Origin of the sequence: Segatella copri (assembly GCF_003465495.1) — a bacterium.
Taxonomy (GTDB): domain Bacteria; phylum Bacteroidota; class Bacteroidia; order Bacteroidales; family Bacteroidaceae; genus Prevotella; species Prevotella copri_G.
This window is the reverse complement of record NZ_QSAV01000002.1, coordinates 57672-115342: the sequence shown is the minus strand read 5'-3', so window position 1 is coordinate 115342 and position 57671 is coordinate 57672. Positions and strand designations below refer to the sequence as shown.

Annotated in this window: 34 protein-coding genes (2 of these 34 cut by a window edge); 16 read left to right on the top strand and 18 right to left on the bottom strand. The window is 48.0% G+C overall.

Annotated features, from left to right (window positions below):
• Positions 1–1069 carry the 3' portion of a GDP-L-fucose synthase family protein gene (locus DWV53_RS01020; RefSeq protein ID WP_118065348.1) on the top strand. 137 nt of this gene lie to the left of the window's left edge, so the window shows 1069 of its 1206 coding nt (coding positions 138–1206); the start codon falls outside the window, past its left edge; the stop codon is at positions 1067–1069.
• A gap of 15 nt (positions 1070–1084) precedes the next feature.
• Positions 1085–2287: a uracil-xanthine permease family protein gene (locus DWV53_RS01015; RefSeq protein WP_117691623.1), complete on the top strand. Its 1203-nt coding sequence runs from the start codon at positions 1085–1087 to the stop codon at positions 2285–2287.
• Between the two features lie 440 nt (positions 2288–2727).
• Here DWV53_RS01015 and DWV53_RS01010 read toward each other — a convergent pair whose 3' ends face one another.
• The 3 genes from DWV53_RS01010 to DWV53_RS01000 all read right to left on the bottom strand — a co-directional run bounded on the left by DWV53_RS01010 (position 2728) and on the right by DWV53_RS01000 (position 8192).
• On the bottom strand, positions 2728–4122 hold the full coding sequence (locus DWV53_RS01010; protein WP_118151045.1) for a hypothetical protein: 1395 nt from the start codon (positions 4120–4122) through the stop codon (positions 2728–2730).
• Positions 4123–4182: 60 nt separating this feature from the next.
• Entirely contained in the window at positions 4183–6984 is a 2802-nt protein-coding gene (locus tag DWV53_RS01005) for a TonB-dependent receptor (RefSeq protein WP_118151043.1), read from the bottom strand.
• A gap of 134 nt (positions 6985–7118) precedes the next feature.
• Positions 7119–8192 carry a metallophosphoesterase gene (locus DWV53_RS01000; RefSeq protein ID WP_118151041.1) on the bottom strand — a complete coding sequence of 358 codons (1074 nt, stop codon included), beginning with the start codon at positions 8190–8192 and terminating at the stop codon, positions 7119–7121.
• A 360-nt stretch (positions 8193–8552) separates the two neighbouring features.
• On the opposite strand from DWV53_RS01000, the gene DWV53_RS00995 reads away from it, so the two are divergent.
• Positions 8553–9125: a hypothetical protein gene (locus tag DWV53_RS00995; RefSeq protein ID WP_147468712.1), complete on the top strand. Its 573-nt coding sequence runs from the start codon at positions 8553–8555 to the stop codon at positions 9123–9125.
• A 120-nt stretch (positions 9126–9245) separates the two neighbouring features.
• Here the strand turns inward: DWV53_RS00995 and DWV53_RS00990 are convergent, their stop codons facing one another.
• Positions 9246–11036 (bottom strand): 1-deoxy-D-xylulose-5-phosphate synthase, encoded by a 1791-nt coding sequence (locus DWV53_RS00990; RefSeq protein ID WP_118151037.1) that lies wholly within the window; start codon positions 11034–11036, stop codon positions 9246–9248.
• 142 nt (positions 11037–11178) lie between these two features.
• Entirely contained in the window at positions 11179–11547 is a 369-nt protein-coding gene (locus DWV53_RS00985) for a winged helix-turn-helix transcriptional regulator (protein ID WP_118151035.1), read from the bottom strand.
• A 319-nt stretch (positions 11548–11866) separates the two neighbouring features.
• Here DWV53_RS00985 and DWV53_RS00980 point away from each other — a divergent pair, with 319 nt between their 5' ends.
• Positions 11867–12316, top strand: coding sequence for a cupin domain-containing protein (locus DWV53_RS00980; RefSeq protein ID WP_022121689.1), 450 nt, complete (start codon positions 11867–11869; stop codon positions 12314–12316).
• A 3-nt stretch (positions 12317–12319) separates the two neighbouring features.
• Here DWV53_RS00980 and DWV53_RS00975 read toward each other — a convergent pair whose 3' ends face one another.
• Complete coding sequence (locus tag DWV53_RS00975; RefSeq protein ID WP_118151034.1) at positions 12320–12688, bottom strand: MmcQ/YjbR family DNA-binding protein; 369 nt, start codon at positions 12686–12688, stop codon at positions 12320–12322.
• A 227-nt stretch (positions 12689–12915) separates the two neighbouring features.
• Between DWV53_RS00975 and DWV53_RS00970 the strand changes: the two genes are divergently transcribed.
• The 3 genes from DWV53_RS00970 to cydB all read left to right on the top strand — a co-directional run bounded on the left by DWV53_RS00970 (position 12916) and on the right by cydB (position 15983).
• Positions 12916–13176: a DUF4492 domain-containing protein gene (locus DWV53_RS00970; RefSeq protein WP_259318881.1), complete on the top strand. Its 261-nt coding sequence runs from the start codon at positions 12916–12918 to the stop codon at positions 13174–13176.
• A gap of 81 nt (positions 13177–13257) precedes the next feature.
• The gene (locus tag DWV53_RS00965) at positions 13258–14793 is read left to right on the top strand and encodes a cytochrome ubiquinol oxidase subunit I (protein ID WP_118151082.1); all 1536 of its coding nucleotides are present in this window, start codon (positions 13258–13260) and stop codon (positions 14791–14793) included.
• 53 nt (positions 14794–14846) lie between these two features.
• Positions 14847–15983 carry a cytochrome d ubiquinol oxidase subunit II gene (gene cydB / locus DWV53_RS00960; protein WP_118151032.1) on the top strand — a complete coding sequence of 379 codons (1137 nt, stop codon included), beginning with the start codon at positions 14847–14849 and terminating at the stop codon, positions 15981–15983.
• Positions 15984–16223: 240 nt separating this feature from the next.
• Here cydB and DWV53_RS00955 read toward each other — a convergent pair whose 3' ends face one another.
• Together DWV53_RS00955 and DWV53_RS00940 are read right to left on the bottom strand one after the other, a co-directional pair.
• Positions 16224–16982, bottom strand: a complete 759-nt coding sequence (locus tag DWV53_RS00955; RefSeq protein WP_118151030.1) for an MBL fold metallo-hydrolase — start codon at positions 16980–16982, stop codon at positions 16224–16226.
• Between the two features lie 1033 nt (positions 16983–18015).
• Positions 18016–19878: an SLC13 family permease gene (locus DWV53_RS00940; protein ID WP_118151026.1), complete on the bottom strand. Its 1863-nt coding sequence runs from the start codon at positions 19876–19878 to the stop codon at positions 18016–18018.
• 128 nt (positions 19879–20006) lie between these two features.
• Between DWV53_RS00940 and DWV53_RS00935 the strand changes: the two genes are divergently transcribed.
• On the top strand, positions 20007–20495 hold the full coding sequence (locus DWV53_RS00935; RefSeq protein WP_119227629.1) for a low molecular weight protein-tyrosine-phosphatase: 489 nt from the start codon (positions 20007–20009) through the stop codon (positions 20493–20495).
• 75 nt (positions 20496–20570) lie between these two features.
• Here the strand turns inward: DWV53_RS00935 and mnmA are convergent, their stop codons facing one another.
• Positions 20571–21650, bottom strand: coding sequence for a tRNA 2-thiouridine(34) synthase MnmA (gene mnmA, locus DWV53_RS00930; protein ID WP_040552972.1), 1080 nt, complete (start codon positions 21648–21650; stop codon positions 20571–20573).
• A 275-nt stretch (positions 21651–21925) separates the two neighbouring features.
• Here mnmA and DWV53_RS00925 point away from each other — a divergent pair, with 275 nt between their 5' ends.
• The 3 genes from DWV53_RS00925 (at position 21926) to DWV53_RS00915 (ending at position 26162) form a co-directional block, all read left to right on the top strand.
• Positions 21926–23614 (top strand): putative transporter, encoded by a 1689-nt coding sequence (locus DWV53_RS00925; RefSeq protein WP_118151022.1) that lies wholly within the window; start codon positions 21926–21928, stop codon positions 23612–23614.
• Between the two features lie 6 nt (positions 23615–23620).
• Complete coding sequence (locus DWV53_RS00920) at positions 23621–25072, top strand: threonine/serine ThrE exporter family protein (protein ID WP_181992371.1); 1452 nt, start codon at positions 23621–23623, stop codon at positions 25070–25072.
• Between the two features lie 178 nt (positions 25073–25250).
• Positions 25251–26162 (top strand): LysR family transcriptional regulator, encoded by a 912-nt coding sequence (locus tag DWV53_RS00915; RefSeq protein WP_118151020.1) that lies wholly within the window; start codon positions 25251–25253, stop codon positions 26160–26162.
• A gap of 113 nt (positions 26163–26275) precedes the next feature.
• Here DWV53_RS00915 and DWV53_RS00910 read toward each other — a convergent pair whose 3' ends face one another.
• Positions 26276–27157, bottom strand: a complete 882-nt coding sequence (locus DWV53_RS00910; RefSeq protein WP_118151019.1) for a DMT family transporter — start codon at positions 27155–27157, stop codon at positions 26276–26278.
• 229 nt (positions 27158–27386) lie between these two features.
• On the opposite strand from DWV53_RS00910, the gene DWV53_RS00905 reads away from it, so the two are divergent.
• On the top strand, positions 27387–28259 hold the full coding sequence (locus tag DWV53_RS00905; protein ID WP_022121584.1) for an aldose 1-epimerase family protein: 873 nt from the start codon (positions 27387–27389) through the stop codon (positions 28257–28259).
• A complete protein-coding gene (locus DWV53_RS00900; protein WP_118151017.1) occupies positions 28259–30238 on the top strand; it encodes an OPT family oligopeptide transporter in 1980 nt (659 codons plus the stop codon). The genes DWV53_RS00905 and DWV53_RS00900 overlap by 1 nt, the downstream gene beginning before the upstream one ends.
• Positions 30239–30326: 88 nt before the next feature.
• Here DWV53_RS00900 and DWV53_RS00895 read toward each other — a convergent pair whose 3' ends face one another.
• The 8 genes from DWV53_RS00895 to DWV53_RS00860 form a co-directional block, all read right to left on the bottom strand.
• On the bottom strand, positions 30327–34415 hold the full coding sequence (locus DWV53_RS00895) for a hybrid sensor histidine kinase/response regulator transcription factor (protein ID WP_259318880.1): 4089 nt from the start codon (positions 34413–34415) through the stop codon (positions 30327–30329).
• A 206-nt stretch (positions 34416–34621) separates the two neighbouring features.
• On the bottom strand, positions 34622–36769 hold the full coding sequence (locus DWV53_RS00890) for a DPP IV N-terminal domain-containing protein (protein ID WP_118151015.1): 2148 nt from the start codon (positions 36767–36769) through the stop codon (positions 34622–34624).
• 56 nt (positions 36770–36825) lie between these two features.
• Positions 36826–38172, bottom strand: a complete 1347-nt coding sequence (locus tag DWV53_RS00885; protein ID WP_437181739.1) for a M64 family metallopeptidase — start codon at positions 38170–38172, stop codon at positions 36826–36828.
• A gap of 56 nt (positions 38173–38228) precedes the next feature.
• Entirely contained in the window at positions 38229–39581 is a 1353-nt protein-coding gene (locus DWV53_RS00880) for a DUF6055 domain-containing protein (RefSeq protein WP_118151013.1), read from the bottom strand.
• Positions 39582–40052: 471 nt separating this feature from the next.
• Positions 40053–42119 carry a DUF4859 domain-containing protein gene (locus tag DWV53_RS00875; protein ID WP_118151011.1) on the bottom strand — a complete coding sequence of 689 codons (2067 nt, stop codon included), beginning with the start codon at positions 42117–42119 and terminating at the stop codon, positions 40053–40055.
• Between the two features lie 120 nt (positions 42120–42239).
• Positions 42240–44291, bottom strand: a complete 2052-nt coding sequence (locus DWV53_RS00870) for a RagB/SusD family nutrient uptake outer membrane protein (RefSeq protein ID WP_118151009.1) — start codon at positions 44289–44291, stop codon at positions 42240–42242.
• A 13-nt stretch (positions 44292–44304) separates the two neighbouring features.
• Positions 44305–47589: a SusC/RagA family TonB-linked outer membrane protein gene (locus DWV53_RS00865; RefSeq protein WP_118151007.1), complete on the bottom strand. Its 3285-nt coding sequence runs from the start codon at positions 47587–47589 to the stop codon at positions 44305–44307.
• Positions 47590–47770: 181 nt separating this feature from the next.
• A complete protein-coding gene (locus DWV53_RS00860) occupies positions 47771–50671 on the bottom strand; it encodes a beta-L-arabinofuranosidase domain-containing protein (RefSeq protein WP_118151005.1) in 2901 nt (966 codons plus the stop codon).
• A 278-nt stretch (positions 50672–50949) separates the two neighbouring features.
• Here DWV53_RS00860 and DWV53_RS00855 point away from each other — a divergent pair, with 278 nt between their 5' ends.
• The 3 genes in view from DWV53_RS00855 to DWV53_RS00845 are tightly spaced (at most 21 nt apart) and all read left to right on the top strand, a layout consistent with a single transcriptional unit that may run on beyond the window.
• Positions 50950–52935, top strand: coding sequence for a glycoside hydrolase family 97 protein (locus tag DWV53_RS00855; RefSeq protein ID WP_118151003.1), 1986 nt, complete (start codon positions 50950–50952; stop codon positions 52933–52935).
• A 21-nt stretch (positions 52936–52956) separates the two neighbouring features.
• Positions 52957–55416 carry a family 43 glycosylhydrolase gene (locus DWV53_RS00850; RefSeq protein WP_118151001.1) on the top strand — a complete coding sequence of 820 codons (2460 nt, stop codon included), beginning with the start codon at positions 52957–52959 and terminating at the stop codon, positions 55414–55416.
• A gap of 6 nt (positions 55417–55422) precedes the next feature.
• Positions 55423–57671: the 5' portion of a glycoside hydrolase family 127 protein gene (locus DWV53_RS00845; protein ID WP_118150999.1), read on the top strand. It continues 226 nt past the right edge of the window; only the first 2249 of its 2475 coding nucleotides appear in the window; its start codon is at positions 55423–55425; its stop codon lies off the right edge, out of view.

The window sequence follows — 57671 nt, the reverse complement described above, 5'->3', positions numbered from 1 at the left end:
TGCAGTAGAGAAGTTCTTTGACGAGGAAAAGCCTGATGCAGTAGTATTGGCTGCTGCCTTCGTGGGCGGTATCATGGCGAATTCATTGTATCGTGCAGACTTCATCATGCAGAACATGAAGATGCAATGCAACGTAATCAGCAACGCTTATTCTCATGGCGTAAAGAAACTCCTCTTTCTGGGCTCTACCTGCATCTATCCTAAGAATGCACCGCAGCCTATGAGCGAAGATGTGCTCCTTACTTCTCCGCTGGAATATACCAACGAGGAATATGCCATCGCCAAGATTGCCGGACTGAAGATGTGCGAGAGCTACAACCTTCAGTATGGTACCAACTATATCGCTGTGATGCCAACCAACCTCTATGGCCCTAACGATAACTTCCATCTGGAGAACAGCCACGTAATGCCTGCGATGATGCGCAAGATTTATCTTGCCAAACTCATCCACGATGGCGACTGGCACAGCATAGAGGTGGATATGAACAAGCGCCCTATCAACCCTACTGATAAGCTCCGCGAAATCATCGGCGAGGGTAATGTAGACGGCAGCAACTCTCACGAGCGCATTCTGAAGGCGCTGGAGTTCTACGGCATCTACGACAACAAGGTGGTGCTTTGGGGAACAGGCAAACCATTGCGTGAGTTCCTCTGGAGCGAGGATATGGCAGATGCCAGCGTTCACGTGCTCCTGAATGTAGATTTCAAGGACATCATCGGTATCGAGAAGTACAGTTCTGTATTCTATGGTGCCAAGGTAGATGGTGCTGTGGATAGAAACAACTCTGAGGGCCGTGGTGGCGCTATCCCTTCTCTCGGTGAGATTCGCAACTGCCACATCAACGTGGGTACCGGCAAGGAGCTCACCATCCGTGAACTTTCTGAGCTTGTAGTAAAGGCAGTAGGTTTCGAAGGCGAGGTAGAGTTTGACGCCAGCAAGCCAGATGGAACCATGCGCAAGCTCATCTCTGTAGATAAGCTCCACAGCCTCGGCTGGACGCATAAGGTAGAGATTGAGGATGGTGTGAAGAAACTCTTCGACTGGTATCAGGAGAGTCTGAAAGACTAATAAAGAATATCGACTATGGATACAGAACAACTTTCTATGACCAAGAAAACCCTTGTGGGAGTACAGTTCCTGTTTGTGGCTTTCGGTGCAACGGTTCTGGTGCCTCTTCTGATAGGCATCGATCCGGCAACGGCTCTCTTCACCGCTGGTGTAGGAACCTTTCTTTTTCACTTCATCACCAAGGGTAAGGTGCCTATCTTCCTGGGCAGTTCCTTCGCCTTTATCGCCCCTATCATCGCTGCAACCAAGCAATGGGGACTGCCGGGAACAATCGCCGGACTAACCAGCGTTTCTCTGGTGTATTTCGTCATGAGCGCCCTAGTGAAATGGCAGGGCAAGAAACTGCTGGACAGGATTTTTCCTCCGGTAGTCATCGGTCCCGCCATCATCCTCATCGGTCTCTCCCTTTCGGGCAGCGCTGTGGATATGGCAAAGACCAACTGGATTCTCGCCTTTGCATCGCTCATCACCGCTATCCTGGTGCTTACCTTCTGCAAGGGCTTGATGAAGCTGGTTCCTATCATTTCGGGGGTTATCGTGGGCTACGTCATCGCCATCTGCATGGGCGAGGTAGATTTCTCGGGCGTGGCAGCGGCATCATGGTTCTCCTGTCCTGTATCCTTCGATACCATCACCCATTTTTCCTGGGCTCCATTCCTCTATATGTTGCCCGTGGCAATAGCTCCGGTACTGGAGCATATCGGCGATGTATATGTGGTGAGTGCCGTAGCCAAGAAGGATTTCGTGGCAGATCCGGGATTGCACCGCACGATGTTGGGCGATGGACTGGCATGTCTCTGTTCAGCCTTTCTGGGCGGACCTCCTGAGACCACTTATTCAGAGGTAACAGGTGCGATGTCTATCACCAAGGTAACGAGTCCTGCCGTGATTCGCATATCCGCAGCCACCGCCATCTGTTTCTCCATCGTGGGCAAGTTGAGTGCTTTGTTGCAGAGCATTCCTCAGGCGGTTTTAGGTGGCATCATGCTGCTGCTTTTTGGAACCATCGCAAGTGTGGGCGTTCAGAATCTGATGCAGAACAAGGTAGACATGAATGAAACCCGCAATGTTATCATCATCTCTGTGATGCTGACGATGGGCTTGGGTGGCGCCGTTCTCTCATCCGGTTCCTTCGCCATTTCCGGCATCGGTCTCTCCGCCGTCATCGGCGTAGTTCTCAACCTCGTTCTTCCTAAGACGAAGAAGAAAGAGGCATAAATAAGGAAAAAGCTTTGAAAACGAGATTGTTTTCAAAGCTTTTTTCTTTTTTATTAGAACAAGAAGAGGGGTAAAACAAGGATTTTAACCTACTAAAACTGTTCTTTCAACTAAGAAAAGAAACATTTATACTTAGATAAAATCTCCGTTCATAGACATTGAATGTCCGTTCAAAGACGTTGAATGTCCGTTCAATGTCTATGAACGGAGATTTCAATAAGGTTAAAGAACATTTTATCCTATAATCAACCAAGACTTTTCCAGAGATTAACACATTATTAATACAGGAAGAAGGAAGAAAGGAGATAAGAGAGATGAAGAAAAGACGTTGTTTCTATCTTGAACTAAACCGATTATACAAGAAAAGCGTGCAAGCTACATCTCTGTCGCCTGCACGCATCCTCTTTTTATTTAATCGCGCTATGATATATAATAGCTTTTTACAATCTCGCTCCGAATCTTGCGCTTGGCAATGGGGCGGCGAAGTAATAGTTCTGGTCGTTATTCTTATCCAGGAAATTCACCTGCTTCATACCGAAGAATGGCAGACCCTCTGGGAAGAGGCGGGCAAAATCGGTTACACCACCAGAAAGAGCAGGACTGCCTGCCTGATAATCGAAATTCCAACTCTTGTCGAATGCTAATGGAGCACCATTCTCCACTTTATCAATCTCGCAGTTGATATTCATCTTCTCGCTCTGTTTGAAGTTTTTGAAGAGTGGATTGAGCTGACCAGCCACGCTACTCTTAATGTCGGTATCAAACCAGATGCCGAGCTCTGCAGCCTTCGCCATCTGTGCTACGCCAGTCTCTGTAGATGCAAAGTAGTAGTTTGGTGTAAGACGACTGTGCTCCATATCAGCACCATCCTTCTTTGGCTGCTTCAGTCCGAAACGGGAATCGTAGATGAGGTTGTTCACGAAGACTGGCTTCGCTGCCTTCTCTACCCAGACAGAACCACCCTTCTTGTTCTTGGAACGGCGCCAGCCACAGTTGATGATGGTGTTGTTATAGGCGGTCATCTCAGAGAGAGGAATCACCTCGCTATTTCCGGCATTCGAAAGCTTGAAGGCGTTGGTGCAGGCGTTGTAGATGATGTTGTTGGCTACATCGAGCTTGCAACCCGCCTTCACGTTGATGGCCTCACCGCCATCGGCAGCATTTCCGCTATCAGCAAATATATTATTGATAATCACGCCGTTACCACCGGTAAAGTAAGTCTGATCGTTGTAGTTGTCATGGAAGAAACTGTTTGCCATCACAAACTTGCCGTTTACATTACAGAAGTGGAAGGCTGGCACGCCACCATCGATGGTGGTCTTGAAAAGCTTGTTCTGGAAAGAAGCTGAACTCTCGGTAGGAGTAGCACCGGCATAGGCCACATCCACGTGGTTGAGCACCACCTCCTCAGAATTATATCCGCAGATGATGCCGCCCCAATCGGCAGGCTTCCTGGTATCAGAAGTAAAGACTACTGGCTTCTCGGCAGTTCCCATACAATAGAGATTGCCCAATACTACGATTTCTACCGGCACCTGAACATCTGACTTGCAGGTAACGGTTACGCCCGGCTCAATGTAGAGCGATGCTCCTACTGGAATCTCTACGCTCTCGCTGAGGGTAGTATCCTTGCTCCAAACCAGAGAGCCTTTAGGATATTCTGCCACCTTCGTTGTGATGATATCCTTAGAACCCTGGTTCTCATTGCCATCACTTCCATTACCGCCATTATTCACGTAATCGTATGGATTGATATTATCGTTCTCGCAAGATGTGGAGAACATTGCAGCTGCTGCCATCAACAGCAAAGCAGCAAAAGTATTTATCTTTTTCATTTCTTCTTTTTTTACCTTTTTACTTTTTTACCTTTTTACCTTTAAAAGCCTTTTTACCTTTTAAAGTTTGTATCTTACTCCCAGAAGGAAAGTTCTGCCATACTGATAAGTTCCCACGATGGTCTTATCGCCCTTCTGGCCCTCATACTCCAGGTTGCTCTTGTTCACGGTCTTCAAGTATCTCTCACGCTTGGCATCGAGCAGATTGTTTGCCTTGAAGAAAATGGAGATGCCGTTCTTGAATTGCTTCTCGGCACTCAGGTCGAGACCGAACATCGCCTTATCCCACTGGTCGGCATCCTTGAAGGGAGAAACCAGGGCAAGCTTGGTGCCCGTGAAGGAAGAGGCCAGCTGCGCATTCCAGCCATGCTCCGTATCCTTATATAATAAGGAGATGTTGGCGGTATGAGGAGCCTGGTTAACCAGCGGACGGGTCTGGGTTACACCCGATTTATACTCGGCACTCCCCTCCTTGTACTCACGCTTTGAGGTGGTGATTTCAGAATGGGTGTAAGTATAATTCGCCTTTACTCCGAAGTGGCGGATGTACTTGATCACGTCGATTTCGAAGCCCATGTTCCTGGCATTACCCAGGTTATCCGGCATGTAGTAGGCATCGGTTCCGGCGCCAATCTTGCCATCCGATGTTACGAACACCTGCTCTATAGGGTCTTTCAGATACTTATAGAATACGCCGGCAAGAATCTGCTCGGTCTTGCTTGGGAACCACTCCCAGCGCAGGTCGATGTTGTCGATGCGGGCACGCTTCAGGTTTGGATTACCTTTTTCCTGATACTCCTCTCCCTGAATCTGATAAGGCACTATCTCGTAGAAGCCCGGACGGTTGATGGAGCGATAGTAAGAGAGACGCACGTTCATCTTCCTGGTTGGCGTCCACTTGATGGATGCCGATGGCAGATAATCCCAGTAGCTCTGCTCGCCCACCTGTCCCATGTTGCGGAAGTGCTGGAGCATGGTATAAATCTGGTTGGTGTGCTCGGCTCGGAAACCGGCATTCAGTTCGCCCACCTCGCTCTTCAGGGTTACCATGGCGTAGGCTCCACCGATGTGCTCCTTGGAATCGTAGTTGAGCTGCGAAGCCTGAGAATAAGGAGTCTTGCAAACCCAATCGATGTGAGCAAACTGGTCTATTCCGTTGCCATCCAATCGCTGCGAGATGTCGGCAGGATTGAAGATGTAAGAATAATATCTGTTGCTGCGTTCCTTTCTGCGATACTGCGCTCCCGCCTTCCAGAGTGCCTCCACAGAGTTGGCGAAACGGGTATCGTAAGAGAGGTTGATGTAACCCGCCCAGTCGGTATCCTTGTTGTGCTGGAATCGGCGTTCGGCACTTTTAGGCAGAGTCTTTGTGATGTTCTTGTCGCCTTCCCAGATGGAACCCGAAACGACATCGCCGCCATTCTCGGCTTTTCTGCTCACGGTATTCGTCAGGGTAACGTAAGTTCTATCCGGATCTTCCTCCTTAGCCTGCGAGAATACGCCCGACCAATCTATGGTAAAATCCTTGGTAAGATGATGCGTACCCTTCAGATTGGTGGCAAAGATGCTCTGGGTGGTTGAGAGAGAACGCACCTCATCATCCTGGGTGTAGCTGTCGGCTCCGATGTATTCGGTGTTGACGCTATTGTTATATCTGGTGCCTTTGGAATTAGTGCGCACATACATGTTGTACCATTCCAGCTTGTGGCCAGGCAGGGTTAAGTCGAACTTGGCGTGAGCACCCGCAGTAAGGTCGTGGATGCTATAGTAGCGATGCTGCAGATTGGAAATGTACATGGTCTGTTCGCCCGAAGCCATCTTTACGGAATTGTAGGTGCGCTCGGTGCCACGGAAAACATTCTGCACGCTTCCGGCAAGCATCACGCCCAGGCGGTCGTTCCAGAAGCGGTTGCCGATGCTCAGACCTCCTATGAAGTTAGGAGCAGGAAGAGAATGGCTCTTCAACTGAACAGGACCGTTCCTGAAATCGCTCATCTGCGCCTTGTAGTCTTTTCCGAAAGCCTCGTAAGGAGATTTCTTTGTATAATCAGAGCGGTTGCTGGTAAGATAATCTCTGCCATCCTTCCAGAAATAATCACTTGCTCCGATGGCAGCATTCGCCTGAATCTGGAAGCGGGATGGGGCATCCTTCATCACCATATCCACCACGCCGCCGGCTGCATCGCCTTCCATATCGGCAGTCAGAGACTTGGAAACCACGAGGCGGTCCATCAGATCTGAAGGGAAGATATTCAATGGGATGTAACGGTTTTTATCATCCGGACTAGGAATCTTCACGCCGTTTACCAGGGTGTAGTTGTATCGCTTGTCCATGCCTCGGAGGATGGCGTAGGAAGCCTCGCCCGATGCATCACGCTCCATGGTGACACCCGATACACGCTGCAGAACGCTCGCCACGTTGACATCAGGCGAAAGCTGGATGCTCTGCTGGCTCATCACGTTGAGCACGTTGCCGGCATTCTTCACGGTTTCTATGGCGCTGCGGTCGCTGCGGTATTCACGATGACCGGTAACCACCACTTCGCCCAACTGCTTCAAGTCTTCCTCCATCGGAATATCCACCTTGTCTTTCTTTGCCACATCTACTACCATCTCCCTGGTCTTGTACGACATGTAGGAAACGATGATGGTAAACTTGCCTTTATCAGGCAATTCATGCAGGGTGAAAGTACCATCAAGTCCGGTAGTGGTACTCACGTTGGGCAGCTCCTTTACTCGGATTACGGTTCCGATGAGGGGTTCGCCCGTTTTGTTATCCTTGACTATACCATCCAGCGTATGTGCCTGGATGGCGGTAGTCGCTGCGGCAAGAAGCGCCGCACTCAGTAAAAATCTTTTCATCTATATCGCTATTGAAATCTTCATTCGTTTCTTTTCGCAAAAAAGCTTCTTTTCCTTTAATATAAAAACTTGGAGACCAGCGATGGAATCGCTGGGAACGGGGGTGCAAAGGGGTTAAAGCTCTTTTTACCTTTTTACTTTTTTACCTTTAAAACCGTGTGGATGATTTTTCCATCCTTGTCAATCATCGACATTCTGAGCTGCTTCTTATCTGCTGTAAATACAGAGAAACCATCGGCTGGACTGCAGAACACGGTGCCATCGATAGGCTTCACAGGACGAGCCAGAGATGAAGAGGAATTGACTACGTAGTCGATGTTATCGCCCTTCTTCTGGATGTGCTGGAAGTTGTGGATGTGACCGCAGGCATAAATCGCCACATTATTATATTTATGGAAGATAGGCAGAAGGCGCTTCTGCATGTCGAGGCGCTCATTCTCCTTCTTCGTGGTGTAGGCGTAAATAGGATGATGGCCTACCACGATGACCCAGTCTTCCTTGGCATTCTTCAGGGTTTCGTCGAGCCATGAAAGCTGAGCCTCTGCATCCTGCTTGCAGGCATCAGGATAGATTTCTGAATTCTTGCGGTAAGAATCGATAAGAGGTGTGGTGTCGAGGAAGATGACACGGATGGTAGTTCCCTTGTGGTCAAACACCTTGGTATAATATTTGGCTGACATCATCCAGCGGCGGCTCACCTTACCGTATTCCATAAAAGCCTGAGTATTACCACGATACTCATGGTTTCCACAAACCGGGAACCAGTCGAGCATCAGGTCGGGATGAGAATAAACATATTCGTAATTGGTAAGCCACAGAGGGTCCTGTGTAGAAGTCACGCCATTGAAATGGTGGATGTCGCCCACGGCAAGTACGCATTCAGGATCTACTGTGCCCGCCATCTCGCCCATCAGTTCGGCGATAGGCTTCTGGTCGTAGTAGCCGTTGCGACCCATATCATTGGTCATGTAGAGGGTGATTTCGCCCTTCAGTTTCTGCCATTCGGCAGCATTCGCCTTCCAGTTTGGATTCTGCGGAATTGCGGTTGCTGCACTCTGAGAACAGGTGGTTAATGCTGCGTTTTGCGCCTGTGCAGTCAAGCCTCCACCCAACAATAAAGCCGAAGCCAAAACTACAGTTGCTACTCTACCTTTCATCATAGCAAAGCCATTCATGCTGCTATGCTTACCCGATACTTTCTTTTCCATTTTTTCTTTATCTGACTATAATACTTTTATTAAAGATTTCCCCTTTCGAGGTAATACCTGTTAAATTTCGGGTGCAAAGGTAGGGGTATTATGTGTCAATGAGGTTACAAGGATTTTAATTAGCAGATAAAAGATACTACAATCTTATTACAGGAGTTTCCCCGATGCTTTTAGGGAAAATCATACGCTGGTTTATGGTTTTCCCCTTGTTGTTTTCAGCTATTCTCTCTATCTTTGCACTACGTTAGAAGAAAGGCTGCACTCGACAATTTGAAAGCAAGCTTTCATTGTGCTCGTTTGCACTTTCTTTGCACCAGAAATAAATAAATGCAGTAATAACCCTTTAAAGAGAAGATAGTTATGAAAAGAATGATTATGACATTGGTAGCAGTATGGATGATGATTACATCTATGAATGCTCAGAGACTGACAAATATTCAGGCAGAAGCCCGTTTTATCACAGATAAGATGGTGGTGGAACTGGGATTGAGCAGCGCCCAGCGCAACAGCATCCTGAACATCAATCTCAATTATCTCAATGGCATCCGCAGCTATCGCGACATTGATGCCTACGGCTGGCATTATCGCAACAAGCAGCTCAAGCGCATGATGACCGCCAGACAATGGAAGAGATTCAAGAACTCATACTATTTCTATCGCCCTATCGGCTGGCAGAATCATGTGTATGTTCACCATATTTACACCAAGTATCCAAAGCATAACTGGGGACACGACAAGCGCCGTCCTCGCCCTGAGTGCAGCTACGGAAGACCGGGATGGCCAGGCGGAACCCATGTAACTTATGGACCTGGAAAGCCGGACAAGCATCACAAGTATCACAAGCATCACAAGCACGACAAGAAGTGGAAGCACGACAAGAAGAAGTGGAAGCACGATAGAGATTGGGATGATGATGATGACGATGATGATTGAGATAATGACTGGGATTAAGACAAACATTCGATGATAAAACAGAAGAAATCCAAGCTAGAGTTCATACTCCGGCTTGGATTTCTCGTAAAATAAAAACTAACTATGCCGACTAACTAATAATTAATCATTAATTACTAACAAAACGTCTTCCACAATCTGCTCATCGAGCAGGCGATTATCCGAAAGCAACTTCTTCACATCGTATCTGTCATAGAGTCCCTTCCTGATGCCGCCCACCATCACCTTCATTTCTGAAGTGGCATAGTAAGAGGCGATGCGCTCTCCGAATCCGCCATCCTTCGAACCATCCTCCAGGGTTACCACCAACTGATGGTTTGCCTTCAGGCTATCCAGCGTCTCGGCATCCACCTCATTCAGATAACGGGGATTGATGAGCGTAGCATCGATGCCCTTATCAGCCAACAAGCGGACTACATTCTCGCCCTTCTGATAGAACGAACCGGCGGCGATGACTGCCACCTTCTCGCCCTGGTGCATCACCTTGTACTTTGCCTCATAGCCATACTCAGCATCAACGGCTTCTGACGTATGAACCACGCCATTGCTTGGCACGCGGATGGCGATAGGTTTCTTATCCTGCAGAATGCTCCAGCGGAGCATGGCGAAATACTCCTCGCAGGTGGTTGGAGCCAGATAGATGAGCCCCGGAATGCTGCAGAGCATCGGAATATCGAAAAGGCAGATGTGGGTGATGTCGTTCATCGAGTTCACTCCGCCTCCTACCACGTTGATTACGGCTGGATTGGAATTGATGCAGAGGTCTTGCGCTATCTGGTCGTAGGTACGTTGGATGAAGGTGCTGTAAACGGTCCAGACAGGATGCAATCCACCCTTCGCCATTCCCGAAGTCATCGCTACCGCCTGCTCTTCGGCGATTCCCATATCGATGTGCTGATTGCCAGCCAGTTGGCGCTTATCGGCAGTAAAGCCACCTGCGGTAGGTGTACCGGCGGTTACGGCGATGAGGGTCTTATCCTGCTTCATCTCGCCCAGCATCCAGTCGGAGAATAATGTACCGTAATCCTCTGTTGGAGCAACCTCCGGGAGGGTTCCATCGGCATTCCTTCTTGGTCGCGAACCGTCTTCCAGATTGAAAGGCATTCCCCAATGCCAAGCCTCCTTGTTGGCTACGGCTGGTGCAAATCCATGACCTTTCTCTGTATGAATGTGAACCACGGTAGGCTTATCCGTATCCTTCACGCTCTTGAAAACCTGGATGAGTTTTTCGATGTCGTTACCCTCTTCCAGGTACTTGTATTCAAAGCCCCACGCCTTGAACCAGTTGTGCTCGCAGGTGCCGTTGCTCTGGCGCAAGGCACGCAGGTTCTTGTAGATTCCGCCATGATTTTCGGCGATAGACATTTCGTTGTCGTTCACCACGATGATAATGCCCGTGCCGAGTTCCGAAGCCTCATCCAGTCCCTCGAAAGCCTCGCCGCCAGAAAGGGAGCCGTCGCCGATAATGGCGATGATGTTCTCATCGGTTCCCTTGACGTCGCGCGCCTTCTGCAAACCGGTGGCAAGACTCACGGAAGTGGAAGTATGCCCCACCTCAAAGTTATCATACTCCGGACATTCGGCAGGAGAAGAATAGCCCGAAATGGCATTCATGTCGTCCACATCGCCGAGGAATCCCGCAGCTCGTCCGGTGAGCACCTTATGCGGATAGCATTGGTGGCTTACGTCAAACACGAGCTTATCCTTTGGCGCATCAAAAACGTAGTGAAGCGCCACGGTAGCCTCTACGAATCCCAGGTTCGGTCCCACATGACCGCCATGCTTGCTCACACGGTTCAGCACAGCCTGTCTGGTTTCATCAGCCACCACCTGCAGTTCCTTCAAATCCAGCTTCTTCAAGTCGGCTGGTGACTTTATTTTCTCAATATACATTTTCTTACAGTTTTAATTATGATTTCTGGGTGCAAAGATACGAAGATTCCCGAAAACACGCATTACCCCAACTACAGAAAAAATGAATGATTTTCCGGAAATCTCATCTTGGAATATTCTTCAGGAAATCTCATCTTGGAAATCAGCCTGCTGCCTTATCCCTATCCTTCAGAATCACAGCCATGTTATCCAGCGCCCATTCTATCAGATGATCCATAACAGGAATAAGGGTTTCAGCACGGGGTGTGAGAGAATACTCCACTCTTGGCGGCACTTCGGCATAAGCCTTGCGGGTAACGTAGCCATCAGCCTCCAACGATTTTAACGTGCTGGTAAGCATTTTCTGAGAAATATCCGGAATCAGCTTACGCAGGGCATTAAACCGGAGGGGGCCATCCTGATGATATTTCAGGGTGTAGATTACCAGTAGAGACCACTTGTCGCAAACGCGCGACAGAACGTTACGGATAGGACAGTCCTGTACTACCATTTCTTTTATCATTCTTCCCATAATCTATCTTCTTTATATTCTACAAAAATCTATAATGTTCTGCAAAACTCTACAATATTCTGCAATAGGCTACAAAAGTAACTAATATCCGAAAAGAAACCAAACATACCAAGTTAATCTAAGTTAACGCTTCATTTTTCTTACTCCCATTCCCACGCAATAGTTACCTCCCAGTAACCATCTTACCCCCAAGTGCCCTCTTGCAGGAACCGGTTTTTCGCAGTATCTTTGCAGCACAATTCAGAAATGAAAGCAGAAAACAGAAGTATTCACAAAAAGAAAAAAAAAAAAATATAAACATTTAAAAATAACAGACAAGATGAAAGAAACAAAGATTATTGCAAAGGCTGAAAACTTCACAGCCACAGATTTTGGCAAGATGAGTGAAATCAAGGATTACACCTTAGAGATGGGTCCTGAGATTAAGATTCCCGGAAAGGTATTCGGAGGTCAGAGCGTGAACGCTACTGGTGGTGAGTTCTCATTCCAAAGCTTTGCTCCTGGCACAGAGACAGGATTCCTCCACACCCACAAGAACCATGAGGAACTGTATTTCTTCCTCAGCGGCAAGGGCGAGTTCCAGGTGGATGGCAAGGTATTCCCTATTCAGGAGGGAAGCGTGGTGAGAGTAGCACCAGCCGGCAAGCGCTCTGTTCGCAACAACGGTACAGAACCACTCGTGATGCTCTGCGTGCAGTATAAGGCCGAAACCTTTACAGCCGAAGATGCAACCGACGGCGTGATTCTCAACGATAAGGTGGAGTGGTAGAAACTACTCCACCACCTCCATGATTTCAGGATGCTCAAGCTTTTCCTGTTTCTTGAGTTTCTTCACCACTTCGGAATAACTGTGGCGAATCAGGGCCTGGATGAAATCATCTTCCAGCGTGCCATAAAGGTTTACCTGATTCCAGTATTTCTTATTCCAATGCCATGCGCCTTCTATTTCGGGATGCACTTCCCGGAGTTCGAGGGCATAATCGGCATTACATTTCATCGTAACCCACTCGGGGCGCTCCAGGTCAACACAGGCAAAGATCTTGCCCAAAATGCGAAACACCAAGGTCCGCTCATCAAAAGGAAAAGCCTCAGCTACGAGGGGAAGCGAGAGGCAATACTCTCTAACAGATTCTATATTCATTATTTCTTCTGATTATTTCTGATTAAAATGTTTCTATGTTTTAGGGGACAAAGATAATGAATTCTGATGAAACGGCAAGACTTATCTCATAAAAAAAAAGAAAAACTTTAAAATAACTCCCTTATGGGATACCTAAAAATATTTTTTTGTAACTTTTTCAACAAAATATTTGGTAGTTACATAATTTTATTGTAGATTTGCAGCAGATTTTTTAAGAAGGAGTGCTTATGCAGAAGAAAAAGGATAAAAACCTGATGAAAACGGATGTAAAACCGATGAAACAAGGACTGCTGTCCCGGATTTTCCATCTCTATTACGATGGTTTCAGGACGATGACCCTGGGCAAGACGCTCTGGGCTATCATCCTCATCAAGCTTGCCATTATCTTCCTGGTGCTCAAGCTCTTTTTCTTTCCTGATTTTATCAATACGAATGCCAAGAACGGAGACAAGGCTGGCTTCGTTTCCAAGGAAATTCTGAACAGATAAGACTCAGAATCCCCGCAACCTTCACATCGAAAGAAATACAAAAACATTATATAATAACAATTCTAAAACCATTCAACTATGATGACAAATCTATTGTTAGACATTACATCAGCCACCATCGACTGGTCGAGGGCGCAATTCGCACTCACGGCCATCTACCATTGGCTGTTCGTGCCGCTCACTCTGGGACTGGCAGTAATCATGGGCATCGCCGAAACATGCTACTACCGCACCAACAAGCCGTTCTGGAAGCACGTAACCCGTTTCTGGCAAAAACTCTTTGGCGTCAACTTCGCCATGGGCGTTGCCACAGGCATCATTCTGGAGTTTGAATTCGGCACCAACTGGAGCAATTACTCCTGGTTCGTGGGTGACGTATTCGGCGCTCCCCTAGCCATCGAAGGCATCCTGGCATTCTTCATGGAGAGCACCTTCGTAGCCGTGATGTTCTTCGGCTGGGATAAGGTGAGCCGGGGCTTCCACCTTGCCTCCACCTGGCTCACGGGACTTGGCGCCACCATTTCTGCCTGGTGGATTCTCGTAGCCAACGCCTGGATGCAATATCCTGTAGGGCAGGAATTTAATCCCGACACCATGCGCTTCGAGATGACTTCGTTTATGGATGTGGCACTCTCGCCATTCGCCATCAACAAGTTCACCCATACCGTTACTTCCTCCTGGATCATCGGCGCCACCTTCGTGGTAGCCGTAAGTTGCTGGTATCTACTGAAAAAGAGAGAAACCCAGCTGGCGAAGGCGAGCATCAAGATGGGTGCCGGAGTAGGACTCATCGCCACCCTGCTGGCTGCGATGACCGGCGACAATTCCGCCTATCGGGTGGCACAGGTGCAGCCGATGAAACTGGCTGCGATGGAAGCATTATATAATGGTGGAAACGGCGAAAGCCTCACGGCGATAGCAGCCGTTCACCCCTTCCAGCAGCCCGATTACGAAAACGAACAGGAGCCAGCCATGCGCATCGCCATCCCTAACATGCTCTCGTTCTTAGCCACCCGCACAGCCGATGGCTACGTGCCAGGCGTGAATGATATTATCAAGGGTTACACTAAAGAGGATGGCACCCGAGAACCATCCGCGCAGGAAAAGATAGCCCGGGGCAAGAAGGCGATTGTTGCCCTGAAAACCTATCGCGAAACCAAGGCGCAAGACCAGCTTCCTATCTTAAAGGAGAACATGAAATACTTCGGATATGGTTACATCAAGGACGCCAAGGAACTGGTACCGAGCATCCCGATCTGCTTCTACGCCTTCCGCCTGATGGTGGGAGTAGGCTGCCTGCTCATCCTCTTCTTCGCCCTCAGCCTATTCCTGGTCTATAAGAAGGAAATCGCCCAATACCGATGGTTCCTCATTTCCGCCATCATCATGATTCCGCTGGCTTACATCGCCTCAGAATCGGGCTGGATAGTAGCAGAAATCGGTCGCCAGCCTTGGACCATCCAAGACCTGCTGCCAGTAAGTGCCGCCATCTCCGACATCGAGGCAGGCAGCGTGGCCACCACCTTCTTCATCTTCCTGGCACTCTTCACCACCATGCTTGCCGTGGAAATCAGCATCCTGGTGAAACAGATTAAGAAAGGACCGGAATATGAATAAAAACTTAAGATGATAAACTTAAGATTATGAATTAACTTTATGACATTAGCATTATGACATACGAATTTTTGCAATCATACTGGTGGTTCCTCGTATCATTATTAGGAGCCCTGCTGGTGTTTCTCATGTTTGTACAGGGAGCCAACACCTTGATTTTCTGTTTGGGAAAAACGGAAGAAGAGCGTCGTCTCATCATCAACTCTACGGGACGAAAATGGGAGTTCACCTTCACCACGCTCGTCACCTTCGGTGGAGCCTTCTTCGCCTCGTTCCCGCTGTTCTACAGCACCAGTTTCGGCGGAGCCTACTGGCTGTGGATGATTATCCTTTTCTCGTTTGTGATTCAAGCCGTGAGCTATGAATTCCAGAACAAGATAGGTAATTTTCTTGGACCGAAGACCTTTCAAATTTGCCTCATCATCAACGGCATCATGGGTCCGCTGCTTCTTGGCGGAGCCGTAGCCACCTTCTTCAACGGCAGCAATTTTCTGATAGACAAGGGCAATATTACCAACAGTCTGCAACCCGTCATCAGCCGCTGGGCAAACGCCAGTCATGGTCTCGATGCCCTGCTCGACCCATGGAACGTAGTGCTGGGACTTGCCGTACTGATGCTAGCCCGCATCCTGGGCATGCTCTACATCAAGAACAACATTGAGCACCAGCAGATTCAGGAGCGCTGTACCCGCCAGTTGCCATGGAATGCCCTGCTCTTCCTATTGTTCTTCCTGCCATTCCTCATCAGATTACTGGTAAAGGACGGATTCAGCACTTCTTCTTCCGACATTACGATAGAGAGCATGAAGTATCTTCACAATCTTCTGGAGATGCCAATCTTGCTTGTAATATTATTAATAGGTGTAGTACTCGTTCTTTTCGGCATTTTCAAGTCATCGAGGAGCGTGCTGTATAGAAAGGGAATCTGGTTTACGGGCATCGGAACCGTGCTTACCGTGTTGGTTCTGCTGCTGATAGCCGGCTGGAACAATACCGCCTACTATCCATCCAACATCGACCTTCAGAGTTCGCTCACTCTCGCCAACAGTTGCAGCAGCGAGTTCACGCTCCGCACCATGGCGATAGTTTCCCTCCTCATCCCGTTCGTGCTCGCCTACATCGTCTTTGCCTGGCGCGCCATCGATCGCAAGCGCATTACGCAGGAAGAAATAGAGCAGGGAGAAGCGTATTAAAAAGGCAGGGAGAAGCGTATAAAAAAAGACTGAAAAAGTGAGTCTCTTCAAAAGTCCCACAGATTCCACAGATTTACACAGATTCATTCTTGCCATAATCGGGAGGGAAATTCCCCAAATATCCAAACAAAAAAATCTACGAAATCTGCGTGCCTTTTTATCCAAAGACCGAACAGGTCAAGAATCTGTGTAAATCTGTGAAATCTGTGGGACAAAGAAATCTGTGGGACAAAGAAAATCCTACAGCTCTATCACCTCCAAATCATCTGGAACGAAGATTCTACCCTTGAAGTTCTCGGCAGCTTCACGGGTATAATTTTCTTTACGATTAGCAAGCGTTTTCTCCTCCGTATGATACAGGATAAGATTCTTCACGCCCAGTTCCTCCGCCAGTTTTCCGGCATCAAGCGCCGTACTGTGGCATTTCTCATAAGGCTTGAACGTATCGCGGTCGGCATAGAGGCAGAACGCCTCACACATCATCCAGTCAGCCCCTACTATGTAGCGTCGGTTCTGCTCGTTATAAGGCTCATCGCCCAGGCACGCCAAGACCAAAGGCTTACCCGATTCATCAGAAGAAGGCAACTCAGCTCGGAATCCGAACTGCTTTTCCTTAGTAGACTGAATATCAAAGCATTCCAGCTTCATATCCCCCACTTCGAAACAATCGCCATCTTCCAGCTGATGGAACACCACCCTTTCAGCCACCTTAGCCAGTTGCTTCTTGGCAAGAATCATATCGATGATGGTCTTGATAACCTTCATCACCTTATCGTTTCCATACACATGCAGCAATCCCTCATATCCCTTACATTGTGCCACCATTCGGATTACCCAGATCACACCCAACACATGGTCGGTATACGCATGGGTAACGAAGAGGTGATGAATATCAGAAATCTGAACATTCACCTTCTTCAGCTGCGCCAGTATTCCGTTTCCTCCGCCCGCATCCACCAGCATCAGAGTGCTGGAAGTCTGGAGCACAAAACTACTCATTTTTTGATAAACCACCAAGAAAAAGCCCCAAAATCTTTGCTCATTCCAAATAATAATCTTAACTTTGCGGCATAAAAGGTAGGTCCATGCTTGCCGGGTACTCTGCAAAGGCATAAGAAAAGGTTATTTTTCAAACACGCAGCAAAGATAGGAAATCATTCAGCGGCAGGGGTAAAAACTGATAAAACGGAGTCGAGGCTTTCTAGAGAAAATGGGGACTTCGGGGAGGCTGGTAACAGGATCAAAACAGAAATGATTTTCGGGCAAGCGTTCCAGTTGTTCCAGTTGTTCCAATTGTTCCAAATAGGTTTCCATAGGACAATATCCCTTTATAGAGACTCTATAACTACTTAATATATAGATAGTTATATATATAAAAAGGTGGAATGGAACGCTCAAAAAAATAATTGGAACAACTGGAACTGGAACGCTCCGCCCAACCCCACTTCTCTCTATAAGGCTCATAATCAATAAATTATGTAGAAATAGAGACTAAGAATTTGAAGTACAATATCCCCATTTCAACCGCTCCGACGATGAAAAAGCCGGGAAAAGGCATCGAATAGGTGCAACTTTTGCTCTCTCAGGCATCAAAAGACATGCAGGAACCCTTATTTGCGATGCTCTTCCCGATACTCGAAGTGGAGATAAATGGGGCTATTTTTCAGTATTCCGCCCTCAATTAGGGGAAATCATACCGTATGAAGACCTATCTTGTTGCCGATTCGGGCTATTATAAGGAACAACTGTCCAACATCGCTGAAACTATCTGTCCCAACTTCCGTGAACACGAAGAAAAGAGATTGGAGAAAAATGTTCCGCTATCGCACGGCATCGCACGCTATCGCACAACTGACAAAACGGGATTTCGTATCTTTGCATCGTGATTCAGAAAGCGCGCAAAATCACTAGCCCAGTTGGAGAAAAAAATCTCCCAAATTGGGAAAATAAAAAAGCCTGATTTAACCCGATAAAAAAAGAGCCCCCAATGCGGGAAAAACATCAGGGGCTTTTATTTTGATATCAAAAATCCTTAGTAAGGAAACAGAAGCGGAAGAACGAAGGTCATCACAATGCCGATGATAATCTGCAGAGGCAAACCTACCTTCACGTAATCCATAAACGTATAGCCACCCGCCTTCATCACCAGCGCATTAGGAGGCGTGGAGAACGGAGAGGCAAAGCACATGCTGGCGCCCAACGTAACCGCAAAGAGGAAGGAATAAGGACTCACACCTACCTGCTGGGCCGCCACCAGGGCAATAGGAGCCATCAGCACAGCCGTGGCAGTATTGCTGATAAACATCGTCATCAGAGAAGTGGTGAAGTAGATACCTGCCAAGAGAGCTGTAGGTCCCATCGAACCCAAACTCTCTACCAGCCCCTGAGAAACCAAGGCAGAAGCACCCGTCTTCTCAAGCGCCGTAGACATCGGCATCATGGCGGCAATCAGCACGATACTCTCCCAGTTGATGGTCTTGTAAGCCGCCTCCACATTCCGGAAACATCCGGCAAAGACGGTCAGCAGTCCGGCGATGATGACCGCCGTGACCGGAGCCACAGGAATGAAATCGAATACCATCATCACAATCATCAGCAGCATGATGGCAGCCGCCACAGGCGCCTTATAATCCAAGAGCACCTTGTCGGCAGTCTTCTCTGGCTGGTCGATAACCACCCAGTTGCTCGTATCGTTAGCCAGATGAGCCAGATTGGTCCATTCGCCCTGCACCAGGAGCATATCGCCCACATGCAGCTTGGTGGCTATCAGATTGTCGGTAATATATTCATCGCCCCGCTTTACGCCCAGCACGTTGATGCCGAAACGCTTGCGCAGGTTGGCATCGCCTATGCGCAGACCGGCGAAATTAGACGTAGGCATCACCACGATTTCGGTCAGTCCCAGGTCGTAGAAATCAATCTTCACATCCTTCATCTTCCTAAGGCCGTAATCGCTGGCAAAGCGTTTCATCTTCTCCTCCTCACCTATTATATATAAGGTATCGTGAACCTGAATGGTGCTGCTGCTCTTCGCCATGTTCTGGCTCACATCCTTCACCAGTCCCAGTCGTGATTTCTTCTCGTTTCTTATCTCGATGATACTCACGCCATATTTCTTCTGGATGCTCAGATCCTTCAGGGTTTTGCCCACGATATCCATCTGCTCGCCATTCTCGTCGAGGGCGGCAGAAGAGCGTCGGCTAGGCACGATGTAGCGATGCAGATTATCGAGCAGCTGATATTCGTCTACCAGGTCATCAAGCGATTTGCCCTGCTTCTTTTTCTTACCGCTCTGCTTTTTGCTGAGGAAGATTTTGCTGAGCGGCATGAGCACGATGATGCCGATGGCGATGACGATGATGCCCACAGGGAAGAAGCTGAAGAAAGCAAGCGGCTGATAACCGCCCTCGGTCAATACTTCATCGATAACCAGGTTGGGCGGCGTACCGATGAGGGTGAGCATTCCGCCCAGACTTCCGGCAAAGGCGAGCGGCATGAGGAAACGCGACGACTGCATGCCCGAGCCCGCAGCTATACTCATGATGATAGGCATCATGAGGGCCACCGTTCCGGTATTGCTCACGAAGGCGCCGATAAAGGAGGTAACGAGCATTACGAGCAGGAAGGTAATGGTTTCGTTGCCGCGCGAGAGCGCCATGAGCTTATTGCCCATAAGCTTGGCAAGTCCGGTCTGCATGATAGCTCCACCCACCACGAAGAGTCCTATCATCATGATGACGATGGGCGAAGAAAAGCCCGCCAGCGCCTCGGCAGGTGTCAGGATACCCAGAACCAGGAGTGCAGCCAGGGCGGTAAGCGCCACGATGTCGGCCCTCACCCTGCCCCAGATGAATAGGGCTACCGTAATAACCAATATGATAAGTGTTGTTGTCATGTGCTTTTTTTGGCTGCAAATATACGGAAATAAAGTGAGAATTAAGAATTTGTGGGAAGAAAAATGAAGAAAAATCTTGCATAATACAGAGATTTATGCTAACTTTGCAAACAAAAAAAGTTAGCAACATGACAAAGAAAGGTAAACATACCGTATTATTTATCTGCCTGGGCAACATCTGCCGCTCTCCGGCAGCCGAGGGAATCATGAAGAGTCTTGTAGAAAAAGCGGGGCTTCAGGATGAGTTTGAAATCGATTCTGCGGGCATCGGGGGCTGGCACGTAGGTCAGTTGCCCGACAGCCGCATGCGCAAATGTGGCGCCGAGCATGGCTACAATTTCAACAGCCATGCCCGCCAGTTCCAGAAGTCAGACTTCGCCCGTTTCGAAACCATCGTGGTAATGGACAACGAAAACTACCGTGCCATTACCTCCATGGCTTCTTCAGAGTCTGATAGGAAAAAAGTAGTGCGCATGGCCGATTTTCTGACCCATCATCGCGAATACACCACCGTTCCCGATCCGTATTATGGCGACTATAGCGACTTCGAGCTCGTCATCACGCTTCTCGAAGATGCCTGCCAGGAGTTGCTGGACAGCATTATCGGGGAAGGGTAAAAACAGATAAAACAAAAGGGATGAATCATCAAAATATCAGATTGATGACTCATCCCTTTTTTCAATTTAAAATATTTATACCGTAATCTCGCCCGAGCCATAGCAACGATGATGATGCTCATCATAAACTACACAGAACTGGCCGGGAGCCACACCATGAATCGCCTCTTCTGAATGAATCATCCAGCGGCCGTCTTCCAGCTTTTCTATCGTAGCAGGATGATACTCCGGCGTATGACGAATCTTGAAAGTTACCTTCTGCATCGCAACCTCGCGTGTGAGGAAATGGAAATCATGGAGAGGAAAATCCTTCTTGTATGCCGACTGCGGATCATAACCATGACTCACATACAGGATGTTGTTCTCTACATCCTTCTTAATCACGAACCAGGGACCGCCGCCAAAGCCCAAGCCCTTGCGCTGGCCGATGGTATGAAACCACAAACCCTTGTGCTCGCCTATGCGCTTGCCCGTCTCCATCTCTATGACATCGCCCGGCTTCTCGCCCAGATAACGGCGGATATAATCATTATAATTTATCTGTCCCAGGAAGCAGATTCCCTGACTGTCCTTGCGCTTGGCATTTATCAGATGCTCCTCTTCGGCTATCTCGCGAACCTCATTCTTGATATGATGGCCGATAGGGAAAATCGCTTTTTTCAATTGCCAACTCTCTATCTGAGCCAGGAAATCGGTCTGGTCTTTCACAGGATCAGGACTCGTGACAAGCCATTTATCGCCATTTTCATCCGTTTCGGTCTGCGCATAATGCCCCGTGGCGATGAGGTCGTAGTTGTGACCCATCTTCTCATCGAAGGCACCAAACTTAATCAGGCGGTTGCACATCACGTCCGGATTAGGCGTAAAACCAGCCTTCACCTTCTCCATCGTATAACGGGTTACCTCGTTCCAATATTCATGATGGCAGTCAACCACTTGCAGCTTGCACCCATACTTTCTAGCCACAGCCGTAGCCATCTCCAGGTCCTCCTCCGAAGAGCAGTCCCACTCCTCTTTCTCCTCAGGACCAATCTTGATGTAGAAGCAATCAGGATGCAGGCCCAGCTGGGCAAACTCCCAAACCACAACCGAACTGTCGACGCCTCCCGAAAGGAGCACGGCAATTCTCTTATCCTTTATTTCGTCAATATTCAGCATATTCTTTCCTGTTTATAATAATCCGGTTGCAAAATTACGAAAAAAAACTGATATAATGAGCATAGAAAGGGCTAGAAATGCATAAGAAAGAGAAAAGAAAAGCCCGCAAAGCCTATTTTCGCTATAGAAAACACTTATAGCCGCATTCGTAGCTTTTAAACATAAAACGAGTTTTGCTTTCGTTTTTATCTATACCTTTGCAATCGATTTCAGAAATCGATAAGAAAGAATGTTTTTGAAAATTCAGTATTTACATTAATAGATAAAGAAAAATGGAGATTTTAAAAAATCTATTTTATGGCTTCCCAGACCTTTGGGGAGGCGGAGTAGCCCACTCTGTGATGATTCTTTCGCTGGTCATCGCCTTGGGTTTGTGTTTAGGTAAGCTCAGAGTAAAAGGTGTTTCCCTGGGCTTGGCTTGGATTCTGTTCATCGGTCTTATCTTTGGACATTTCTCTCTCAACCTTGACGAGCATCTGCTCCACTTCCTCAAGGAATTTGGCTTGATCCTCTTTGTCTACTCTATCGGTCTGGAGGTAGGTCCGGGCTTCTTCGCTTCGTTCAAGAACGGCGGCAAGAGTCTCAACCTGCTCAGCATGATTGTTGTGGCCCTGAGTATCATTACTACCTTAGTTATCTTCTCATTTTCGGGAACATCCATCACCTCTATGGCAGGTATCCTTTCGGGTGCCGTAACCAACACTCCTGGATTGGGTGCAGCCCAGCAGGCATTCAGCGACCTGCGCCACATCGACGCCCCATCCATCGCAGCCGGCTATGCCATCGCCTATCCTATGGGTGTGCTTGGCGTTATCCTCAGTTTCATTATATTAAGGTTCGCGCTATGCGTAGACAAGCAGAAGGAAGAGGAGGAAGCTAAGCGAGGCAAGGGACATCTTGAAGCGATGACCCTGAACACCTTCGCCGTAAAGGTTTCTAACCAGATGGTTTTCAAAGATACCGTCAAGCAGATCCGCTATCTGCTGAAGCGCGACTTCATGGTTTCTAAGATTATCCGTAACAACGGCGAACGCCAGGACGAGGTAGTTAACGGACAGACCGTGATAGAAGAGGGCGACATTCTGCAGATTGTGGCTCATCCTACCGTAGAAGAACCTATCATCGCCCTGCTCGGCGAGAAGGTTGACGTAAAGGACGAGGAATTCAGCAGCGAACTCATCAACCGCCGAATCCTGATTACCAAGCCGGGCATCAACGGCAAGAGCATCAGCCAGTTGCAGATTAGAAGCAACCTTGGCGCCAACATTACCCGCGTAAACAGAAATGGTGTAGACCTCATCGCAACCCCAGACCTGAAACTCCAGTTGGGCGACCGCGTAACCGTAGTGGGCAAGGAACTCGCCATCGCTCATACCGAGAAGGTGCTGGGTAACCAGATGAAACGTCTGAACTACCCTAACCTCATCCCTATCTTCCTGGGCATCATGCTGGGTTGTATTGTAGCCAACATTCCGTTCTTCATCCCAGGCATCAACGAGAATCTGCGTCTCGGACTTACCGGCGGCCCATTGGTAGTAGCCATTCTGATAGGTTATTTCGGACCGAAATACAACCTCGTTACCTACAATACCATTTCAGCCAACCTGATGCTTCGCGAAATCGGAATCTGCATTTTCCTGGCTTGCGTGGGTCTCGGCACAGGCGAACAGTTTATCCAGACCGTAGCATCAGAAAGCGGACTGACCTGGATACTCTACGGCATCGCCATCACCATGATACCAATCATTCTGGGCGGCATCATCGGCAAGCTCGTGTTCCACATCAACTATTATACATTACTCGGCGTATTGGCAGGTGCCAACACCAACCCTTCTGCCCTGGCTTACGTACGTGAGCAGACTTCGGCAGATGCGCCAACAGTAGGCTATGCGAATGTATATCCGTTCGCCATGTTCCTCAGAATTGTAACCATTCAGATTATTATTTTTGTATTCGGATAAACATATATGACAGAAAAAGAATTGAAAACCTGCGCTTGCGTAGAAGATAACTGCAACTGCAAGGAAATAGCAGAATCAGAACTCAGAAGAAAACTCGACTTATTATTACGTACCGGTAGCATTCTCATGGAGAGTGCTGCCGACACATCCCGCATCATGCGAACCATGAAGCGTGCAGCAGCTTTCCTCGGTCTCGACGAGCGATACATGCACCTTTACATCAACTGGAACGTGCTGATGGTAAACTATAGCGACGAGGAGCATTCCTTCTCCAAGTTCCAGAGATGCGAGAAGCATGGTATCAACCTCACCTCTATTTCCCAGGTAAGTAAGCTCACCTGGAAGGCCATCAAGGATAACTATTCGCTCGAACAGTATGAGCAGGCCCTGAACGACATCAAGGCCACCCCACGCAGCTTCACCCCTTGGCAGGTAGCCATCGGCGGCGGTTTTGCCTGCGGCGGATTCTGCATCCAGTTCGGTTGCGACTGGCCAGCCTTCTTCTTCTGTTCGCTTGCAGCCATTCTGGGTTTCCGCCTGAGAATGTTCTTGCCAACCAAGGGCTGCAACAACTATGTAGCCATCGGAATTTCGGCTTTCGTAGCCACTCTGATAGCCTGGTTGACCTCATTCCTTTCGCTCAACCCATCTATTGCCGAAGCGGTTCCAGCCTTCATGCATTCAGATACCCCTTGGCATCCGCTGATGGCGTGTGCCCTCTTCATCGTGCCGGGAGTTCCACTCATCAACTTTGTGTGCGATATGCTCGACGGATATATTGAGGTGGGAATGGTTCGTGCCCTGAACACCCTGCTGATGCTCTTCGCGATGGCTTTCGGTATCGCCTTCGCCATCCAGGTTTGCCATATCGACAACTTTGTGAAGGATCTTACGATGACTCCTCATCACGAATACTGGGAGTTTGCCATCGCAGCTGCCGTATCGGCCATGGGTTTCTCTACCATCTTCAGCATACCTCGCCGTCTGTTGCCGGTTGTAGCCGTGGGTGGTATCATCGCCGTATGCTTCCGCAATTTCGTCAATCTGGGTCCATCTAACGGCAACATCGGTCTCGACATGGGTCTGAGCATCGGTTCGCTTGCCGGTTCTGCGCTCATCAGCATCATTGTGATCAAGGCGCGCCATTGGTTCCATACCCCTCACCAATGCATCACCATTCCTAGCGTTATCCCAATGGTACCGGGAGTTCTGATGTATCGCGCCCTCTTTGCCTTCATCGACATACATGGCGTGATAGGCGAAGTAACCGTGGGTATGAACAACCTCATCAAGGCTTCGCTCGCCATCATCTGCATCGCCCTGGGTGTGGCAATTCCAAACGTATTCTTCCGCCGTTTCATCGCCGACAACCGTAAGCGCAAGCTGCTTGCCATGCTGGTAGAAAGAAAGAAGAAGAATGGCGAATTCGTAGATTTGCACGAAGTAGAAATCAAATAATCATCTGATTGGAAATCAGTTTTTCATCGGATGATAACCGGATAAAAAGAAGTAGAGATGCGATAAAACATCATTTTATTCTTCAAAAAAAGAGAATATTAAAATAAATGTTTTATCTTTGCACCCAAATTTAGCTATCGGTTATTTCTATAGCCGATAGCTTCAATAAAGGAACAATATGGAAATACGACAACTGAAATATTTCTTGAAGGTAGCCGAGACGCTCAACTTCTCAGAAGCTTCGCGCAAGTTATACATCACCCAGAGCACCCTCTCACAGCAGATTTCGCATCTGGAACAGGAGATAGGTCTGCCTCTCTTCGAGCGCAATTCTCATGAGGTTTACCTCACAGAGGCGGGCAAGGAATTGAGACCTTATGCCCAAAATGCGGTCAATTCTGCCGAAGCCTGTGTAGACCACATGAACGATCTGAAGGAAATGCTTACAGGCGAACTGAACATCGGCGTAACGTTCTCCTTCAGCAACATCATGTCCGAGACGCTCATCGCCTTTCTCCACACCTATCCTCATGTAAAGCTCAACATCCAATACCGCACCATGCAGGAACTGATGGACGGCCTGAAGAAGCGCGAACTCGACCTCGTTTTGGCTTTCAAGCCTCTGAAGAACGAGAAGGCGGTAGACAGCCGAGCTATTTTCAGCAACCGTCTTGCCGCCATCGTGAACGTGAATCATCCGCTGGCGCGCCTTTCATCGGTCAAGCTTTCCGATCTGGAGCGTTACGACCTCATCCTTCCTTGCAAGGGTCTGCAGGCACGCAACGCCTTTGATCACATGGTAGAGGGCAAAGATTTGAACTACAAGATTATGGTAGAGGTGAATAATGTAAACATCATCTTCGACCTTCTGAGCCGCAGCAATCTGGTGACCATTCTCTCCGAATCGACCACCATTCTGCAGAACGGCATGAAGGCGATTCCTATCGATGCTGCCGACAACGAAATGGATGGCTGCATCCACATTCTGAAAGATGCTTACATGAAAAACTCAGCCCAGGAGTTCATCCGCATGCTGAGCCAGAGCACCAGCATCCTCGCCAACTTTGCGCTGAAGGATATCCTGAGATAATCATCTTAACGCCTGCTGGCGGCTTGCGAGCCTATTTGCTTGCGGCTAGAACAGATAAAAAATCCTCGTTCGAGTTCTTTTTCGAGCGAGGATTTTTTCTTCTTTTTACCCTTTTACCCTTTCTTTCTTGCGATGATAATCGTTACGCCAGCCAGGATAGCGAGGATGCCTATCGCCAACTGCAGAGAGAAGCTCTCGCCGAAAATGCAGACGCCGATGATTACCGCCGTTACAGGCTCCAGGGCTCCCATGATGGCGGCTGGCGTGCTGCCGATGAGATTGATGGAGATGGTCATGAAGAAAAGCGACAATACCGTTGGCAACAAAGCCAGCTGGGCAGCACAGAGCCATTGTTTAGGTGTTTGCAGAATCTGTATCGGCTCGCCTGCAATAAACGAATAGACAAACATCGTAAGCAGTCCGAAGACTAATATATAAAAGGTAAACTTGATGTTCGACATGCCCGGATTCTTCCATTGGTTGATGGAGATGATGTAAAGGGCATAGAGCAGGGATGAACACATGACGAGGGCAAAACCCGCCGTGCTCAACTTATCGTTTCCATCGCCCTGATAGAGCAATCCTACTCCCGATACCGCCAGAAGAATGGCAAGCGAGGTAGACCACGTTACCTTCTCGTGGAAGAAGACCGTCATCAGGATGGCTGTCATAATAGGATAAACGAAGAGGATGGTGCTGGCAATACCTGCCGCCATATAATGGAAACTGACATAAAGCGTAGCTGATGAGAGCGAAAACATGCAGCCCAGCACGCCAAGACGAATCAGATGTCCCCACTTCACCTTGAAACTCTCCTTGCGAAACAGCATCACCACGGCAAACATCAGTACCGCCAAGAGATAACGATAGATGAGTACAGAACTGGAATTGAATCCGTCGCCATAGAGTTCGAGCGTGCCCAAAGGATTGGTACCATAACATACTGCGGCAACAATGCCCGCCGCAAAGCCTTTAACTTTATTACTGCTTGTCATTAGATTAAATACTATTTTTTTCTTATACTTCTTGTTATCTATCTATTTCGGGCTACAAAGTTACAGCAAATATTCGAGATAAGCTAACAAAATCGTATAAATATATTGTAATATCTGAGAAAAAACGCTCTTTTCTTGTGCTTTACGAAAATAAATTGTACCTTTGCAATATCTTTGAAAAAAGATAATCAGATGAAACATTAAAAACTAAACAAAAGAATTAATAACAATGGAACAGATTAAGAATGATCAGCTCACACTTGAGATTTCATCTCTCGGAGCAGAACTTCAGAGCATCAAGGATGCTAATGGTAATGAATATCTCTGGGATGGCGACGAGAAATACTGGAACCGCCACTCTCCTATCCTCTTCCCTATCGTATGCGGATTGTGGAAAGACACTTATCGCACAGAGGGCAAGGAGTATCACCTTCCTCGCCATGGTTTCGCACGCGATACAGAGTTCAAACTCGTTGGCAAGACTGCCGACCGCCTCACCTTCGCGCTCATCGACAACGAAGAGACTCAGAAGAACTATCCTTACCACTTCAACCTTGCCATTTCTTACCGCCTGCAGGGCAACGAGATTCATGTCATCTGGCACGTAGAGAATACCGACGACAAGGAAATCTTCTTCCAGATTGGCGGTCACCCAGCATTCATGGTTCCTGGCTGCAAGAAGGGCGAAGAAATGAAGGCTACCCTGAAACTCGACAACGAGGCTCCTGTTCGTCTCTATGGTAACGTAGGCGGATGCATCGACCGTCAGGCTAAGGAAACCGTAGAAACCGACAAGGGTATCTGGGAAGTAAACGAGGAGACTTTCGCAGAAGATGCTGTTATCTTCGACAAGAGTCAGGTTAAGCAGGTGAGCATTCTCAACGAGCAGGGCGAACCTCATGTAACCCTCGAGTTCAAGACTCCAGCCGTAGGTATCTGGAACCCAACAGGCAAGCACGCTCCATTCATCTGCATCGAGCCATGGTATGGTTTGAGCGACTGGGCTGAATATGATGGCGAGTTTAAGGACAAGTATCTGATGAACCGTCTGCAGCCAGGTGCAAGTTTCATGAGTGAGTATATCATCAGAATTGAGAAATAATGGAAGAAAAAGACAATTTGCAACTCCCCGAGAACGCATTCCGCGAATTGAAAGACGGGGAGGATTATAAGCCGCTGATGTCGCCTGACAAGGTTTATCCTGAGGTGAACGGATGGTCAGTTACATGGGGAATCGTGATGGCAGTCATCTTCTCTGCCGCCGCAGCTTTTCTGGGCTTGAAGGTGGGTCAGGTGTTCGAAGCAGCCATCCCTATCGCCATCATCGCCGTGGGCGTAAGTACCGCTACCAAGCGTAGCAAGGCGCTGGGCGAGAATGTCATCATCCAGAGCATCGGAGCCTGTTCGGGTGCTGTGGTGGCAGGAGCCATCTTTACCCTGCCAGCCATCTACATCCTGCAGGCTAAATATCCGGAGATGACTACTTCGTTTATGAAGATCTTCATGGCTTCGGCCTTGGGAGGAGTCTTAGGAATCCTTTTCCTTATTCCTTTCCGCAAGTACTTCGTAAGCGATATGCACGGCAAGTATCCGTTCCCTGAGGCTACGGCTACTACACAGGTACTGGTGAGCGGAGCCAAGGGAGGCGACCAGGCTAAGCCGCTGCTCATAGCTGGACTGGTGGGTGGTCTTTACGACTTTATCGTAGCCAGTCTGGGATGGTGGAACGAGAATTTCACATCGCGTGTGGTAAGTCTGGGATGCGACCTGGCTGACAAGGCTAAACTCGTATTCAAGGTAAACACAGGTGCTGCCGTATTAGGTCTGGGTTACATCATCGGTCTGAAGTATGCCTTCTTCACCTGTCTGGGTTCGCTCGTAGTATGGTGGCTGATTGTTCCGGGCATGAGCGTTATCTTCCATGATAGCGTGCTGAGCGCCTGGGATCCTAGCATCGTGAAGACCGTGGGTGCGATGAGTCCGGAGGAAATCTTCCGTGCCTACGCCCGCAGCATCGGTATCGGCGGTATCGCCATGGCAGGTATCATCGGCATCATCAAGAGCTGGGGCATCATCAAGAGTGCCGTAGGTCTGGCTGCCAAGGAGCTGAAGGGCAAGAGCGATGTGGATGAGAACGTGAAGCGCACCCAGCGCGACATCTCTTTCAAGATTATCGCTATCGGTTCGCTTGTTACCATCCTCGTAACCTTCCTCTTCTTCTGGTTTGGCGTGATGGAGGGCAACCTTCTCTTCGCTATTATCGCAATCCTGCTCGTGGCTGTCATCGCCTTCCTCTTTACTACCGTAGCGGCTAATGCCATCGCTATCGTGGGTTCAAACCCTGTTTCGGGAATGACCCTGATGACGCTCATCTTCGCCTCTGTGGTGATGGTGGCTGTAGGCCTGAAAGGTCCTGGCGGCATGCTGGCAGCCCTGATTATGGGTGGTGTAGTTTGTACAGCCCTCTCGGTAGCAGGTTCGTTTATTACCGACCTGAAGATTGGTTACTGGCTGGGAACGACTCCTAAGAAACAGGAGGGATGGAAATTCCTCGGTACCCTGGTGAGTGCGGCTACCGTGGGCGGCGTGATGATGCTGCTCAACGAGACTTACGGTTTCGCATCGGGTTCGCTTGCAGCTCCTCAGGCTAATGCTATGGCTGCGGTTATCGACCCTTTGATGAATGGCGTGGGAGCTCCTTGGGTGCTCTATGGCATCGGAGCCGTAATAGCCATCGTGCTCACTTATTTCAAGATTCCTGCCCTGGCTTTCGCTCTGGGTATGTTTATTCCGCTGGAACTGAACGTTCCTCTGCTCGTGGGTGGAGCCATCAACTGGTATGTTACTTCGCGCAGCAAGGATGCCAAGGTGAACAGCGAACGTGGTGAGAAGGGAACGCTCATCGCCAGCGGCTTCATCGCCGGTGGAGCCCTGATGGGTGTGGTTAGCGCCCTTCTGAAGTTTGGCGGCATCGAGGTAAGTATCGCCGACAGCTGGTGGGTTAATCCGATGTCTGAGGTTTGTTCGCTCCTGGCTTACATCTGCCTCATCGTTTTCTTTATCAGAGCCACAAAGAAATAAAGAATAGGCTTTTTACAAATAAGACAATCGCCTGGATGCATCTGAGCACCCAGGCGATTTTTTATTCTATCCGAATAGTTTTTCTATCCTACGATTCCGCAGCTACGAAATCCATCGGCTTGACGCCAAACTGCTTCTGGAAGCACTTGGCAAAATAGCTAGGACTGCTGAAACCTACCATATAGCTGATTTCGCTGATGCGGTAGTTTCCTTCTTTCAAGAGCTTTGCGCCCTTCTTCAGTTTCACGAGCTGGATCATCTCGTTTGGCGTAACATCGGCAAGACCGCGAATCTTATTAAAGAGCGAAGAGCGGCTTATGCCCATCTTCTCAGCAAGGAACGCCACGTTGAGTTCCGGATTCGCCACATTCTCTTCGATGATGCGAGACATTCGTTCCAGGAACGCATTATCAACCTGAGTTGGAGCAATCTCTGCTATCGGCTCAAGCGGAGTATGAGAGAACTTACTTCTCAACAGACGGCGCATCTCAAGAAGCAGTCTTACGCTTGCCTCAAGATACTTCATCGAGAACGGCTTTTCTATGTAGACATCGGCTCCACAGTTCATACTCTCCGTCTTCGCCGCATCATCGGTCTTTGCCGTGAGCATCACGAACGGGAGATGAGAATATTCTGAATTTTCACGCACCCTACGGCAGAACTCCGGACCGTCCATCTCCGGCATCATCCAGTCGCTTATGATGAGCGAAACCGGATGTTTCTCCAGTTTACGGAGCGCATCCTTTCCGTTGTCGGCGGTATAAACCGTATACATCTTTTCGAAATGAGCCTTCACAAACTGGCGCATGTCTTCATCATCATCCACAATCAGCATCGTCGGTTTTGCCGGTTCACGAAGCGGACTGGCAACAGCAACGCCTGCCTTTTGAGAACCTTGCTCAACTGAAGTTTCATCTGTCAGCAGATTTTCCTCAGCAACAGTTTCTTCTTCCTTCACCATTTCATCCGCCTTCTCTACCACAGCATCCATCTGGTTGAGCGGCAAGGTTACGATAAAGGTAGATCCCTTACCTACTGCAGATTCTACTTCAACCATACCATGATGAGCCTCAACGAGATTCTTCACGATGTTGAGACCGATTCCGGTTCCCGGTTTGTTGTCGCGTGCCTGATAGAAAACTCCGAAGATTTTCTCCTTTTCGTCAGGACTGATTCCCAATCCGTTGTCTTCCACCTCTATGCGGAAATGGTTTCCATCCTCCAGCAAGCGGCAGGACAAGCGTACATAATCCTCGGTATATTTCATGGCGTTGCTCATCAGATTGCTGATAACCTTGGTAATGGCCTCCTGGTCAATCATCGCCACGAGCTCATCGGCTGGATAATCTACATCCAGACGGATGCTTTTCTGCTCGAAGGTAGGAGCAAAGCGCTCTGCCACAGCATGCATCAGCTTCGAAATGTTGTTCAAACGGAAATGAACCTGCATGCCCTTCTGCTGCACTTTGTTGAAATCGAGCAGCTGATTGACGAGCAAGAGCAAACGCTGGGCGTTACGGTCGATAACAGAAAGCGTCTGCGTGATAGTCTCACCATCAGTAAGTTTTCCGGAAACCTGTTTCCAATGCTCTTTCAGACTCTCCAAAGGTCCGATGATAAGCGTTACCGGCGTACGGATTTCATGGGCAATCATCGTGAAGAACTGCAGGCGGGCATCTCTCATCTCCTGATCCTGCTTGAGTTCCAACTGGTCGAGTTCTTCCTGATGACGGAGTTTCTCACGTTTCAACCGGCTCTGCATGAACCAGTAGATTGCGTAACCGATGAGCAGAAGATACAGAATCTTGGCTGGCAGAGACCACCAGAACGGCGGATGAACCACAATCTTCAGTTTTGCCTCATTCTTCGACCATACACCATCATTATTGGTTGCCTTAACCAGGAAGGTATAGGTTCCGGCAGGAAGATTGGTATAGTTGGCACGATGCTCGTGGGTATAAATCCAATCCTTGTCTACTCCCTCAAGTTTGTAAGCATACTGGTTCTTCTCAGGCGATACATAGCTCAGGGCGGCAAACGAGATATTGATGGTATTCTCGTTATGAGACAGATTGAGTTCTGCTGCATGACTCAGAGATTTCTCCAACTGGTCGCTACCCGCCTCTATCGGCTGACCGAAGAGTTCTACCGAGGTGATTGCTACAGGAGGAGCTACCTGGTTGATCTTGACGAGATATGGATAGAAGCAGTTGAAACCTCTTGTAGAACCGAAATAGATTCTGCCATCAGAAGCCAGAAGTCCCGCGTTTGGCATAAACTGGTCGCAAGTGAGTCCGTCATATTTATTGAACAGCTGGACAGGTTCACCCGGCGTATATTTCACAATTCCCTTGCTTGTAGAAATCCACATTACTCCCTGCGAAATGACAAGACTCGTGAAATCCTGACTTGGCGCATCGATGGAGATTCGGCGGAATATACCTTTTGAAGGCAGAAATTCGCAAAGTCCTTCGCCGGTTGCGACATAGAGCTGCCCCTTTTCGCCAATAACCAGGCAGTTTACCTGATCACTCACCAGCGAAGTAGAATCATTCTCTACATATTTATACTGTTTCCAGGCATTATTCTTGTCCAAGCGCCACAAGCCGCCTCCCTGGGTAGCAAACCATACATTACCCTGAGGATCTTCCTTGATATCGATGGTAAGCGACTTGAACGACTTGATTTTGCAGAACTTCTGCTGTCCTTCATCGAAAAGGTTGGCACCATCCATCGTAGCCGCCCAGAGCCGTTTTTTCCGGTCGCGATAAATACAATAGGCATTACCGCCCGAAGCCATTCCATCGGTCAGGAAAACCTGCTGCGCTCCGGTAGCCATATTCATTCTGATGACACCATTGCCATAGGTTCCTACCCACAGATTATTTTCATCAGCAAAGAGCGCATGAACATTATACTTGCCCATAGCCGCCTTGCCCGGATAAGAAACAAAACTGTTGGTCTGGGGATTAAAGCAGTCGAGTCCCGCATCATCCGTAGCTATCCAGATGCGATGCTGATGGTCTTCGAAGAATCTTCCTACCACATTACCGCGCAATCCGCCCAGACGGGCAGAATAAGCACGGAAACGCTCTTCAAAACTCATAGAAGGAAGATAATTCACACCACCATAGTAAGTAGATACCCAAATGCCACCTTCATTATCATCCGCAATACCATAAACAAAGCGCTCGCTCGTACTCCGGCTCGGATTGTTGACTTCCGACAACATGTGCCAGATACGGTTCTGAATGTCATACTGCACCAATCCATCATCGCTGGCTATGAGAAGAGACTTGTTGTCGTTGCAGTAAAGCTGATGGATATGATGAACAGCATTACTCAAGGTTCCGCTGATGAGCTGTTCGGCACTACCATCGGCGTTGAGCTTGTAAAGTCCGTTTTCCCAGGTTCCGACATAAACATTGCCATCGGGAGTAGCCAGCATCGCCATGCCGTGAAACATGGTTGCATCGCCCTTCAGAGGGAATGCTTCAAACTGGTCGGTCGACTTATTGAGATAATAGATGCTGGCTTCACCATGGTTACAGAGCATCCATACCTGGTTGTTGGCATCAACCAGCGTACTTTTCACTTTACCCTGAATATTCTTCATTGGATACTGATGCAGTTCGTGAGTAGTCCGATTATATCTGAATACGCCCTGTCCGTTGGTAGAAATCCAAACATTCTGATCGCCGTCAAGCGAGAAATTTAGGACAGGCGCCGTAATCTTATCACTCAGTTTCTGGAATCGGTCGGTTGCATTACTGAACAGATAGGCTCCATTATTGCAACCTACCAGCAGTCCTTCTTCGCAAGCAGTAAGGGCGCTCACAAACTGGTCTACAGTCGTAAAGGGATTATAATAGGTTTTGACATCGTATCCGTCAAAACGGCACAATCCGTTGTCTGTACCAAACCACATGTATCCCTTGGAACCTTGAACCACGCTACGCACAGCATTACTCGGCAATCCATCATCCATCGTGATAGAGCGCACCATAGGGTCGATAGCAGCCAATTGTGCACCCGAGTTGGTTTGCGTTACCGAATGTGGCTGCGCCTGAATATCCGTAGCCCCTTTCGAGACGAAGGCTGTCGGCACCTGCGCCTCAGTCCCTACAGGCATCATCATGCAGAGCACAGAAACCATTAGAGTAGATATCTTTCTCATTATATGAGTCTTTATTTTCTGTTGTTAGATAATTTAATGCCGCAAAATTACAAAAATATAACGAGAAATACAACAAAAAGAACAAAAAAAGCCCCGAAACAAGCAAATAGCTACTTTTTAAAAGTAAGACTATCCGTTTGCTTCAGGGCAAAACTTAAATAATAATTCAAGTGAGAAGTTTCACTATCAACAGATTGAAACCTGAATTACTTGCTCTTTACATCGCTCCATTTAGGCGGTTTCACACCCAGCAGATTCTTCACGAAGAAATCGTAACGCTTGTGCTCGCCATAGAGTTCGCCCATGGTATGATGGGCTCCAGGAATCACCACGAGTTCGAAATCCTTATTCGCCTTTTCCAGGGCATTCACCACCTGATAAGTGCTCGAAGGATCTACGTTGTCATCTATCTCACCTACCACCAGCATCAACGGGCGCTCCAGCTTGTGGGCGTTCTCCACGTTGCTGCACTCTACGTAGCTGGAATCGATAGGCCAGCTCATCCATTGCTCGTTCCACCAGATTTTATCCATCCGATTGTCATGACAGCCGCAGGCACTATAGGCTGCCTTGTAAAAATCGCCATGCAGCAATACGGCTGTAGTACTCTCCTGTCCGCCTGCCGAACAGCCATAGATTGCCACATTATCAGCATCCATATAAGGATACTTCTTGGCTGCAGCCTTGATCCAGAGCTCACGGTCTGGGAATCCGGCATCCTTCAGATTCTTGTAGCAAACCTCCTCAAACTTCTTGCCGCGATAGGAAGTTCCCATCGCATCGAGCTGGACTACGATGAAACCGAGTTCGGCAAGCGAAGTGGTGTACCAGTTGTATGGCATGAAACTCTTCGGAGTATAGGCATCGCCCGGACCCGAATAGATATACTCGATAACCGGATATTTCTTGTTCGGATCGAAATTGGTCGGGCGCTGGATGATGCCCCACATATCAGTCTTGCCATCACGCCCCTTAGCCACAAATACCTCAGGAGCAACCCATCCGTGCTTCTTCAGCGTTGCAATATCAGCCGTCTCCAGGGTCTTGACGAGCTTGCCGGTCTGCGCATCTCTGAGCACGGTAACAGGAGCGGCATCCACCTTAGAATAGGTATCCAGGAGATAACGGTAATCATAGGTATACTGAGCACTATGATTTCCCTCTTCAGGAGTGAGCGCCACCATATTCTTGCCGTCGATACCTATTTTATAATAATGCACCAGATATGGGTCCTCATTCTTGTTCACGCCACTAGCCGAGAAATAGATTTCTCCCTTCTCTTCATCCACACGCTGGATGCCGCGAACAAACCAGTCGCCCTTTGTAATCTGTCGGATAACCTTCGATTTCTGCACATCGTATAGATAGAGATGATTCCAGTTGTCGCGCTCGCTCATCCAGAGCAGTTGCTTGCCATCCTTGATAAACTGACGCCACAGACGACCATAGTTCACAAAAGTATTGGCACGCTCCTCTACCACGGTACGAAGCTTGCCGGTTTCGGCATTCATCGCCAGCATCTGATAGAGATGATGCCCACGCTGGTTGTACTCCATCGTCACCTCCTTGCTGTCTGGTGTCCATTGCATCCACTCCAGTTCATACTGGTTTTCTATCTGATGCTTGTCAGCCTCCACCTTCTTTCCGGTAGCCACATCGATGATGACCGGATAGTGCTGTGGCAGGGCATCGCCCGGCTTGGCATACTCCTGCTTGTGGAGGATAGGCTGCAGCTGGTCGGCAGGCGAAGATTCTACGTAGTAGGCATAGCGTTTCTCTACCGGAACACGCTTGCATACGAAGATGTGCTTGCCGTCTGGACTCCATTGGATGCGGTTGCTGTAATAGCAGCCGATGGTACCATCTTGAGTAAGGATTCGCTTGGCTTCGGTATAAGGTTTTCCTGCCTCATGAACCACCACGTTGTAACCTTCGATGTAGGCTTCCATCTTGCCGTCGGGCGAAAGTACCGGATAAGCCTCCTTCTCCTCATCTACCTCCATCCAATGGCGCTCATGGCGTCTGCCAAACTGAGGTTTGTTGGCAGGACGAGGCTTGATGCCCAGCGCCTTCTCCATCGCTTCCTGCGAATCATAGGTCTTCATCTCATCCTTGTCGGCATCATAGGAAACAAACTTCCTGCCCTGAGGAGTAGAAATCTGATAATGCAGTACGTGGGTGGAGTCGCACCAAGCCGATGAACGTGCCCAATGGAACACGGAGTCGGCAGAAAACTGATGACGCAGCGCATAGGCTCTGTTGTAATCTTCTAATGTGCCCTGTGCTGAAGCTGTAGCTGCCGGCATCGCCAAAGCTGCGCTCAACAGCGAAAGAGCTAAAATCTGATTCTTCATTATGCTTGATATTTTACTTGTTAACTTCTTAAGTTTTTTCTCCAGTTAGGAAAATATTATTTCCCAGTATAGAAATCTGTAATGCGACGGATGGCACGCTGGCAAACCGGACAGAAATCATCCACTTCGTTGATTCGCATACGGCAAACCTGTGCCGGACGGTAACATCCCTTGCTCTGGTTGCCCGCCCCCTCGAACACACCAATCTTGAAGACGGCATCGTTGAGTTTCTTCTGCTCCTTCGCGTTTCTGATATTCTTATGATCCGGAAGTTTGGCAAGCGGCGTAGGAATCTTCACACCCTTCGGCATCATATCCGCCCACTTGCTCTGGAAATTCTTCAGCGTGGTGAGGTTCGGCTCCCAAGGCTCGGTATCACCAGGATACATCGGGTCGTACTCATCGGTACTGTACTCATCGCCCAAGCCCGCATAGCCATGACCGAACTCATGTACCAGCACCTTCTTGAACGTAGGATGATCAGAGGTGGAAAGCGTTACCTGGTTATAGATGCCGCCGCCACCATACGTAGGAGAATTCACCAATACGATGATCTGCTCGAAAGGCACATTACTCAAGGCATCATAGATGCGATGAATCTTGCTCGTGGTGAGATAACGGTTCGAATAAAAAGTATCGTAATGAGAGCAAGCCATCGTATTCTTCCATTTCCCGTCGTGCGGAATACTTGGTCCCTCATCGAGCGATGGAGCCGCAACAGCCACCACGTTGAATCTCGACTTGAGCAAAGCGAAAGGTTCGCGCTCGAAGATGGCATCGGCTGCTCGCTGCGCATCCTGATAGAACTTATCCATCTGGTCCTGGCGATAGCCCTCGGCGATGATGGCGAGGTCAACACAGTCGGCAGTCTCTCCGCTCTTCACGATGTAGCGGTAAGGGATGCCATTCTCGCCCAATGGTCGGATGAGGATGTCCTGTGGATTGATGGTATGGCGCAGTTCTGCAGTCACCTTCTGATGCGTATCGCTCAGGGTGATGCTTATATCCACCGGCTTCTTCGGGAACGGCACGAGGAAACTGCTCTCGAATGATTTCTGCAGATGCTTCGCCTCCTGAGTAAGCTGCCATTCCTGGAAGAGTGTTGAGAAAGTATTTACATAGAGCACCTTGTTGGTACCATGCTCATACACGGTCACCTGTCCGTTTCCGTTCAGGAATTTCTCATCCAGTCTTGTCTTTCTTCCCGCCCATGTAGGGTTGCTGTAAGCCTGTTCAAAATAGATAGCCTGGTTCACGCTATCGCCCGCCACGATGTAATCCAGTCGCAGCGTCTTATCTTCGAAGTTGTCTTCAAAGCGCTGTGCCTGCATCGGCAAAGCCATCATCAAGGCGAGGGATGCAGCAAATAAAGTCTTATTCTTCATAAAAGTCTTATTCTTCATAAGCGATGATATTTTTATTTTAAGCAGATGATTCTTATCCAATCCGTACTTCACTCTTATTTCACTCTTACCTCATAAGGGAAACGGCGGGAAGAAGGATCGAGCGAATGATTCGAAGGAGCTCCCATCACCACGAGATAGAGCGCCTTGAGAGGCTGGGACTTTGGAGCCACAAGCGAAACCTTTCCATTCATCGCTTCGCCCATCGGGCTGTAGACGCATTCATCGGTATCGGCGGTTACTCCCACCAAACCATAACGGTAACCGATGGTGCGTGCCATCTTGTCCTTGGATGCCTTGAACACCTTACCCTCGGCATCAAGGGCTCTGAAATCTACAGTAACCTTCTTGCCAGCCTTCGGGATTTCCAACTTGATGGCATTGAAACCATAGTTCTCAGGAACCGAAGCTGTATCCGGACGGAGATAACCATTCTTCTGCTTCAGCATCCTGGTATCAAAGGTGCAAGCATAAGGACGGGTCTCCTTGCGAGCATAACCGAAATCGAAGTTCACAAGATGGCGGTAGCAGTCGAACATCTCATCATTAAACTGCTTCTGAGTCATCTTATACTTCCGCTTGTAGGTAACAACCGGGTCCTCTCCTACTTTTCCCTCCCGATAGAGCTGGGCAATGCTTTCCAAACCATGCTTCTCAGCCCACCACTCTATCACGTATGGCGAATGATAGATGTTGTCCAGATGCAGATAACCCTTATGGGTAAGCTGTCTGAAGGCATCGAAATGATACTTTTCATCTGTTATCCAGTCGGGATTCACTCTCCAGAGCATCCATTGGGATGTCATCTCGAAGAAGCCACTTCCTCCCCAGGCTTCGCCCGTTTTGTCTGCCATGATTTGAAGCTGGAAACTATGTCCCAACTCATGAGCCAGACAGTTGAGTTTCTTATCTTGAATACGGTTAGGGGTTACCCAGAGCGCGCCGATAAAGTCATCGTAAGTTCCGCCGTAAGCAGTTCCTTCCAGCGAATAGTTCACCATCACCATCATCTTATACTTGTCGCAGATACTTCCCGGCAGAGAAAACTTCAGGGTATCGCGGAAGAAACGGTAGAACCGTTCTACCTGAGTCTGCAGATTGCCCAGGTCGAATTTCATCGGTTTACCTTCGAGCGAAGGAGGATTCTGCGGATTGTCTCCGAATGGATTTTCCCAGAAATACACGATATTCTGGGTCTGTGCACTATGTCGCCAGCACCATCTCTCATCATCCTTGTTGAAATCATAGGGTTTCAGAGAGTCCGGTACGAAGATGAGTTTCTGTGGTGCAGATACGGGATTTACGGGTCTGGTGGCAGGAGCCTCAGATGGGTCCTGCTGTGCCAGGACTGCAGTAGCCCAAGGCAAGGTTGCCGCTGTGAGTATCAGCGATAAAAAGATTCGTTTCATTTCGGTTATGATTTTTGCGTTATTTATTATTTTCGTTATTGATATTTCGCCACAAAAGTACTGATAATCTTGCAAAAACGCTCGCAATATCGTCTAAAATGATATAAATATCGTATTTCTTTATTATTTTGATGAAAGGATACTTTCTTTAGTATTCTTAAAAGGCTAAAACACATAGCTGATATAATGAGAGAAGACCTATCTATCACCTTAAAGAATTAGATGTATGTGATTGCTGCCGGCATATGGCAGCAACCTCACAAATCAAGATGTTCAAACCAAATAAACGTGGATGTATGACTGTTTAAACTATGAATTATAGAGTATTAAGACAACACACCTTACGCTTCGGATATGTACGTATTAAAAGGAGAAACGAGAGTGTTATCAATATAAGTGGAGAAAGAAAAAAGTTCCGTTGCATTCCGCAAAACAACAGTTTTACGTCAGCAACGGAACTAACTATATTAACTATGCGAATTTCATTTTGATGGTAATAACAGCCTTATGGAGCTTGCCACCTTTATTATATACCATCGTTGGTTTGATGATATAAGTCTTGCCCTTTTCGGAGTGACCAGGATTATGCCCTACGGTCAAGCCATATCCACCGGCATCATACTCATAGTAGATAGGAGCATCGCCCCAAGAACTGGCTGTGCCATCGGCTGCAATCCAGAAACCAATGCCATTGGCAGAGTAAGCATACGACACCTTGCCATCAGGATTGGTCAAGCCCACAGCCACCTTGCCATCGGCAGGACCAGAGAATCCATCAGCCTTAACTGTTCCAGCATCCAACGTCGTACCAGCTATCTCTGAAGGCTGAAGTTTGAATGCCTTGGCTATCTTCTCCATGACACCATTATTCAAGAGATTGAAGGTATGCAGAGGATAGCTTTCGCTGCTTGCGTCAAGACTTACCTCAAGTGAAGTCTCCAAATCAGTAGGGTCGCCTTCAGGTATCGTCACGTTGCCAAGCAAGTCTGTACCCGAGAACTTCACACGATAAGGCCATTGCTCATCATTGGTCTCATCATCATCCCAGGCATTACGATTATACTTATCAGGAGCAGCCAGTACACAGAGGTACAATCGCTCTGTATTGGCAGGAACTTCGTAGGTTGCTGTGCCCTTCTTGCCTGTATGCATCTCTCCATAATGAGACTTGCCATCCTTGGTGATTGCCACAAAACCATAACGATAATTTTGCTGAGTATTGCTCTGTGAATTATACTTAGTCACATTACTTTTGGCATTACCATCTCCATCTACCACAGTACCAGGATCAGCAGCTGCCAAAGCAGAGCCAGGAGCCAAACCTTCAAGCATTGCACTTACCTTGCCCGAAGCAGGAACATTCAGCGGGATGAGATTGAAACCTGTTGTACCCGGGCAGTTAGTATAAGCCACCTGATAATAGCCATCGTTCTTATACAGTTTGGTAGAATAGTTGATGGCAGCCTCCTTCTTATACTGATGTGCAGCCTTGAAATCATAGTCAGCACAATGAGCACTATACGCATACAAATCCTTGTAGAGTGCATCAAGACTATTGTTGCAATAGATGCGCATATAAGTCTGGAGCGGATCCTCTGGATATTTGCTCTCTTTCCAGATACGGGCGTATGAGTCGATGCCATGTTTTTCAGTAAACCAATACTGGAACCAGTAGCTTGCGTAACGCATAAACTCATGGTTGAAGTGGCGATGATGATTCTTGAGCCAAACAGCATAATGAGCATCCTGGTCGAAACACTCGTTAGGATAATCCTGGAACGACTGCCACTGAGCACATTGCTCCCAATAAGCACAACCGCCAGCACCATTTTCACCAAAGCCATAACGGAAACCTGCAGGCACCAACTGAGAACCATCAGCCTTATCTATTGGCGTAGCCTCACCCGTGAAGAGCTTGTCGGCAGAAACCTGATATTGGAAAGAGTGCCCTATCTCATGACCGATGGTTGAACCAACCGGCTTGCAGGTAGATGGATTTACCCAAAGGGCACCTATCTTGTCATCATAGCCAGAACCAGTAGCAAGCCATTCTGTCTGATAAAGGAGATAAATCTGCATCTTATGATTGTCAAGGACCGATTTTCCCTGTCCGACAGTTGCCATACCGAGTTTCTCTACATTGGTCTTATAGAACTGCTCAGCCTTCTGCAACAAGTCATCAATATCCACACGCAAAGCCTCCGGTACAGATTCCGCATTAGGATTATCTCCAAAGCCAGGCTCCCAGAACACAAAGAAGTGCTCGCTCTGCTTCATTCTCCACCACGACCATCTGGCATCGCTGCGGAGCATGTAGTCAGGTCCCTTTTCAAATCCTTCATTCCATGTACCAGGACAATAGTACTTACCATAGTTGGCTATCTTTGATTTATTCATCAGCTTCACATCCGATGGTTTGGGATTTACAGGAGTATCAGTTTCCATGGAATCATTACCGGAACTGCAACTACAGAATGATAATAAAAAGAACATTGACAATACTGTCACTATCCCCGTTTTCAGTTTAATTTGTTTCATGATTTATGTTTTAAGTTGATTTTGATTAGATACAGAAATCAAAAGAGCTGGAAAAAAATCGTCCAATAGCTTATGTGTTTTGCTATTGGGCGAATTATTCGTTATTTCAAAAGAATCGCATTACTGCTCTGCAGCTTCATCTGGTTCCATTGGCCAGTATGGATTCTGGTACAACGGAGAATCACCGTATGTCTTATGGTCAGGAGCTGTAAGCATAAACTGACGCAAAGGCATTGGCTGTAGGTACTGAGCCATAGACCAGGTCATACCATTGTAAAGCATATTGGTAGAAACAATCTGGTAAGGACGGAAATACTCAGTCAACTTACGAGAAGATACTGTAGCTGTAACAGAACCATCATCTACCAACTGGTCTTCTGTATACCATTTTTCCATTGGAGTATTCCAAAGATGGAAGCCCTCAAGCTGATAAGGCTGTTTCATCAACTGATCGAGTGAACGCCAGCGAATCAAATCCATCCAACGAAGACCTTCAGCCATCAACTCTGTACGACGTTCACGACGAATACTATACAAAGTAGGATCAGTCAATGCCTTGCCAGCAGAAAATGCGCCCCAATCATATTGTGTACCAGAACCATCGGTATAACCCTTTAACTCCTGTGCCATATCTGTGGCAGCAATAGTTGTCTGAGGGTCAGCAGCCTCACCTGTAAAGCCAGCAGCCTCACGGATTGCCTTCCAATATGAAATGCTCTTCGCATTTAAATTGTGGTCGAGCATATATTGAGCTTCAATATAGTTGAGCAAAGCCTCTGTTGCACGGAATGTGATAGATGCAGTATAACCAGCCTGGTTTTCTGCCAGGTTCTGATTAAACGTACCACCCTTTCGAATAGCATAACCAGTAGTATAAGTTACGTCAAATGAGCGAGTAAACACTTGAGGAACTGGCTCTATTGGACGAACCTGCTCAGCAGCAATATTATTATCCTCACCCTGAAGAACGTTCTTCTGACCAGGACGCTTCAAGAAGATAAACAAACGTGGGTCACGATTGCGAACTACTGCATGAGTCGTTGTATCTTCATATACATATCCATCATGGTGTGCATAAGTAGGCTTACCATCCTTCATCAGAAAGGCATCAATCATACCACGGGTAAAACCAGTATAGGTATTACCACGGTTTACAGCCACCTCAATGTTATCAGTCACACCTTTACCCTTATTATAGGCCTTCCAGAGAAGAACCTCAGGATAGGCAGACATATCGGTATTACCAAACTTATAGAAATAAGGATTGGTATCAGACAAAGACTGAGGTACGATACCTGTATTCTTATCCAATTTGCCTACATAAGCATCACCTACAATGGCAGCCTCATCAACCGCCTTCTGGAAGAAGTACTTAGCTTCAGCCTCAACGCTACCTGTAGGATACTGATAATTTGCATTATAGTCTTTTGCCTTTCCTGGCCATCCCTCACCATTAGGAACGAACGGAGTACCAGCGAAGTTGGTCAACCAAGAACCTTCAAACAAGGCTACACGTGATGCAAACAGATGAGCAACTGCAGGAGAGATACGTGTGGTTGCTTCCCAACCATCAGGCTCCATATAGGTTACAGCAGAATCCAGGTCGGCAAGAATGAAACGAGCAACCTCGTTGCGAGGACTACGCTTATTAGCTGCTACAAGGATAGCCTCATTGTCAGGCATGGCCTCTGTCACAATAGGTAAGTCACCGAAGCTCTTGTACAAACTGAAATAGGCATAGGCACGGAAGAAGTGTAACTCACCGATATATTGACGAATCTTATTTTCATTACCCGCAATCAATCCATTCTCATAGTTAGACTGTGCTATATTCAACTGATAGTTGATATCACGAATATTGTTCCAGCTCCATGAAGAGTTGTCGTTACTTGTCTTCCAACTACCTTTCTTATACTTAGAATCGCCATCAGAACCGGTCTGATTATCTGTACCATTATCGTATGCGAATGTACCATAGCCTGCACCACTATGATATGGCAATACAGTCTGATAGAAAGCATTAGCTACAGCTTGAAGCTGAGTAGCGTCCTTGTAATAGTCGGTAGGAGTAATATCTGTAAGAGGCTCTTGCTTCAGGAAATCATTACAAGAAGCCATCAACATACCGCATGCCAACAAAGGAAGTACCTTTAAAGATATATTGAATTTCATATCATTCTAATATTTATAATGTTAAACTTAAACCAAAAGAGAAGGTTGTGTTCAATGGATATCCATTGCCATACCATGTACCAATGGTCTCTGGGTCATACTGCTTGCGGAGAGATGTTCCTGTCCAGAGATTCTCACCCGAGAAGTAAACACGAAGTTTCTCAATAGAAATCTTACGTGTCAAATCCTGTGGCAAGGTATAACCAATCTGAAGATTCTTCAAGCGAATGTAAGAAGCATCCTGCAGATACTTTGTCTGAATCTGCTCATTCTTGGCGCTATAGGCTGCACGTGGCAAGTAAGCGTCCTTGTTTGGCTCCTGGAAGCCATTGACAACAGACCAAGAGTTCTCGTCACGATAATAGTCTTGCAAAACATCCAGGCAGACCTGATACCAACGACCATATTCGAAAGTACCAAAGAAGTAACGTGTACTAGCCCAATACTCACGTTTCATGACTCCCTGGAAGAAACAACGTACATCGAAGCCTTTCCAAGCAGCATTCAAGTCGATACCGAAGAGATAACGTGGTGTGGAATTACCTATCTTCTTAAGATCTCCATGATCTTCCAACGTATTGGCACCCGGGGAAATCTTACCATCATTATTGAGGTCACGATACATGATATCACCAGCACCCCACTTGTTATTGTCAATAGTACTCTGATCAACCTTTGCTATATGAGCATCCATCTCTTCTTGGCTCTTAGCTATACCGATGGTCTCATAACCGTAGATATCACCAATACGCTGTCCCTCAATATAGTTACCCAATGAATGAGAAGGGTTATTAGGATACCTTGTGATAGTAGCATAGGCATCAGAGAGATTGAAGTTGATTCCATACTGCAAACCATTAGACAAGCGGTCGTTCCAACCGATAGTCAACTCCCAACCATTGGTGCGCAAGTCGGTATTGTTAGTAACAGGTACAGCTGTACCCAAGATGCTTGGAAGCTCAGGGGCATTACCTATCATATTTTTTGTCTTACGCACATACCAGTCAAATGATCCATGCAAGCGATCCTTCAAAAATGCAAAGTCAAGACCGACATTAAAACTCTGGATGGTTTCCCATGTCAAATTCTGAGAAACCAGGCCTGGTGCCCAAGCTGTCATCGGTTTCAAACCATCCTGCAGCCATGTACCATTGTTGGCATATACACCAATCGTCTGATAAGTCTGGTAAGTACCAACATTCTGGTTACCCAAGTTACCATAAGATACACGAAGTTTCAACTGACCAATCCAATCATTGATTGGCTGCATGAAGTTCTCTTGTGCAATATTCCAACCTGCAGATACTGATGGGAAGAACTTCCACTGATTTCCCGGGCGGAATCTTGAAGAACCATCATATCGACCATTAACCTCAAAGAGATACTTGCCCTGATAATCATAATTCAAACGACCAAAGAAACCACAAGTTGTCCAACGGCTCATGTTGCCAGACACAGATGGATCCACAGGATTACCATAAGCATCAATACCAGTTGTACCATCAATTTGAGGCTTATTACCAACGATGAGACCAGCTCTATCTGCATATTTGTACTTCATACGCTCATCCTCAGACTGGAAACCAGCCATAATATGGAAGTTATGCTTCTTCTGCAAATTGAACGAATACTCAGAATAGAGTTGGAAATTTGTATAATTTTCCTTATAGTAATCTTCACCTACATAGGTAAAATTATTCTGGTCGTAAGCCTCACCATTCAGATTATACAGATAAGTATGCTGCATATCTGTATGACTCTCATTATGGGATGTACGATAGTTGAAGATAGCATGGGTAACCCAATTCTTGATTGGTTCAATGTCCAAACCTACTTGATGATTATACTCATCATTCTGATAACGATACGTACCACCATTAGTCATGGTATTTACCATCTCATTATAGAGATTACCATTTCTATCATACAAAGGAACACATGGCCACTGTCCACCAAGATATTCATAAACACCCTGACCCAAAGACTGAGGACGATGATAATCCTTGCGAACAAAACGGAGAGAGTAGTTAAACTTCATCCAATTCGTCCACTGTGAAGAAATCTTGGCAGTAGCAGTATATCGGCTACTACCTTCATCAGCAACCTTGATCAAACCATCCTGACCTAAATAGCCAAATGAAGCATAGTAGTTGAGTTTGTCATCACCACCAGTTGCACTTACATTGTGCTCCTGAGAGAATGTATGCTTTTTGTATATTGCATCATAGAAATCGGTAGAGGCATAACCATCGGTAAATCCACTCAACCAATAGCCATTAGCATCCGCATCCAAAGAATAAATCAAATTGCCATTTTTATCCTTACGGGTACCAGCATTAACATATTCGCCCTCTATCCAATCCTTCATACGCTGAACATGGTCTGGTGTAAAAAGCTGACCACCACCAATGTTCGTATTCGCATCATTCTGCATACAAGCAAAATCGACAGAATTCATACTATGCTTCATACGAATTGGGGTACTGAAGCGGAAATTATTGTTGTAGTTTACACTTACCTTGTCACGCTTGCCACCCGTCTTTGTAGTAATCAATATGACACCGAAAGGTGCACGGGAACCATAAATAGATGATGCAGCTGCATCCTTCAATACTGATACGCTGGCAATATCCTGAGGATTGATGGTATTGATATCACCCTCCATACCATCGATCAAGACCAACGGACTTCCGCTGGAACCCTGTCCGATTGTAGTTGTTCCACGTACATTCAAGCTTGGAGTATCATCCAAACTACCTGCAGCCTGGGTAATCTGCAAACCAGCCACCATACCCTGCAGAGCCTGGGTTGCATTACTTACAGGACGGCTATCCAATTCCTCACCCGAAACAGCGGTCACCGCACCCGTAAGGTTTACCTTTTTCTGGGTACCGAAACCTACGACCACCACTTCATTCAGTTTGGTATCGTTAGATTTCAAAACCACTTTTGAAGTTCCGGCAGGAACTACCTGAGTAGCATATCCCAAGTACGAAATAGTCAACTGAGCATTACGCTTTACCTTAATAACATAGTTACCATCAATATCAGTAACCGTACCATTACGGGTTCCTTTTTCCATAATGGTAGCTCCGATGACTGGCTCACCGGCATCGTCAACAACTGTACCCTTTACGGTAATTTCACTCTGCTGAGCTTCCTCTACCTTAGGGTTTGATAAGGTCTCACTTGCTGCTAGAGTAGGTAATGCCCCCCCACATGCAAGGACCAAACACGCGATGGCTTTTACATAAGCTTGACTATGTACAAAGCCTGAGATTTTTTGTGTCTGTCTCATTTTCTATTTTTTGTTAGGTTTATTATTGTTTAAATTTCGATTGCAAAGTAACACAATATTTTGCATATTATGCTACATTTTCGTCTTTTAAGCCGATTTTGTTACTCTTAAATGTTGTTTATTCTGAATGATGTCTTTGTTGTCTTTAATGTTTTATTGTTTTGTTGTTTCTATATCTTTTTTATTGTTTCATCGCCTTCTTCAGTTTTCCCACAGCGGCATGAATCATGTCGTGGGTTCCACTTCCGTCGGTCACGTATTTCTGAACCATTCTGCCATAACTGATGGCTTCCTTGAGTTCCTCGCTGGTGTTGTCATCCGGCCAGCCGGCACGGCGAAGCAGACCGGAGAGTTCTCGGAGGTCTTCCATCTCGGCAAGGTTGCCAGGGCGCATCGTGTTGATGGCACGGTTCAGGATGGCAGTAGTACCTTCCAGTTCGTCCTGGGTTACCTTCTTCTTGCCCTTTGCCACCAGTTCCTGTGCCTGAGCCATCACCTTTTGCATGCGCTCATAGCCGAACGGTGCCCATGGAGCATACTCCGGAACCTTCTGAGAGAGGGCATTCCACTTCTCCTGGTCAGCCTTGCGCTCTGCGGCAAGATTCAGGAGAGAATTCAATTCGGTGAAATCTATCTTCACCTTCTTGCTCTTCTTGCTCTTGGCATCGGTCAGGTTGATGCGGTAGTAGTGGGTACTGTTGGCATTGCGGTAATAATCAGGCTGGAATTCCTTGCCATCCAGCTTCAGGGTAAGGAGATTGGCTCCCGCACCTGTTGTCACGCCGTTTGATTCGCCCACGGTGATATTACTCAACCTGGAGTCTATGTTCAGCGTAGCCTGATTCCAGGTCTGTGCGCCTGTACCTGCCATCACCAATGGTCCGTACATCAGGGTTCCTACCCAGGATGTCTTCAGTGGAGTACCGTCCATACTTGCCACATCGCTCGAAAGCTTGTCGGCACCATATTCGATATGCTTGCTGAACGGCATGTCGATTTCCACGACATCGCCCACCTTCCAGTGCTTCTGCTCCAGTTCTACATAGGTGCTAGGCTGATAGCTCTTTGCCACTTCCTTGCCGTTCACCTTGATGGAGAAACCTTGAGTTGCCCAGTATGGCACACGGAGTTTCAGGGTGAAATTACCCTCGCCTTCCGTTATCTTGATGGCTGAATGTTGTGCCGGCCACAGGCAATCCTGCTTGATGGTCACACCCTTCTCCTTCCAGTGGAGGGTGGTTGGCATATAGAGTCCCACCCAGAGGGTATGATCGTTGGCAAAATAAGCCGACTGCTGGTACTTGGTATGGTTTTCAGAACCTGTACCGCCGCAGCAGGTACTCTGAGGAGTCTCGTTGCCGAACGGTTTGGTGGCATTCAGACCTACTGCATACTGATAACAGGTTTGATACTGGTCCGGATTGAGCGAACCGATAATCTGATTATACAGCGTGCGCTCGATATAGTCGAGATACTGCGCATTATCAGGGTTATAACAGTTCAGATCCTTGCTCAACTTGACGAGGTTATACGCACAGCAGGTTTCGTTGATATCCGGATAAGCCTCCGATTCGCCTTCCTGCAGTCCGTTGGTTGCCATACTCAGTATCTGGGTATATGGCTGGCGGAACATCTCTCCATTTCCTACACCACCCATCGCATACATGTATCTGCCCTGCACCAGTCTCCAGAAGTTCTCAGCCAGATTGTAATAGTATGGCTTCTGATTGCTTTTGTAACTGCGCAGCGCTCCGATAATCATCGGAATATGCTGGTTGGCATGGCGGGTGCGGATGTCATCGATGTTCTTGCTCAGCGGATCATAGAACTTAGGCGCATCGAAACAGTTGGCAGCCTCGAGGAGCTTTGCCTTTTCATCCGGATTGGAAACCATCTCGGAAAGTCGGGAGAGCGATTCGCTCATACCTCCCACCTCACCGGCGATGTACATGTCCCACATCTCGTAGCGGTTGCCCGGCTTGGCTCTGCGCTCATCCTGGGTGCCGTCCTGCTTTACGTAAGTGCGGTAGTGCATGCGGTTCCATACCCAGAGTCCCATATCCTTGGCGATGAGGAGAGCCTTATCGCAGATTTCCTTATCATCAAAATAGGTTGCGATGTCTATCAGACCGGCAAGCTGCTTGTGTACGCTGTAATAAGGTGCCCAAACCCAATCGGAGTTGTTGTAAGCACGATACATTTCAATCAGAGCACAATGCTGAGCCGGAATGGCATTGATATAGCCGTAGCCATAAAGTTCAGGGTGCTTCTTATACTCATCAAAAGCAGCCCAGGTGCCCTTCATCTCTCTGAGTTCAGCCTCAGGAGCGAAATCACGAGCCTCCCAATTGCGCTTCAGTTCCTTATTATATACGAAGGTCTTCTCCTGACACTCTCGCAACTCATTCACCATACGGGTGATGTTCTTGCGGAGGATTGCCTTCTGTTCAGGATTAGTTGCCACAGCGTATGCCTGTGCAATTGCCGACATATAGTGGCCTGATCCATGACCCTTGAGCTTGGTGTCTGGCGAATCCCAGCCATCACTCTTGGTATACCCTTCGGTACTGAGTCCGTAGGTATCGCGATAGTTGTAGAGTTGTTGGGTAACATCCCAGGAACAGATCTCACGGAGTGCCTCATCACGGTTGTGGGTGAGTCGGTTGTCACCATCTATGCTCACATCAGCGAGCGAGAAGGTATGAGCCACTTCCTTTCCTGGAGTCTGATAGCCTTCAGCCACCACCTTGATTTGTGCCTTGACAGGATAACCATTGTCGGTAGTCTCATCACCAATCACAAAACCACCTATCTCATATTGGCTCCCGGCAGGATGTTTCTGCGCATCAGCCTCAGCCTGTTCATCAGCAAGCGGAGCGTTAGCCCAGCGCACCTGGCGATACTCTGAATAACCATCAGAATAGGTTACCCATACGAGATTAGGAAGTCGGGGAACTGTGCCCACCGGACAATCCACTGATATTGCCTCCACCTTAGAGATGGTGCGATAAACAGTGGCTGCCGTTGTCATGGATGGCAAACTGGCTACACCTATCAATAATGTAAACTGCTTTAAATCCATATCTTCTAGGTTTATTATTGTTTCATTTATTTTTCTGGCTGCAAAATAACAGAAAAAATCAACGAAGTCCTAAAATTATCGTACATAAAGATGCAACTATCGTCTAACAGGGGGCTTTTGATACGATATTTTCATCATTTTGGACTTTCTTTGCATTACATAAACAATTCTATTCGTAAATTTGCAGCAGAAATAAAAACTTGTGGTAATCCGGTAATACAGGCATTGCCACCAAGCAAACAACAAAACGGACAAAACAACAATAAACCTAGAAAGTTATGGTAAAGAAACTATTCTTCATCGCCACCTTATTATATATAGGGGCAACAGTATCGGCAGAGAACTATCTGGTGAAATCACCAGATGGTAAAATCGTAGCAGAACTCAACACCAACAAGTCTCTCTCTCTTCAATTTAAATACAATGGCTCCATTCTTTTACAGGAGTCTTCAATAGGTGTAACGCTGAACGATGGAACGGACATGGGTAAGAATCCGAAGGTAGCAAGTCACAAGCTTAGCAACCATAAGGAAACCATCCATGCGCCATTCTATCGTCAGCAAAACTTTGAAACAGCTTATCAGGAACTGAATCTGAAACTGAAGAATGGTTTCGGCATCATCCTGAGAGCTTACGATGAGGGAGTGGCTTACCGATTCTATACCCAGCGAAAAGGCAAGACCATCATACTGAATGAAACCGCCGCCTACCAGTTTGGCAAGGACAAGAAGGCATGGTTGCCATACACCACGACTCCAGAAAAGCCTTTTGCCATGGCTTTCCAGAATATCTATCACGAAACACGGCTCGATACCGCTAAGCAGGATTTGGCTTTTCTCCCGGCAACCATAGATTGCGGAAAGGCGAAAGTCACTATCCTGGAGAGCGACCTGGAGAAGTATCCGGGCATGCGGCTGAAGGCTAACAGCAGCGAACAGGATCAGGAGAAGGGAATCCTGAGAGCCGCCTTTGCTCCCTACCCTAAGGAGATGGCTTACTACCCTTGGCGACACATGAGCCACGTAAAGAGCACCTGCGATTACATCGCAACCAGCACCGGCAAACGCAATTATCCTTGGCGCATCTTCGCCATCACAGAGCACGATAACCAGATGCCGACAAACAATCTGGTGTACGCTCTGGCTACTCCCAACAAGATAGGCGATACTTCCTGGATCAAACCGGGAAAGGTGGCCTGGGACTGGTGGAACGACTGGAATCTGAAAGGTGTGGATTTCAAGGCGGGCATCAACTTCGATACTTACAAATATTACATAGATTTTGCTCATAATCACGGCTTGGAATACATCATCCTTGATGAAGGATGGTACAACTCGAAAGAGGGAAGCATTCTGAAACCAATAGACGATATCCAGTTGCCTAAGCTCATAGAATATGGTAAGAGCAAGGGCGTGGATATCGTGCTTTGGGCAGTCTTCAACGTGATGGACGAGAATCTGGAAACTATCTGCAAGACCTATGCTGATATGGGCATCAAGGGATTCAAGGTGGATTTTATGGACCGCGACGACCAGACCGCCATCGAAATGGTGGAACGCCTGGCTGCCTGCACAGCCAAGCATCATCTCATCCTCGACCTGCACGGCATCTACAAACCGGTAGGTCTGAACCGCACCTATCCTAACATCCTCAACTACGAGAGTGTTTTCGGCATGGAAGAATGCCGCTGGACAGAGGCTAAGAATGACATGCCACTCTACGACGTCACCTTCCCATACATCCGAATGATGGCAGGACAGGTGGATTTCACACCGGGAGCGATGAGAAACGGAACCCGCGACAACTGGAAGGCTATCTACACCAAACCGATTTCGATGGGAACCCGATGCCACCAGGCTGCCTGCTACATCGTACAGGACAGTCCGTTTACGATGCTCGCCGACACCCCTACCAACTATGAGGCTGATGAGCCATACACCCGATACATTGCTTCATTGCCAGTAGTCTTCGACAAGACCATCGTGCCACAGGGCGAAATCGGAAAGTATATCGTTACCGCCAGGAAGAAGGGCAACGACTGGTATGTAGGCGGTCAGAGCAACTGGGATGAGCGCACGCTCACCCTAAAGTTTGATTTTCTCCCAAATGGAGATTACGAAGCAATCGTATTGAAGGATGGCATCAATGCCAACCACGATGCCGAGGATTACAAGATAGAGGACTCCATTATCAATCAGAAATCGGAAATGAAGATTCATCTTGCTTCTGGCGGAGGATTCGTCATTAAACTCATTAAGAAATAAATATTTAGAAAAGAAGTTCATATGGTTAGTAAAAATATAATTGTAACACTATTCGTAACTGCAGCTGCGGCAGCACCTGAGACAGGTGCTGCCCAGAAAGCTGCTTACAACACTCCGGGAGCAGGCAACCCAATCCTGCCTGGCTATTTTGCCGACCCAACCATCAAGAAGTTTGGTGACACCTATTATATATATGCTACTACCGATGGTAGCGGAGCCGGTTTCGGACCGGCACAGCTCTGGTGCAGCAAGGATTTCAAGAACTGGACCCTGATGCCGATGAACTGGCCGGACAGCCACTGGATCTGGGCACCAGACGTGATGAAGAACGAAGCCGACGGCAAGTATTACTATCTCTACTGCCAGCCTTGCAAGCTCCATCTGGGTGTGGGTGATACACCTCGCGGTCCTTGGAAGAATGTGCTGGGCGAGAGCGAAGCCGTGCTCGTATCGGATAGATTCGTAAAGAATGCCATCACCCTGGATGGCCAGACCTTCCGAGATGATGATGGTTCGGTCTATATGTATTGGGGCACCTGGGGCATCTACAAGGGCTTCGGTTGCGGAGCAGGTAAGCTGAATCCTGACATGAAATCATTCAGCGAAACCAAGCTCATCCCGAACACCGAGGTTACTCACTTTTTCGAAGCTCCTTTCGTCTTCAAGCGCAACGGCATCTACTACTTCCTCTACTCCTGCGAGCATTGCGAGGATGCCAGCTACCGCGTAGATTACGCCACAGCCAAGAGTCCGCTCGGTCCTTACACCTACCACGGCACTATCCTCAAGACCAATGCCGACGGAAGCGTTCACGGTCCGGGACACAACAGCGTGCTGCAGGAAGGCGACAACTACTACATCGTATATCATCGCCACGACAATCCGCATTCCAACCGTGGATTCCATCGTCAGGTGGCAATCGATAAACTCGAATTCAATGCAGACGGTACCATCAAGGAGGTCATTCCAACCCACGAAGGTCTCGATCTAAAACCGGAGATGAAGGTGGCTAAGAACCTCGCCTTCGGTGCCAAGGTTACAGCTTCCTCTTATTACGACAACGATTTCCGTCCGGAATATGCGGTTGATGACAACAACGGCACACTCTGGCGCCCTCGCACCACCGGACCAGCCTGGATTCAGATTGACCTGGGCAAGAAGCAGAGCATCAAGAGCATCTGGACTCAGTTTGAATACGGAACACAGTTCTATCAGTATCTCATCGAGACTTCGAATGACGGCAAGCACTGGCAGACCTTCTCCGACAAGCGACAGAACCGTCTGGCTGGTTCGCCGATGGTAGATTTCGGAAATGCCAAGGCACAGTACATCCGTCTCACCTATACCGGCGGACAGAAGAACGGTTTCGGTGGCGCCATCTGGAACATCAAGGTTTACGGTTCTGTAGAAGATTCAGCCCCACAGCAGTGGCTCGGTCTGACAGCAGCTGATTTCGATGGCACTAACTGGCATAACAACGAAGGAATGCTCGCCGGCAAGTTCTCACTCCTTCAGGGCACCGCCCTCAGAGAGCGTATGGCTGGCAAAGATGCCATCACCCTGCAACCGGGTGCCCAGCTGGTGATGACTCATCCGCAGCTCAACAAGGCACGCAAGCACACCCTCACCGCCCAGGCTTTCGACAACGGAAGCTGGCATCAGATAGATGAAAACGATCCTCGTCTGAATCTTTCTGAAGGAAAACTGGAAATTAGTTCAGGAGAAAAGCAATTTACCCTCACCAATCTCCGTTATTATAACTGGAAACAGGAGGCGGCAGAAAAGGCTTTCGATGCCCAGAGCAACATCATGCGTGAGGCAGTAGCCGATAAGAACAGTCAGGGACTGGTGGTAGATATCAGCGCTGACTACTACAACGAGGGCGATACTGTGCCTTACATCAAGAACGGCAGTCCGCTGGATGTTCACCTCAAGGGCGAGTTCGAGACGCAACACGATACTGCAGCCATCATCAAGACCATAGAGGGCAAAAAGGCATTCGCCTTTACCGGCAAGGAGAGTTACAGAAGCAACTTCATGCTCCCAGCCACTATCCGCGACAACGCTCCATACACCATCGAGGCATGGATTCTGAATCCGGAGATTGCCGAGAATGAATGCGTTGCCGATTTCACCTCATCTCACGATGAACTGGAGAAGCTGATGCTGGTAAACGGCACCGAACCACGCTGCGGTGTGATGAACCACTACGGATGGTACGAGGATGCCGGCTACAAGGAGATGAAGACCCTGGAAGGAAAGTGGCAGCACGTATATGTCTGCTTCGACGGCAGAATCGAGAGCATCTACATCAACGACAAGCTCATCAGCCAGAAGGATATCCAGCTCCTCGTCAAACCATCGCAGTTTATGCTTCTGGGCAAGAATGCCGAAGAGGCATGGCCTTTCTCGGGTTATCTGCACTCATTGAAACTCTGGGATGAATACATTCCTTACAAAAAACCAAACAAAATAAACTAGCAATACATGAAGAAGATTTTAGTAACATCAGCCTTGGCAGCATTGGCATTGATGCCTGCCTCGGCACAGAAGGTGAACAAGAGCTCGGGTGGTTATCCTATCACTCCAGTGCCTTTCACCTCAGTAAAGGTTTGGAACAATACGTTCTGGGGACAGCGTATCGAAACCTCTCGCAAAATAACCATCCCACTGGCTTTCAGCAAGTGCGAAACAGAGGGAAGATACAAGAACTTTGAGCGCGCTGCACATCCTAGCGAAAAGTATGATGTAGGTAAACTGATGCCGCTGAGCTTCGATGATACCGACCCATACAAAACGATTGAAGGTGCCAGCTACGTGCTCCAGACCTACCCTGACAAGAAACTCAAGGCGTATATCGACAGCGTGCTCGACATCATCGCTCCGGCTCAGGAGGCTGACGGATATCTCTATACCGCCCGTACACAGAACCCGAAGCATCCTCATTTCTGGGCTGGCGACAAGCGCTGGAGCAAGGAAGAGGATCTGAGCCATGAGCTCTACAACCTTGGACACATGGTAGAAGGTGCTGTAGCTCATTGGCAGGCTACTGGTAGCCGCAAGTTCCTAGATATCGCCATCCGCTATGCCGACTGCGTGGTTCGCGAGGTTGGTCCTAACCCAGGACAGGCTTGCGTGGTACCGGGACATCAGATTGCCGAAATGGCGCTCTGCAAGCTCTATCTCGCTACAGGCAACAAGAAATATCTCGACGAGGCTAAGTTCTTCCTCGACTATCGCGGTAAGACAAAAATTCAAACAGAATATTCACAGAGCCACAAACCGGTCTTGGAGCAGGACGAGGCTGTAGGTCATGCCGTACGTGCCACCTATATGTATGCAGGTATGGCAGATGTAGCAGCCCTCACCGGCGATACTGCCTATATCCACGCCATCGACCGCATCTGGGACAACATCGTGAGCAAGAAGCTCTACATCACCGGAGGTATCGGAGCCACCAACAACGGCGAGGCTTTCGGCAAGAACTACGAGTTGCCTAATATGAGTGCCTACTGCGAAACCTGCGCAGCCATCGGCAATGTTTATGTCAACTACCGACTCTTCCTCCTCCATGGCGAGAGCAAGTATTACGATGTATTGGAGCGTACCCTCTACAATGGTCTCATCAGTGGTGTGAGCATGGACGGCGGCGGCTTCTTCTACCCTAACCCATTGGAGAGCATGGGTCAGCATCAGCGACAGGCTTGGTTCGGCTGTGCCTGCTGCCCTAGCAACATCTGCCGCTTCCTGCCATCCCTCCCGGGCTATGTATATGCCGTAAAGGATAAGAATGTATATGTCAACCTCTTCCTCAGCAACTCTTCTTCTCTGAAAGTAGCCGGCAAGAAGGTTTCCCTGAGCCAGGATACACAGTACCCTTGGAACGGAGATATCGCTATCAAGGTGGATGACAACAAGGCTGGTCAGTTTGGCATGAAGATCCGCATCCCTGGATGGGTGAAGGGTCAGCCTGTACCATCAGACCTTTACTACTACAGCGACGGCAAGCGACTGGGCTATACCATCACCGTAAACGGCAAGAAAGTAGAGGGTAAGGTGACAGAGGATGGCTATTATACCATCAACCGCAAGTGGAAGAAGGGCGATGTGGTTCGCGTTCACTTCGATATGGAGGCACGCACCGTACGTGCCAACAATAAGGTAGAGGCAGACCGTGGCTGCATCAGCATCGAACGTGGTCCTATTGTATATTGTGCAGAGTGGCCAGACAACCAGGGCTTCGACATCATGAGCATCCTGGAGAACCGCGAACCTCAGTTCGCTGAGGGCAAGCTCTCTTACGATGGCTTCATCGACCCTAAATATAAGAATGTACTGACACTCTACAAGGGCCAGAACATGGAGACCTTGACCGAGAATGTGCAGACTCTCGCCTACGACAAGAGCGGCAAGCTGAGCACCAAGGACCAGACCCTGACCCTCATCCCATACTTCGCCTGGGCTCATCGTGGCAACGGCAACATGAAGGTATGGTTGCCACAGGATGTCAAGGCAGCAAAGCCATCAGCTCCTGCAACTCTCGCAGCACAGGCTAAGGTAGAATTCTCTTCTCCAGTGCCAGCCAAGAGCAGTATTACAGATGTTTTGGTGCCAGCCGATGAGAACGACCGTTCTATCCCATACATCCACTGGTGGCCAAAGAAGAACACCACAGAGTGGATTACCTACACCTTCCCTGAGAGCAAGGAGATCAAGACCAGCACCGTATATTGGTA

Excerpts from the sequence above, each read along its gene's own strand:
- DWV53_RS00850 (WP_118151001.1), top strand. The coding sequence starts at position 52,957 with ATGGTTAGTAAAAATATAATTGTAACACTATTCGTAACTGCAGCTGCG.
- DWV53_RS00925 (WP_118151022.1), top strand. The coding sequence starts at position 21,926 with ATGGAGATTTTAAAAAATCTATTTTATGGCTTCCCAGACCTTTGGGGA.
- DWV53_RS00865 (WP_118151007.1), bottom strand. The coding sequence starts at position 47,589 with ATGAGACAGACACAAAAAATCTCAGGCTTTGTACATAGTCAAGCTTAT.
- DWV53_RS00885 (WP_437181739.1), bottom strand. The coding sequence starts at position 38,172 with ATGAAGAATAAGACTTTTATGAAGAATAAGACTTTATTTGCTGCATCC.
- DWV53_RS00920 (WP_181992371.1), top strand. The coding sequence starts at position 23,621 with ATGACAGAAAAAGAATTGAAAACCTGCGCTTGCGTAGAAGATAACTGC.
- DWV53_RS00975 (WP_118151034.1), bottom strand. The coding sequence starts at position 12,688 with ATGAATATAGAATCTGTTAGAGAGTATTGCCTCTCGCTTCCCCTCGTA.
- DWV53_RS00900 (WP_118151017.1), top strand. The coding sequence starts at position 28,259 with ATGGAAGAAAAAGACAATTTGCAACTCCCCGAGAACGCATTCCGCGAA.
- DWV53_RS00995 (WP_147468712.1), top strand. The coding sequence starts at position 8,553 with ATGAAAAGAATGATTATGACATTGGTAGCAGTATGGATGATGATTACA.
- DWV53_RS00860 (WP_118151005.1), bottom strand. The coding sequence starts at position 50,671 with ATGGATTTAAAGCAGTTTACATTATTGATAGGTGTAGCCAGTTTGCCA.
- DWV53_RS00855 (WP_118151003.1), top strand. The coding sequence starts at position 50,950 with ATGGTAAAGAAACTATTCTTCATCGCCACCTTATTATATATAGGGGCA.
- DWV53_RS01005 (WP_118151043.1), bottom strand. The coding sequence starts at position 6,984 with ATGAAAAGATTTTTACTGAGTGCGGCGCTTCTTGCCGCAGCGACTACC.
- DWV53_RS00895 (WP_259318880.1), bottom strand. The coding sequence starts at position 34,415 with ATGAGAAAGATATCTACTCTAATGGTTTCTGTGCTCTGCATGATGATG.
- cydB (WP_118151032.1), top strand. The coding sequence starts at position 14,847 with ATGACATACGAATTTTTGCAATCATACTGGTGGTTCCTCGTATCATTA.
- DWV53_RS00915 (WP_118151020.1), top strand. The coding sequence starts at position 25,251 with ATGGAAATACGACAACTGAAATATTTCTTGAAGGTAGCCGAGACGCTC.
- DWV53_RS00955 (WP_118151030.1), bottom strand. The coding sequence starts at position 16,982 with ATGAGTAGTTTTGTGCTCCAGACTTCCAGCACTCTGATGCTGGTGGAT.
- DWV53_RS00985 (WP_118151035.1), bottom strand. The coding sequence starts at position 11,547 with ATGGGAAGAATGATAAAAGAAATGGTAGTACAGGACTGTCCTATCCGT.
- DWV53_RS00910 (WP_118151019.1), bottom strand. The coding sequence starts at position 27,157 with ATGACAAGCAGTAATAAAGTTAAAGGCTTTGCGGCGGGCATTGTTGCC.
- DWV53_RS00980 (WP_022121689.1), top strand. The coding sequence starts at position 11,867 with ATGAAAGAAACAAAGATTATTGCAAAGGCTGAAAACTTCACAGCCACA.
- DWV53_RS00890 (WP_118151015.1), bottom strand. The coding sequence starts at position 36,769 with ATGAAGAATCAGATTTTAGCTCTTTCGCTGTTGAGCGCAGCTTTGGCG.
- DWV53_RS00940 (WP_118151026.1), bottom strand. The coding sequence starts at position 19,878 with ATGACAACAACACTTATCATATTGGTTATTACGGTAGCCCTATTCATC.
- DWV53_RS01015 (WP_117691623.1), top strand. The coding sequence starts at position 1,085 with ATGGATACAGAACAACTTTCTATGACCAAGAAAACCCTTGTGGGAGTA.
- DWV53_RS00905 (WP_022121584.1), top strand. The coding sequence starts at position 27,387 with ATGGAACAGATTAAGAATGATCAGCTCACACTTGAGATTTCATCTCTC.
- DWV53_RS00870 (WP_118151009.1), bottom strand. The coding sequence starts at position 44,291 with ATGAAATTCAATATATCTTTAAAGGTACTTCCTTTGTTGGCATGCGGT.
- DWV53_RS00965 (WP_118151082.1), top strand. The coding sequence starts at position 13,258 with ATGACAAATCTATTGTTAGACATTACATCAGCCACCATCGACTGGTCG.
- DWV53_RS00880 (WP_118151013.1), bottom strand. The coding sequence starts at position 39,581 with ATGAAACGAATCTTTTTATCGCTGATACTCACAGCGGCAACCTTGCCT.
- DWV53_RS00990 (WP_118151037.1), bottom strand. The coding sequence starts at position 11,036 with ATGTATATTGAGAAAATAAAGTCACCAGCCGACTTGAAGAAGCTGGAT.
- DWV53_RS00970 (WP_259318881.1), top strand. The coding sequence starts at position 12,916 with ATGCAGAAGAAAAAGGATAAAAACCTGATGAAAACGGATGTAAAACCG.
- DWV53_RS00935 (WP_119227629.1), top strand. The coding sequence starts at position 20,007 with ATGACAAAGAAAGGTAAACATACCGTATTATTTATCTGCCTGGGCAAC.
- DWV53_RS01000 (WP_118151041.1), bottom strand. The coding sequence starts at position 8,192 with ATGGAAAAGAAAGTATCGGGTAAGCATAGCAGCATGAATGGCTTTGCT.
- DWV53_RS01010 (WP_118151045.1), bottom strand. The coding sequence starts at position 4,122 with ATGAAAAAGATAAATACTTTTGCTGCTTTGCTGTTGATGGCAGCAGCT.
- DWV53_RS00875 (WP_118151011.1), bottom strand. The coding sequence starts at position 42,119 with ATGAAACAAATTAAACTGAAAACGGGGATAGTGACAGTATTGTCAATG.